Origin of the sequence: Streptomyces scabichelini (assembly GCF_011045015.1) — a bacterium.
Classification (GTDB): domain Bacteria; phylum Actinomycetota; class Actinomycetes; order Streptomycetales; family Streptomycetaceae; genus Streptomyces; species Streptomyces scabichelini.
This window is the reverse complement of record NZ_JAAKZY010000086.1, coordinates 1-41,172: the sequence shown is the minus strand read 5'-3', so window position 1 is coordinate 41,172 and position 41,172 is coordinate 1. Positions and strand designations below refer to the sequence as shown.

Here is a 41,172-nt window from a genome sequence, read left to right as displayed (position 1 = left end):
GCCTATGGGGGTGGTGGGTTCTGTTCGTGGGCGGGTGAAGGGCCGGTTGTGGCTTGTCGCGCAGTTCCCCGCGCCCCTGAAGGGCCCCTGCGGGGCCCCGACGGCCGCTGCGGGCCCCTGCCGGAACCGTGTGACCCGGGACACGTACGAAACGGTTTCGTTTCGCGGGGCTTTCACGGTATCTTCATAGGAGTACGAAACCGTTTCGCTCGGTGGCGTGGGGCTGTGGACGTTGGTCTGTAGCCTGGCGTCGGCGAGCGTGGAGCAGGAGAGGGTGAGTGGGATGGCTGAAACCGCGACGGTGCGTCGCAGTCGGCTCACGCCCGAGCGTGAGGCCGAGCTGTACGCGGCCGTGCTCGACCTGCTCCGGGAAGTCGGCTACGACGCCCTGACCATGGACGCCGTGGCCGCCCGCACCCGGTCCAGCAAGGCGACGCTCTACCGCCAGTGGGGCGGCAAGGCCGAGTTGGTGGTCAAGGCGCTCCGGCATCACAAGCGGATCGACCTGGCCGGGATCGACACCGGGTCCCTGCGGGGCGACTTCCATGCCCTGGCGGTGCGTGAGGACGACTGCGCCATGGAGCAGGACACCGCGCTGATGCGGGGCCTGGGCATGGCGGTCCACAGCAACCCGGATCTCCTCCAGGCGTTCCGGGAGTGGCTCATCGAGCCCGAGCTGGCGGACATGCGCAAGGTCTTGCAGCGTGCCATCGAGCGGGGTGAGGTCCGTGCGGACAACCCCGCGATCGACTACGTACTGCATATGATCATCGGCGCTTTCGCCGCCCGGACCCTGATCGACGAGCTGCCGCCGACACAGGAGTTCCTCACCTCGTACATCGACGCCGTGGTCCTCCCCGCTCTCGGCGCCTGACTTTTCTCCCTCGTAAGTCCCTCTCGATTCCCCAGCCGTACCTGACGCACGACCGCTCACGTCGTCGGGCGGATGACCCCTGCCCTGTACCACCCCACGACCTGACCGGGAGTACCCCTTCGTGGCTACGTTCCTCTATAAGATCGGCCGGCTCGCCTTCCGGCGACGGCACTTCGTCGCACTGCTCTGGGTGGCCTTACTGACGCTCGCGGGCGTCGGCGCCGCCAGCGCCCCGGTGGCCGGATCGAGTTCCTTCTCGATCCCCGGCACCGAGGCGCAGAAGACCTTCGACCTGCTGGAGCAGCGCTTCCCCGGCATGAGCGCCGACGGAGCGACCGCGCGGGTCGTCTTCGAGGCGCCCGACGGCCAGAAGATGACCGACGCCGACAACAAGGCGGCCGTCAAGAACACCGTCAAAGAGCTGGGCACCGGCTCCGAGGTCGTCTCCGTCACCGACCCGTACGTGAACAAGTCCCTCAGCAAGGACGGGACGATCGCGTACGCGCAGGTGTCGTACAAGGTCTCCGGCATGGAGCTGGAGGACTCCTCGAAGGACGCCCTGGAGGAGGCCGCGCAGGACGCGCGGGACAGCGGTCTGACCGTCGAGATCGGCGGTGACGCGCTCCAGGCGGTCCCGCACACCGGGGCCACCGAGATCATCGGCATCGCGATCGCCGCGGTCGTCCTCGTCATCACCTTCGGCTCGCTGATCGCGGCCGGGCTGCCGCTGCTGACCGCGCTGATCGGCGTGGGTATCGGCGTCTCCTCGATCGCCGCTCTCGCGAGCGTGCTCGACCTGGGCTCCACCACCTCCACGCTGGCGATGATGATCGGCCTCGCGGTCGGTATCGACTACGCGCTCTTCATCGTCTCCCGGTACCGGGCCGAGCTGTCCCAGGGCCGTGAGCGCGAGGAGGCGGCCGGACGGGCCGTCGGCACGGCGGGCTCCGCGGTGGTCTTCGCCGGACTCACCGTCGTGATCGCCCTGGTCGGCCTGGCCGTCGTCAACATCCCGATGCTGACGAAGATGGGCATCGCAGCCGCGGGCACCGTCGCCATCGCCGTACTGATCGCTCTGACGATGATCCCGGCGCTGCTCGGGTACGCGGGCAAGAAGGTCAGGCCCGCAGGGGAGAAGAGCAGGCTGATGGGCGGCGGCCGTACCGCCAGGAAGGCCGCCGCCAGGGCCGCCGAGGGCGCCGAGCCCAAGGCGAACCTGGGAACCCGCTGGGCCCGCTTCGTCATCCGCAGGCCGATCGCCGTTCTGCTCTTCGCCGTCGTGGGCCTGGGCGCGGCCGCCGTGCCCGTCTCCTCGCTGGAGCTGGGCCTGCCGGACGACGGCTCGCAGCCGACGTCGACGACTCAGCGCAAGGCGTACGACCTGCTCTCCGAGGGCTTCGGCCCCGGCTTCAACGGTCCGCTGATGGTCGTGTACGACGGGAAGTCGAGCGACGACCCGAAGGCCGGCGCAACCGAGGTGGCCGACAAGATCAAGGGCCTCGACGGCGTCGCGTCGGTGCCTCCGGTGACCGACGCGTCGTTCAACAAGGCCGGTGACACCGCGACGATCACCGTGGTCCCGGACTCGAAGCCGTCTTCGGTCCAGACCGAGGACGTGGTGCACGCCATCCGTGACACGGACGGTGCCGTCAAGGCCGACGCCGATGGAGAGGTGCTGGTCACCGGTACGACGGCGATGAACATCGACGTCTCGCAGAAGCTCAACGACGCGCTGATCCCGTACCTGGCGCTGGTGGTGGGCCTGGCGTTCCTGCTGCTGATCGTCGTCTTCCGCTCGATCCTGGTCCCGCTGAAGGCGGCCCTCGGCTTCCTGCTCTCGGTGCTCGCCGCGCTCGGCGCCGTCGTCGCGGTCTTCCAGTGGGGCTGGCTGGCAGGTCTGATCGGCGTCGAGGAGACCGGTCCGATCATGTCGATGATGCCGATCTTCATGGTCGGCGTGGTCTTCGGCCTGGCGATGGACTACGAGGTCTTCCTCGTGACCCGCATGCGCGAGGCGCACGTCCACGGGGAGAGCCCCGGCCAGACGATCGTGACCGGCTTCGAGCACGGCGCCCGCGTCGTCACCGCGGCCGCGGTCATCATGATGGCCGTCTTCGCCGGCTTCATCGGATCCAGCGAGGCCATGGTCAAGATGATCGGCTTCGGGCTCGCGATCGCGGTCTTCTTCGACGCGTTCGTCGTCCGCATGGCGATCGTCCCGGCCGTCCTGGCCCTCCTGGGCAAGAAGGCCTGGTGGCTGCCGAAGTGGCTGGACCGGGCCCTGCCCAACGTGGACGTCGAGGGCGAAGGGCTCCGCACGAAGGACGAGATCGAGAGCCGGGACGTGGACCCGGACGAGGACCGGGAGTTGGCACGGGTCTGAGGCCACGGTTCTGAAGCCTGACGTCAACGGACAGGGTGCCCCACGCGTTGGTGGGGCACCCTGTCGCTTGCGTCGTGAGCCGCGGTCTGTCCGCCGACCGCCCGCTTGAACCCGTACTGCCGCGTTACTGGCTTGAGTAGCGCGGCAGGTTCTCCGTGGAGATCGTCCACTCGGCGATGGTGACGTCTTCGCCGTACACGAAGTCCTTGCGGGTGGCGTAGCGCGGGCCGCTCGGGGTCGAGTGGATGTTGGAAAAGACAGCGCCCTCTCCGATGCGGGGGTCGAAGATCACGTAGACAGGGATGCCGAGCAGGGGATAGTCGCGAACCTTGCTGACCCAGTCGTTGTCCGGGTTGGATCGCGAGACGACTTCGATGGCGGCGATGAGCGTGCGCGGATCGAAGGAACCCGGGACGTCCATGTCCTCCATGGAGATCACCATGACGTCGGGGTGGCGCATGATCCCCTCGGATTCGGCTTCCACGTCAGGCGTTCCCGTATGAGCGACCAACTCCTCCGGCATGACCTTCTCGAGGCGCTTCCGGATGTGCAGAGTGGTCATCTCATGAGGCCCGATGGGCGCCATCATGTCGTGGACGATCCCTTCCTTGGTGATCTCGAACTTGCCGGGAAGCGTGTCGTCCATCGACTCCAGGAACTCACGCATCGCCTGGTAACGGTGGTGAGCGTCGGGCCGCGCGTCGTCAGAGGCGATGGTCATGGCGCTCGCTCCTCGTGGTCTGTGCCCAGGGGCAAGGATCGTCACGTCCATGCTAGGCGGCCCCCTTCTGACCGGAGCGGCAGTCGCGATAGCGGGCGGGTTCCGGGGCCGGGGCGCGGGAGACGCGGTCGCAGCCGTCGCAGATCGGGAAGAGGACGGGCCGACGCGGTTACGGCCCGCAGCGGGAGGCGCGGTCGCGCCTGGGCGCACGAGGGCGCGCTAGAGTTCCACGTATCCATCGGGAAGGCTCCTGCTTCCTGGTGGTCAGGCCCTCGATCGGGATTGCAGTCCTGGACGGGGGCCGTCGCATGTGTGCGGTTGTTTGCGGCGAGCATATGCCCGCCAACCAGTCGAAAATCCAGCCGAGTTGGCGATTGTCATTCTTGTGGGCGAAACGCCCTCACGCTGCTGACGTGGCAGGCGCGGGGCGCGTATGCCCCTGAGCTCTGATCCCGCCACCTGGAATTCGTTCGTGACGTTTGTATCCGGCAGCTAGCCTGCCGTTCATGACGCCTTCGGACTCAGGAGCCCATCCCCGTTTCGCCGATGCCCTGCGGGAACTGGGACTCGATGACCTGCACCCGCAGATCCGCCGCTTCCCGGACGCGACTCGCACCGCCGCCGAGGCAGCCGCGGCGATCGGCTGCGAGCTGAGCCAGATCTGCAAGTCGCTGATCTTCGCGGCGGACGGGGTTCCGGTACTCGTTCTCATGGACGGGGCGTCCCGCGTGGACGTGGAGCTGGTCCGGACGGAACTCGGTGCCGAGAAGGTCACGCGGGCCAAGGCGGAGCTCGTGCGGGAGACGACGGGGTACGCGATCGGGGGCGTCCCGCCCTTCGGGCACCGGACGAAGACCCGTGTCCTGGCGGACCGTTCGCTGCTCGACCACGAGATCGTGTGGGCCGCGGCGGGCACCCCGTACACCGTCTTCCCGATGGAACCCAAGGCCCTCATCGCGCACTCCGGCGGCACCCTGGTGGACGTCCGCGAGCACATCTCGTGACCCCGCTGGTGACCGCGGCCGTCCTGCTCGCCGCCGTCACCCACGCCAGCTGGAACGCGATCGCGCACCAGATCACCGACAAGCTCGTCGGATTCACTCTGATCGCGGGCGGCGGGATGCTGATCGGGCTGGCCATGGTGCCGTTCGTGCCGTTCCCGGCGGCCGGGGCGTGGCCCTATCTGATCGCCTCGGCCCTGATCCACGTTGTGTACTACGTCCTGCTGATGAGGTCCTTCGAGCTGGGGGACTTCGGGCAGGCGTACCCGATCGCGCGCGGAACCGCGCCACTGGTCGTGACCGTGCTGGCGGCAGTCTTCGCTCATGAGGTTCCCGACGGCTGGGCGGCGGCCGGCATCGCGGTGTCGTGCGCGGGTCTGACGGGGGTCGCCCTGTGGGGGCTGCGCGGACACCGGCCCAACTGGGCGGCGATCGGCGCGGCGCTCGCGACCGGGCTGACCATCGCGGCGTACACGGTCGTCGACGGACTGGGCGTACGGGCCTCTGGCTCCTCCCTCGGATACATTGCCTGGCTGATGGCGGTGGAGGGCGTGGCGGTCCCGGCGTACGCGCTGCACCGATGGCGCGGTCAACTGCTCGGCGTACTACGGCCGTTCGCGGGCGTGGGACTGCTGGGAGCGGCCCTGTCCGTCTCGGCGTACGGCCTCGTCCTGTGGGCGCAGACACGGGCAGAGCTGGCGCCGATCGCTGCGCTGCGCGAGTCCTCGATCATTGTCGGCGCCGCCATCGGGGCGGTGTTCTTCAAGGAGCGGTTCGGGGCGCCGCGGGTCGCTGCGGCGGGCTTGCTGGTGGTGGGGATCGCCTTGATGCTGCGGGCGGGGTGAGGGGCTTCCTTTCCCAAGGGTTGAGAGTTCGTCCAAGGCGCAGACTCAAGGCCCCGTCTTCGCTACGTTGAAGACATGAGCCCGCCCTCAACCGGTGCACCAGACGATACTTTGCAGGAGCGACTGAGGGACGAGATTCGATCTCTATCCCGCTTTAATCGCATGCATTTCTGGTTGATTACGTGCGGCTCTTGGTGGCTTTTGGGAATCCTTGCCCTGTATCTAACAGGCGGATTCCTGATGGGCTGGACAGATGCCTACAAAATCTTAGTGGGCCTTACTCCTCCCAGTGACGTCCCGTACTCCGGTTATGGCTACTTATTGTCTGTGACGGGCTGGCTTATTATACCGGCATTCGTCGGCGCCACGGCCGGCTACATGGTGACGTGGCAGGTAAATAAGCGCAGGAGCCGGGATATCGAAGATATTCTGGCAGAGATGGAGAGTGCGGCCGGCGGGCCGGGTTCTCCGCCACCTGTAGGGGGGAGTGCGTGAGAACACTCGTAGACCTCTACGGGGAAGGCGGTGAGTCCCGGAACTTCGTAACAGAATTTGTGAACAAGCCGCATGGCGGAGACTGGGATATCGCGAAGGACCACTGGACGCGCACAGTTAAGCAAATCGCCGACGCGGACAGGGCTTTAGAGGCGAAGAGTTCACGCGAAGCCGAATTACATGCGGAAAACTTAGCTCTCCACTTGGCCCTGCGCCTCGCGCTCAGGTACAAGTGCTGGGCGTGTGGTGTGCGATGAACAGTCATTCCTCGAACGATGGTGGAGACATGACGGAGAACGCACGGGAAGAGCAGGTCATCGGAGAGATGCTCGCCTCCACGTTTCCCGGAGCGGCTCCAGGAGTTGTGCGCGACGCAGCGGCTGAGATCGCCAGAGCAGGCATGGGGCTACCTCCGACCCTTGAGGAAGCGGTTCGGTTCGACATGCGATTCGGTGAGCGCCTGGAGTCGGGTGGTTCGGTCCCCAGGGGTCGATCTGGTCGCACCAGAGAAATGCCGCGTCATGTACGGAGCGCTTATGAACGCATTGTGCGCCGAGCCCAGGAGGGATGGGCAGTCGCCAGCGGGTTGTCGAGTGACGACGCCCAGCGTCGAACGCTGAAGATGGAGTCACACCGCCTCCAGCAAGACCTCCTGCTCAAGGCCATGGAGGATCCGGAACTGGCTCACGTGCTCGACGTATATGAAAACGGATACCGTGATACCAGTCCTGGCCGGCAGAAGCAATACCTTTTCGCCGAAGCTGTTTATCGAAATTATTTTATCGCCTGGAGTGTGGGAAATATAACATACGCGGAACTATTCGGGCATGTGAGAGTGCTCATTCAGAACGACGTGTTTCGCGAATATTGGCATGCCGCCAGGCATCAGCGTGCAAGCCTGCCTGATGATTCGGAGGAGTCGGAGGCTGGGCGAATGGTTGACGCACTGTTGGCGGACTTGGAAGACGCGGACGTAGAAGAATGGTGGGTCGTGGGTGAGCCGCCAGTTGAATGAATCTGTACCCACCACTCGCTGAATCCGCCGTCCAGCCTTGAAGCGTGTTGAGATCTGCCGTTTCGCTGCGGTCAGTTGACGACTTATCAGTCCAGCGTGAGCCATCGGATGCTCAGGCGGCTGACGTCCAATTCTTCCTCCCTGGTGATCGGCTCACGCCCCGTTGCCTTGCGCGGGAAAAGTTGCCAGCCCTCGCGGACAGGGGGACATTGGTGTGGGTGACGCCTGGTCTATAGCCGATGCGTTCGAATGTCGGAAGTTGAGAAATCAACACCCTCCCGGACACGCCGCCGCACGCGCCTGAACGGGGCGTCGGCAGGGACCAGTCCGCAGCCTCGCATTGTCGCCCGGCTTATCGCCCGGCGTTGACCGGCCTTCCAGTTCGTTTGAACGCTCCTCTCATTGCCCGCTTACCATCCGCACCGATGGGAGCACACCCCATGACTTCTGAGATCCGCAGCCATGCACACAGGGCCCGCGCTGCTACGCCCTGCGCCATCGTGCCTCCGCATCTGCTCGACAGGCTGACACGGGCGGCGGACCCGTCCGTGTACGCGCCCGCCCGGCGCACTCTCGTGCTCGACGCGGCGCCTCGCGCCAAGCGACAGATGACGGCACGGATTGGCCAGATGACGGCACGGATTGATCGACCCTGGTGGTCGGCCTCCCCCGCCATCCCTCACCGCACCATCTGCGACGCCCAGAACCTGGTGTACCTCCCAGGCGCTCGCGCAAGGGGCGAAGGAGGCCCTCCCGTACCGGACTCTTCGGTAAACAACGCCTACGACGGTCTCGGGGCCACCTTCGACTTCTACCTGAAGGCACTGAACCGCTCCTCCCTCGACGGGAACGGCCTCCCGCTGCTCGCCAGCGTCCACTTCGACCAGAACTACGACAACGCCTTCTGGGACGGCGAGCAGATGGTTTTCGGCGATGGAGACGGGATTACCTTCGGCGACTTCACCCAGTCCCTCGACGTCATCGGCCACGAGCTCACTCACGGCGTCACCCAGTACACCGCCAACCTGGAGTATGTAGGCCAGTCCGGAGCTCTGAACGAGCACCTGTCCGACGTCTTCGGTTCCCTGGTTGAGCAGTACACCAAGGGCCAGACCACTGCGCAGGCCAACTGGCTGATTGGCGAGGAACTGCTGCTCCCCGGTGTGGCCGGAGTCGCCCTGCGCTCCATGAAGGCGCCAGGTACCGCGTACAACGACCCTGTACTTGGCCAAGATCCACAGCCTGCCCATATGCGCGACTATGTGTACACGTTCTTCGACCACGGTGGCGTGCACATCAACTCAGGCATTCCCAACCACGCCTTCTACCTCGCCGCGACCCAACTCGGGGGCTACGCCTGGGATCACGTCGGCCGCATCTGGTATGACGTGCTCACCGGTGGGGGACTCCCTCCCAACGCCGGCTTCGTGTCCTTCGCCGAGCTGACGACGAACGCCGCTGGTGCTTACGGGCCTCACGCACAAGAAGCGGTGCTCAGGGCGTGGGCCGAGGTGGGAGTAGGACAGTACAGTCAGGCCCTGTCCCGCGTTCTGGTCGGGAGTTCCAACCGCGTGTGACATCGCCCTCGGGGACGGGCTCGTACCGGTGGCGCGGCGGAGCCGCAAATTGCCACAGCCCCGCGCCCCTTACGGGGTACGGCCGCACCTCACACCGCGTCCCCGGCAGCAGCCACCCGCACTGCCCGAACCAACGCCTGCGCCCGCGGATCCGCCGTAACCGTCTTGCGGAAGCCGTTCGTCACGTAGCCGAAGGCGATGCCCGACTCGGGATCGGCGAAGCCGAGGGAGCCGCCGCGGCCCGGGTGGCCGAAGGAGCCGGCGTCCAGGAGGGGCGAGGCCGAACCGTGGAGCATGTAGCCGAGACCGAAACGGGTGTTGATCACCAGGACTCGGTCGTGACCCGCGGATTCCTCCGCGCGGGCCGCCGCCAGTGTCTCCGGCGTGAACAGGCCCGGTATCGCTGGTATATCCGGTACACCCTGTGCGCCCGGTACGCCGTCCACCTCGCCTATCAGCGACGCGTAGAAGCGGGCCAGGCCTTCCGCCGTCGCGATGCCGTTCGTCGCCGGGATGGCGACAGCGCGGTAGGCGGGGTCGTTCTGATCGGGGAACGGGTCGATCGCGGCGAAGGCCCGCCGGGTGAGCGAGCCCGGATCCTCGTACGCCTCGGAGACCGACCGCTTCGGACGGGCCCGCAGACCCGGACTCCCGGCGTTCTCAGGTGTCTCGAGCCGGCCGACCCGGCCCACGCGGCCTTTCTCCCCGTCCGGCAGTCCGATCCAGAGGTCGAGGCCCAGCGGCCCGGCGATCTCGTCGGCGATCCACTCCCCGACACCCCGACCGCCCGCCACCCGCCGTACCAGACCGTCGAGCAGCCAGCCGTACGTCAGCGCGTGATACCCGTGGTCAGTGCCCGGCTCCCACACCGGGGCCTGGCGCCCGACGGCCTCGGCGCCGCGCAGCGGATCCAGCGCCTCGGCAGGAGTCAGCGGCCTGTCCAGCACCGGCACCCCGGCCCGGTGCGACAGCACATGCCGCACCAGCACCCGCTCCTTGCCCGCCGCCTTGAACTCGGGCCAGTACTCGCCCACCGGAGCGTCCAGGTCCAGCAGCCCGCGCTGATTCAGCAACAGCGGTACCGCCGCGGCGATCCCCTTCGTCGCCGACCGCACGATCTGCGCGGTCCCCCGCTCCCAGAGAACGGGCGCCCCGGAGGCCCCGGAGGCTCCAGAGGCTCCAGAAGCCGAAGCCCCGTCCACGTCCCGCGTCCCGCCCCACAGGTCCACGACCTTGCGCCCGTCCCGGTACACGACCACCGCCGCGCCCCGCTCCCCGAGCACGGAGAAGTTACGTACGAACGCGTCCCTGACCGGCTCGAAGCCCTCCGCCACCGCACCGTTCACGTCCACGTCCGCATTCCCCGCCTCACAACAGCACCTCACGCCAGCGCCTCACGCCGGCCGACAGTGCAGGCAACACCCGCCCAGGGCCCGCGATTCCTGACCCGCCTAACCCAGCAGGACCGTGACCTCGATGTTGCCCCGGGTCGCGTTCGAGTACGGGCAGACCTCGTGGGCCGCGTCCACGAGCTTCGACGCGACGTCCTGGTCGAGGACGGGGAGCGAGACGCTGAGGGCGACCGCAAGACCGTACCCTCGCGACCGGTTCGGCCCGATGCCGACCTTCGCGGCGACCGTGGAACCGGTGAGGTCGAAGCCGGCCCGGCGGCCGACGAGGACCAGCGCGTTGTGGAAGCAGGCGCTGAAGCCGGCCGCGAAGAGCTGCTCCGGGTTCGTACCGTCGCCGTTGCCGCCGAGCGCGGGCGGCATCGCGACCTTCAGCTCGATCTGGCCGTCCTGGCTGGTGACGTAGCCCTCGCGGCCACCGTGCGCGGTGGCCTCGGCGACGTACATGATCTTTGTCGGGCGGGTGTCGACAGCGGCGCCGTCGATCATGGCGGGACCTCCCCCAAGGCGGGCAACACGAGAGTGCGCCAGTACAAACTGCGCAAGTAGCAAGTGCGCAAGTACATCGTGCACAAGGTACCGGCCGGTAGGTGGCCCCTTGATTACCGGGGGGTAGCAACCGCGGGTAACGACCAGGTCAGCCCTGCACGCGTGCCGCCAGCCGCCACAGCTCCCCGCGCAGCCGCGTGACCTCCGCCTCGCTGAGCCCGCTCGCCGTGAGCAGCGTGCCCGGCACGCACGCCGCGCGCTCCCGCAGTTCCTCTCCCCGCCCGGTGACCGCCACGAGCACCGACCGCTCGTCCCGCGCCGAACGCTCACGGCGTACGAGCCCCGCCGACTCCAGCCGCTTGAGCAGCGGCGACACCGTGCCGTAGTCGAGGCGCAGGGCCGCCCCGAGGTCCTTGACGGTGATCTCGCCGCGTTCCCAGAGGACCAGCAGGACGAGGTACTGCGGGTAGGTGAGGCCGAGTTCGTCGAGCAGCGGGCGGTACGCGGCCGTCACGGCGCGCTGGGCCGCGTACAGCGCGAAGCACAGTTGATCGGCGAGCAGCAGCGAGCCCTCGCCCTCGAAGTCCTCGCCCTCGGAATCCCCGCCCTTGAAGTCCTCGCTCCCGGCGGCCTCAGCGGCCTCAACGGCCTCAGGGTCCTCTTGATTCGTCACGCGCCCATTGTCACGGAGCGCGGATCGAAGCCGAACGGCAGCTCCAGGCGGTGCGTGCGCATCAGCTCGTCGTCCGAGAGCAGTTCGGCCGTCTTGCCGTCTGCCGCGATGACTCCTTCACTGAGGATCAGCGAGCGCGGGCACAGCTCAAGGGCATACGGCAGGTCGTGCGTGACCATGAGAACGGTGACGTCCAACGACCGCAGAATGTCGGCGAGTTCGCGCCGCGAGGCGGGGTCGAGGTTGGAGGACGGCTCGTCGAGTACGAGGATCTCGGGCTCCATCGCGAGGACGGTCGCCACGGCCACCCGGCGGCGCTGCCCGAACGACAGGTGGTGCGGGGGGCGGTCGGCGAAGTCCGCCATCCCGACCCGCTCCAGGGCCGTGCGGACCCGCGCCTCCAGCTCCGGGCCCTTCAGGCCGGCCGCCGCGGGGCCGAAGGCCACGTCCTCGCGCACGGTCGGCATGAACAGCTGGTCGTCCGGGTCCTGGAAGACGATGCCGACCTTCCGCCGGATCTCCGCCATGTGCTTCTTGCCGACGGGCAGACCGGCGACCGTCACGGTGCCGGCGCCACCGGTCAGGATGCCGTTGAGGTGCAGGACGAGCGTCGTCTTGCCGGCGCCGTTCGGCCCGAGCAGCGCCACGCGCTCGCCGCGCCCGACGGTGAAGTCGACGCCGAACAGGGCCTGATGCCCGTCGGGGTACGCGAAGGCCAGCCCGGCCACTTCCAGAGAGGGGGTCGTCACAGGGTCCATCCCAACAGGCAGACAAGCAGGGCGGCGAAAGGCAGGGCGAGAGCGTACGACCACTGCGCACGGGACGCGGTCACCTCGTCGATGACCGGCATCGAACCGGCGTAACCCCGGCTCACCATGGCGAGATGCACCCGCTCCCCACGCTCGTACGAGCGAATGAACAGGGCGCCCGCCGACTTGGCGAGGACGCCCCAGGAACGGACTCCGCGCGCCTCGAAGCCGCGCGACTCCCGCGCGATCTTCATCCGCCGCATCTCGTCCGTGATGACGTCGCCGTACCGGATCATGAAGGACGCGATCTGCACGAGGAGCGGCGGCAGCTTCAACCGCTGGAGTCCCAGGAGGAGTTCGCGCAGTTCGGTGGTCGAGGCGAGCAGCACGGAGGCGGCGACGCCGAGCGTGCCCTTGGCCAGTACGTTCCAGGCGCCCCACAGCCCGTTCACGCTGAGCGACATGCCCAGGACGTCCACCCGCTCGCCCTGCGCCACGAACGGCATCAGCACGGCGAAGGCCACGAACGGCACCTCGATCAGCAGCCGCTTCAGCAGGAAACCGGCGGGGACGCGGGCCGCGTACGCGACGGCTGAGAGCAGGACCGCGTACAACGCGAACGCCCACATCGCCTCGCGTGGCGTCGAGACGACGACCACGACGAAGGCGAACACGGCCGCGAGCTTGGTGTGCGGCGGCAGGGCGTGCACGGGGGAGTGCCCGTGCCGGTAGAGCTTGTGGGCGTGGCCGGCGCCCATGTCAGACGTTCTCGTTCGCGGGTACGTCGGACACGGAGGCCGGGGACGAGTCGCTCGTACGACGCCTGCGTACGGCCCAGAAGACGCCCGTCCCGGCGACGACCGTGACGCCCACGCCGATCACGCCCGCGAGGCCGCCGGAGAGGCGGGAGTTGGTGAGGCCCTCGATGCCGTAGTCGGCGAGCGGGGAGTCGGCGGTCGCGTGGTCCTCGGTCTTTTTGTCGATGCCCTTGTCGGCGGCGACCTTCTCCAGGCCGTCGGGGCTGGCGGAGGCGTAGAAGCTGACGAAGCCGGCGAGGACGAGGGAGGTGGCGAGGCCCGCGAGCCAGACCTTGCGGTGGGACCGGGCGGCGACGGGTACCGGCTCGGCGGCCGGGGCGTCGACCAGTTCGCCGTTCACGCGGAGCTTCAGCGGGACGGTCAGGCCGCGGGCCCCGTACACGAGGTCGGGCCGGACGGCGATGACGGCGCCGACGGTGAGCGCGGTGATCGCGGCCTCGCCGATGCCGATGAGGATGTGGACGCCGACCATGGCGGTGAGGACCTGCCCGATGGGTACGTCCGTGGTGCCGCCGATCGCGTAGACGAGCGTGAAGGCGGCGGCGGCCGCGGGCACGGAGAGCACTGCGGCGATGAAGGCGGAGACGGTAATGGACCGGCGCTTCTTGGGCAGGAGTTTCACGAGGCCGCGGAAGACGGCGTAGGCCACGACCGTCGTGACCACGGCCATGACCGTGATGTTCACGCCGAGCGCGGTGAGGCCGCCGTCCGCGAAGAGGATGCCCTGCATCAGCAGGACGACGGAGACGCAGAGGACCCCGGTATAGGGACCGACGAGTATCGCGGCGAGAGCGCCGCCGAGGAGGTGGCCGCTGGTGCCGGCGGCGACCGGGAAGTTCAGCATCTGCACGGCGAAGATGAAGGCGGCGACCAGACCCGCGAGCGGGGCGGTCCTCTCGTCCAGTTCGCGCCGGGCGCCGCGCAGGCTCACGGCTACGGCTCCGGCGGCGACGACTCCGGTGGCCAGGGAGACGGGGGCGTTGATGAATCCGTCGGGCACGTGCATGGGTGGGCTCCGCTTCCGGGGTCCGGCCGACTGGCTAACCGTTCGATGATAGTGCCTTGTTGCGAACGGCTTGCAAGAGCGAGATGTCCACGAATAGCTCGGAGCACATTCTGGAAAATATGCGACATTGGAGATGTATTACCTCAAAGGGTTCTCAAAGGATTCCCCAAGAGTCCTCACAGAATGCCCCCGGGTCTCGGGTCTTCCAGGCCCTCAGCCCTTCAGGCCCCAGGCCCCCGGTGAAGGAGCGACTGATGTCCGCCGTCGAGCAGTACGCGCGTGCCCATATCGTTACAGACTCGGCGCAGGACCCGCCCGCCGTCCCGGTAGCCCTGCGTTACGACCCCGAGGCCGAGCCGCCCGAGGTCCACATCACGCTCCCCGGGCACCACGAGTGGACCGTCGCCCGCGAACTCCTCGAACGGGGCCTGCGCACTCCGGCCGCCTCCGGTGACATACGCATCTGGCCCTGCGGCCGCGTCCAGACCGTGATGGAGTTCCACTCGCCGCAGGGCGTGGCGGTGGTGCAGTTCGACGTGAAAGCACTGGTCCGCTTCCTGCGGCGTACGTACATGGCGGGAACGCCGGTGACTCGCTGACCCTCAGCTGCCCGCCTTCAGCAGCGCCGCCACGATCGGGCCCGCCGTCTCACCGCCGTGCCCTCCCTGCTGGACGACACCCGCTGCGGCCAGGTCGCCCTTCCACGCCGTGAACCAGCCGTTGGGCTTCTTCTGGCCGTCGACCTCCGCGGAGCCGGTCTTGGCGCCGGAGTCGGGGCCGAGGCCGGCCATCGCCTCGGCCGCCGTGCCCGCCGCCGCCGTGTACTGCAGCAGTTCGCGCAGCTGGGACTGGGTGGAGGAGGAGAGCGAACGGGACGCCTTCGCCAGCGTGCGGTCGTCGACGTCCGGAGACACCAGGTAGGGCTGGCGGAACGTGCCCGTCTTCGCCGTCGCGACGACCGACGCCATGTTCAGCGGGTTCATCCGGACCCCGCCCTGGCCGATCAGCGAGGCCGCCATCTGGGCCTGCGACTGCACCGGCACCGCGCCGTCGAAGCTCGACACCCCGATGGACCAGTCGTTCTTGCCGAGCCCGAAGACCTCCTGGGCCTGCTTCGTCAGATCGCCGTCGCTCAGCTCCGGGGCCTGGCTGATGAAGGCCGTGTTGCAGGAGCGCGCGAAGCTCGCCTTGAACGTGCCGCCCTTGATCTCGAACTTGTCGTCGTTCTGGAACTTCCAGCCGCCGTACTTGAAGTACTTGGGGCACGGGTGTTCCTTGTCCACGGAGGCGAGCCCCTTGTCGAGGAGCAGCGACGCCGTGATGATCTTCATGGTCGAGCCGGGGGCCAGGGAACCCTGGAAGGCGGTGTTGAAACCGTGGCCGGAGTTCGCGGCGGCCAGGATCTCGCCCGTGGACGGCTTCAGCATGACCGCCGACGCCTGGGACTTCTTGGCCACCTTCTCCTCGGCGGCCGCCTGGAGGCTCGGGCTCAGGGTCGTACGGACCGTGCCCGGCGTCCCCTTGCTCAGCTCCAGCAGCGTCTTGTCGGGGTTCTCCTGGTCGCTCTCGCCCGCCTCGGCGGAGTCGGCGGAATCGTCTGAGGAGTCCTTGCGGATCACCCGCAGTTCGATCCCCGCCTTGCCGCCGGCCTTCTTGCCGTACTTCTCGCGCAGGCTGTCCAGCATGGAGCCCAGCGAAGGGTACTTGGCCGTCGTCAGCTCGCCGCCGTCCCGGTCGAGCGCCTTGACCGGTGGCGTCCCGGCCTCCCCGGTGACCAGCCGGTCGCCGTCCTCCAGGTCCGGGTGCACAACGGCGGAGTGCCAGTCGACCAGCGGCTTTCCGTCCTTCGCCCGGCGGACGACGGTGAGCTGGGAGTCGTACGAGAGGGCCTTGGTCAGGCCCTTGTAGGAGACCGTTCCCTTGACGGAGAAGGGCACCTTGGCGCCGGATCTGGTGCCCGCGGTGAGCGTCACGTCCTTGATGTGCGCCTCTTTGCCGTACCCGGTCAGCAGGGTGCGGGCCGCCGTCGTGTCGTTCGTGGCGGCCGCGGCCCCTGTGGCGTCACCGCTCTGCCAGGACGTGAGGAACGTCGTGGCCGCCGAACGGACCTCGGCCGCCGACAGCGGGCCGGTTTTCACGGCCGCGGCCTTGCGTTCGGCGGCCGTCGACGCGGTGTCGTCGGCCGCCGCCCCGCCGCCGTACACGGCGTAGACACCGAACCCGGCCCCGCCGACGACCACGGCGATCATCCCCCCGATGACGGCGGGCTTCGTCTTACCGCCCTCGGCGGCCCGTCCCCTCTTGCCCACGGCTTCCGTTCCTCTGCTGTTGCCTCAGTACTCTCACGTTCCACTATGAGAACGAGAGGCACCAGCCTAGAGTCCCGGGTGTGACGGGAGTGACGTCAGCCGCCCGCTCGTAGCACGGCTGCGACAATCGGCCCCGCCGCGTCGCCGCCGTGGCCGCCCTCCTGGGTCATGGCCGCGGCCGCGATGTCATTGCGGTAACCGGTGAACCAACTGTTGGACGTCTCCTGCCCGTCGACCTCCGCCGAGCCGGTCTTCGCGCCGATGCTCCCGCCGCCGGCCTGGGCCATCGCCTCCGCCGCGGTGCCGCTGACCGCGGTGCGGTTCATCATCTGGCGCAGCTGCGCGACCGTACCCGCTTCCAGGCCGTCCGCGGTGGCCAGTTGACGGTCGTCGAGCCGCTGCGGCACGATCGTCGGCTGCCGGAAGCGGCCCGTCATGGCGGTCGCTGTGACCGACGCCATGTTCAGCGGGCTCATCTGGACCTGGCCCTGGCCGAGCATGTTGGCCGCCGTGTCGGGGCCGCCGGAGGCCGGGACGGAGCCGTCGAAGGACGGGATGCCGGTCTTCCAGTTGTCCCGCCCGAGACCGAAGCGCTCCTCGGCCTCCTTCGTGAGCGAGTCGACCCCCACCTCGTCCGCGTACTTCACGAACGCTGTGTTGCAGGAGCGCGCGAAGCTCTCCGAGAGGGTCGCGTTCTCGTTCGGCTCCATGCCCTTGATGTTCTTGAAGGTCTGGCTCTGCCAGGTCGCGTCGGGCGGGCAGGGCGCGGGACCGTTCGCCGTGGTGATGCCGTTGTCGATCAGCGTCGCCGCGGAGATGATCTTCATCGTGGAGCCCGGCGCGAGCTTGCCCAGGAACGCCGCGTTGAACTCGTCGGCGCGGTTGTTGGCGACCGCCAGCACCTCCGCGGTGCTCGCGTACTGGGCGACCACGGACGACTCGGAGTACTGCTTGACCGCCTTCTCCGCTGCCGCCTGCACGCCCGCGCTGAGCGTCGTCTGGAGCTTGCCCGGCTTGCCCTTGGCGAGTGTGAGGAGCGTCTTGTCGCCCGCGTTCTCGTCCGCACTCCGGATCGCCAGTTCGACGCCCGGGGTGCCGCCCGCCGTGTCGCCGTACGTCTCCCGCAGCTGGTCCAGGATCGGCCCGAGGGACGGGTACTTCGCCTTGGTCAGCACGGTTCCGTCCCGGTCCACCGCCTCGATCGGCGGGCTCGCCGCCTCACCCGTGACCAGCGAGTCGCCCTCCGCCAGGTCCGGGTGCAGGACGGTCGGCTTCCAGTCGACCAGTGCCTTTCCCGTGGTCTTGCCGCGCACGACGGTCAGCTCGCTCTTGTACGCCAAGGGCTTGCTCTGCCCCTCGTACGACACGGTGGCCGAGACCGAGAACGGGACGGTCCTGCCCGACGGCGTACCCGGCGTGATCTTCACCTTGGTCAGGTACGCCTCGTCGCGGTAGCCGACCAGCAGAGGCCGGGCCACCCCCGCGTTGTTCGTGAGCGCGGCGGCCGTGGCCGCCTCGCCCTTCTCCCAGGCCGCGAAGAACTTCTCGGTGGTCTCCTTGACCTCTTCGCCCGACGGCGGACCGGTCTTCACCGTCTCGGCCCCCGCCGAGCCGCTGTCCCCGCTGATCGCCGAAACTATGTTGTACGCGCCATACCCGGCGCCCCCCACCATCACGGCGAACACCCCGCCCACGACGGTGGCCTTTGCCCCCTTGCGCATTGCGCGATCCCCCTCCCCATGACCTTTCTGAACGTGTTCAGAAAGGTGCTTATGGAATGCACTTTATGCGGGAGGAGTGCCCCGTGTGGCCGGTGTTCCCTGATTGTTAAGCCGAGGTGTCCGGTTCTCAGACCCAGGTGTCCAGCCACATGCGTGAACGCCAGGTGTCTATCGGGATGGCCTGACCTGTGTAGATCGGCCAGAAATAGATGAAGTTCCAGGCGATCAGGAGGACCAGGACTCCCGCCGTGGCCGCGCCCGCGACGCGGCGGTGTTCCGTCGAACCGGGCGGTCCGAGCATCGCGCCGATCATCATCGCCACGGCCAGGCAGAGGAAGGGCAGGAAGACGATCGCGTAGAAGAAGAAGATCGTGCGCTCCTGGTACATGAACCAGGGCAGGTAGCCGGCCGCGATGCCGCAGGCGATCGCGCCCGCGCGCCAGTCGCGGCGGAAGACCCAGCGCCACAGCACGTAGAGGACCGCGAGGCCGGCGACCCACCAGAGCAGCGGTGTGCCGAGGGCCAGGACCTCGCGGGCGCACTTCTCGCCCGCGTCGACTGGGCAGCCGTCCTTGCCGGGCTGCGGGGACTCGTAGAAGTACGAGACCGGGCGGCCGGCGACGATCCAGCTCCACGGGTTCGACTGGTAGGTGTGCGGCGAGGAGAGGCCGACGTGGAACTCGTACACCTGGTGCTCGTAGTGCCACAGGCTGCGCAGCCAGTCGGGCAGGAAGGTCCAGCTGCCGCCCTTGCCGTCGGTGGCCGCCCAGTTGCGGAAGTAGCCGCCGGAGCCGTCGGAGGGGGACAGGATCCAGCCGGTCCAGGAGGCGAGGTACGTGACGAGCGCGACGGGCACCGTGGACAGGAACGCCCAGCCCGTGTCGCGCTTCAGAACGGCCTGGTACGGGTGCCGGGCGCCCGCGACCTTGCGCGAGCCGACGTCCCACAGGACCGTCATCAGGCAGAACGCCACCAGCACGTACAGGCCGTTCCACTTGGTGCCGATGGCGAGGCCGAGCATCAGGCCGGCCGCCCAGCGCCAGGGGCGGGCGCCGAGGCGGGTCGTCTCGGCGACGTGCGCGTCCGGGCGTACGACGCCGTCCGCGTCCGGTGGGAGTGCGGCCGCCAGCCGTTCGCGCGTCTTGTCCCGGTCGATGACCAGGCAGCCGAAGGCCGCGAGTACGAAGAACATCAGCACCTGGTCGAGCAGCGCGGTGCGGCTCATCACGAAGTGCAGCCCGTCGACGGCCATCAGCGCGCCCGCGAGGCAGCCGAGGAACGTCGAGCGGAACAGGCGGCGGCCGATGCGGCACAGCATCAGCACGGACAGCGTGCCGAGCACGGCCGTCATGAACCGCCAGCCGAAGGGCGTGAACCCGAACAGCCACTCGCCGAGCCCGATGACGTACTTGCCGACCGGCGGATGGACCACGTACGCGGCTTCCGACGGGATCGGGACGTCGCCGTTGTTCTGCAGGATCAGGTCGTTGGCGTTCTTGGCCCAGTTGACCTCGTATCCGCGGTGGAACAGCGCCCAGGCGTCCTTGGCGTAGTACGTCTCGTCGAATATCACCGCCTTCGGGCTGCCCAGGTTCCAGAACCGCATCACGCCCGCCAGCAGCGTGATCAGCAGCGGGCCGCCCCAAGCCGACCAGCGCACCACGCGGGCAGCGGCCGGCTTCGACAGCCCGAACACCGCCCACAGACGAGGGCTGGGCGCCGGGTACGCGGGCACCAGACGGTCACGGACGTCGCCTCTTGGCCGGCCGGTGTAGCCAAACCGGCGCAGCCGCTGCTGCCACGACGGCTGCTGCTCTTCGACGCCCTGTGCCTGTCGGGTGTCCGTGGAGGACGCGGTACTGGTCACCGCGCCATCGTAGGGAACCCTTCTGTGCGAGGCCTCTTTATCGGCCCTGCGAGGATGGAACCGTGACAGGAACCCTTGTACTCGCAGGCACTCCCATCGGGGACGTCGCGGACGCGCCGCCGCGGCTGGCCCAGGAGCTGGCGGGCGCCGATGTGATCGCCGCCGAGGACACCCGGCGGCTGCGGCGGCTCACCCAGGCGCTGGGCGTGCAGCCCGCCGGGCGCGTCGTGTCGTACTTCGAGGGCAACGAGTCGGCGCGTACGCCCGAGCTGGTCGAGGTCCTGGCCGGCGGGGCGCGCGTACTGCTGGTGACCGACGCGGGGATGCCGTCCGTGTCCGACCCCGGCTACCGGCTCGTCGCGGCGGCCGTGGAGAAGGACATCCGCGTGACCGCCGTGCCCGGCCCGTCCGCCGTGCTCACCGCGCTCGCCCTGTCCGGGCTGCCCGTCGACCGGTTCTGCTTCGAGGGGTTCCTGCCGAGGAAGGCCGGTGAGCGGAGGTCGCGGCTGCGGGAGGTCGCCGAGGAGCGCCGCACGCTCGTGTACTTCGAGGCGCCGCACCGGCTCGACGACACGCTCGCCGCGATGGCTGAGGTGTTCGGGGCGGAGAGGCGAGCCGCCGTCTGCCGTGAACTGACCAAGACGTACGAAGAGGTCAAGCGCGGTCCGCTCGGCGAGCTGGCCGCCTGGGCCGCGGAGGGCGTACGCGGCGAGATCACCGTCGTCGTGGAGGGCGCTCCCGAGAAGGGCGCGGAGCGGCTGGCCGCCGAGGAGTTGGTGCGGAGGGTGCGGGTGCGTGAGGAGGCGGGGGAGCGGCGTAAGGACGCGATCGCGGCGGTGGCCGCTGACGCGGGGTTGCCCAAGAGGGAGGTCTTTGACGCCGTGGTTGCTGCTAAGCACTCCGTGTCGTAAGCCCGGCCGTTCCGGTCAGCGCCGTTGTTGGTTGCTGATTGATGCGGGCTGCCGGTTGTGTGTGGCTGGGCGCGCAGTTCCCCGCGCCCCTAAGAGGCCTGCGGCCTCCTTAGGGGCGCGGGTGCGCCCCATGGGTGGGTAAATGCGACCCGGCAAAAGCAAAGCTCAGGCCTGCTGCCAGGAGCGTTGGGGCAAGGAACGGCCAAGACGGCTCCAATAGTCGACAGGTCCCATGCGCTCACGCCCGGAGAAGAGTCCACTGGTTGACGGGGACGCACCCGTCCCTCGCCTCCGCTCCCCCGGAGGCGTTTGACCAGCGGACCGAGGAGCTGGCATGAGCGAGACGGCAGGGCAGTCCGGCCACCGCACCGTCGCGGCCACCGACATCGTGCACGAGTCGTATTCCTTCGCCTGCATGCGCTGCGGGCACGGCTGGGAGCAGTCGTACGAGATAGAGCACCACATCGACGTCGAGGGCCATGAGTTCGTGACGTACGTGGCGGACGGCCGGGTCGTGCCGTCGCCGCTCAGCCGGCCCACCTGCCTGAACTGCGACAACCACGTGGTGCGCATCATGCGTGCCGGTCAGGTGTCCTCGGCGCTGAGGTCCCTGCACCAGCGCCGCCCGCTCGACGACTCCCTGCCCGAGCCGGAGCGCGGGCCGGAGGCCGGGTCGGAGCCCAAGGGGCCCAAGGAGCACCACCACTGGCACCTCTCCGATCTGCTCCGCCCGTTCCAGCACCGCCAGGCGGGGTGACCCGCCCCACAGGGAGGGGCTCGGCACCTTCGTAGGATCGGGGTATGCCTGCCAACGCCGAAGCCCCGCCCCTCCCTGACCCCCTCCGCGTGCCCGTCGCCGACTCGCACACCCACCTCGACATGCAGTCCGGCACGGTCGAGGAGGCTCTCGCGAAGGCTGCGTCCGTCGGAGTGACGACGGTCGTGCAGGTCGGCTGCGATCTGAAGGGCTCGCGGTGGGCGGCCGAGACGGCGCTGCGGCACGAGGCCGTGCACGCCACCGTCGCGCTGCACCCCAACGAGGCGCCCCGGATCGTCCACGGAGACCCCGACGACGGATGGTCCCGGCAGGGCGCCCGCGAGCCAGGCGGCGAGAGCGCGCTGGAGGAGGCGCTCGCCGAGATCGACCGGCTCGCGGCCCTTCCCCAGGTCAAGGGCGTCGGCGAGACCGGCCTCGACTACTTCCGCACAGGACCGGAGGGCAAGGCCGCCCAGGAGCGGTCCTTCCGGGCCCACATCGAGATCGCCAAACGGCACGGCAAGACCCTGGTCATCCACGACCGGGACGCCCACACCGACGTACTGCGCGTGCTCAAGGAGGAGGGCGCGCCCGAACGCACCGTCTTCCACTGCTACTCCGGGGACGCGGCCATGGCGGAGACCTGCGCCCGCGCCGGCTACTACATGTCGTTCGCCGGGAACATGACCTTCAAGAACGCCCAGCCGCTGCGCGACGCCCTCGCCGTGGCCCCCCTCGAACTCGTCCTCGTCGAGACGGACGCGCCCTTCCTGACCCCCGTGCCGTACCGCGGACGGCCCAATGCCCCGTATCTCATTCCGGTCACGGTCCGCGCCATGGCCGCCGTACGGGACATGGACGAGGACGCGCTGGCGACGGCGATCTCGGCGAACACGCAGCGTGCTTTCGGCTACTGACGCATAACGCTCACGGTGGGACATTTCGACGCAACGCGACGACACAACGTAGTCGCGGTGCCTTGGAGAGTGACGACAGCTCCGCTAGGTTCTCGGCGCCGTATCCGATCCGGCCCCGGCCCCCTGGAGCGTGTCGTCGTGAGCACTTCGCAGTACGAGACGTATGGCCCGACGTATGAGAGCCGCCGGCCGTACGCCGCCGGGGATCCGAACGAATACGGCGAAGGCCGCGAATACGAATACACGGACACGTACCGGCCCGCGTACGAGGCGTATGCGGCGTGCGAGGCGTATTCCGAAGCCACCACCGAACCCCTGCTGCCGCGCCAGCTGCCGCCCACGGTCGAGTTGCCCCACCCCGCCGGCGGCCGGGCCGAGGGCCGGCGGGCCGCGCGGCACCGGAAGGTCGCCGAGCGGCCCGAGGCGGTGCGCCGGCTGGTGCCGCGGGCGCTGGTCGTGGCCTTCCTGGCGGGCGGCACCACCGCGTTCGTCGCCGACGACAAGGCGATCGAGCTGACCGTCGACGGCAAGCCCCGCACGCTGCACACCTTCGCCGACGACGTGACCGAGCTGCTCGCGGACCAGGGCGTCGAGGTGGGCGCGTACGACGTCGTGGCACCCGCGCCCGGCACCCCGCTGACCACCGGTGACGAGGTCGCCGTACGGTACGGGCGGCCCGTGCACCTCACCCTCGACGGGCAGCGGCGCAGGGTGTGGACGACGGCGCGCACGGTGGACGCGGTGCTCGGACAGCTCGGGGTGCGCACGGAGGGCGCGTACGTGTCGGCCCCGCGCTCCCGGCAGATCGGGCGCGACGGACTCGACCTGGACGTCCGCACCGAGCGATCCGTGACGATCATGGCGGACGGGCGGGCGCGGAAGGTCCGTACGAACGCCGCGACCGTCCGCGAGGCCGTGGAGGACTCGGGTGTCACCCTGCGTGGGCAGGACACCACGTCCGTGCCGCCCGAGAGCTTCCCGCGCGACGGGCAGACGGTGACGGTCCTGCGGATCACGCGCACGAAGGAGGTCCGCGAGGAGCCGATCCCCTTCCAGGTGCGGCGGACGGACGAGCCCTCGCTTTTCCGCGGGACCGAGGTCGTCGAGCGGGCGGGGCAGCCGGGCACGCAGCGCGTCACGTACAGCCTGCGCACGGTCAACGGCGTCCGGCAGAAGCCGCGCCGCCTGAAGTCCGAGCTGGTCCACGAGCCCCGGACACAGCTCGTGAAGGTCGGCACGAAGCCACTCCCGACGTCCGACTCCGAGGTCGACGGGCTCAACTGGTCCGCGCTCGCGAACTGTGAGTCCGGGGGCCGCCCGAACGCGGTCGACTCCTCCGGAACCTACGGCGGCCTCTACCAGTTCGACACCCGCACCTGGCAGAACCTCGGCGGCACCGGCCGCCCCCAGGACGCACCGGCCGCCGAGCAGACGCACCGCGCGAAGAAGCTGTACATGCGGCGGGGGGCGAGCCCCTGGCCGCACTGTGGGGCGCGGTTGCAGGGCTAGGGCTGCGGGGCGCGGTTGCAGGGGCAGGCCGAAGAGGGAAGGCGCAGGGGCAAGGCGAAGCGGCAGGACGTCTCGGCGAGGAAACCCCAGCCCGGCGACCCGTACCCTTGGCCCGTGAGCAGCAGCCCCACCTCCGACGCCCTCCTGGGTCCCGCCGACGTCCGCGAACTCGCGGCAGCGCTCGGCGTCCGCCCCACCAAGCAGCGCGGCCAGAACTTCGTCATCGACGCCAACACGGTCCGCCGCATCGTCCGTACCGCGGACGTACGCCCCGAGGACGTGGTCGTCGAGGTCGGCCCTGGCCTCGGCTCGCTGACCCTGGCCCTGCTGGAGGTGGCGGAACGGGTCGTCGCCGTCGAGATCGACGACGTACTCGCGGGCGCGCTGCCCGCGACGATCACGGCGCGCATGCCGGAGCGGGCCGACCGGTTCGCGCTGGTGCACTCCGACGCCATGCGGGTGACCGAGCTGCCCGGCCCTCCGCCGACCGCCCTCGTCGCGAACCTGCCCTACAACGTCGCCGTGCCCGTGCTGCTGCACATGCTCGACACCTTCCCCGGCATCGAGCGGACGCTCGTGATGGTGCAGGCGGAGGTCGCCGACCGGCTGGCCGCGGCGCCCGGGTCGAAGGTGTACGGCGTGCCGTCGGTGAAGGCCAACTGGTACGCCGACGTCAAGCGGGCCGGCGCCATCGGCCGGAGCGTCTTCTGGCCCGCCCCGAACGTGGACAGCGGGCTCGTCTCCCTCGTCAGGCGCGCCGAGCCGGTCAGGACGAGCGCGTCGAGGCGCGAGGTCTTCGCCGTCGTCGACGCCGCCTTCGCGCAGCGGCGCAAGACCCTGCGGGCCGCGCTCTCCGGCTGGGCGGGGTCGGCGGCGGCCGCCGAGTCCGCGCTGGTCGCGGCGGGTGTCTCGCCGCAGGCACGGGGCGAGGCGCTGACGGTGGAGGAGTTCGCGCGTATCGCGGAGAACCGGCCGACCGACAACAAGCCGACCGACAACAAGGAGCACGGACAGCAGTGAGCGTGACGGTACGCGTCCCCGCGAAGGTCAACGTCCAGCTGGCCGTGGGCGCCGCCCGCCCCGACGGCTTCCACGACCTGGCCAACGTCTTCCTGGCGGTCGGCCTGTACGACGAGATCACGGCGACGCCTGCGGACGAGCTGCGCATCACCTGCGAAGGCCCGGACGCGGCTCAAGTCCCCCTGGATCACACGAACCTGGCGGCCCGCGCGGCTCAGAAGCTGGCCGAGCGCCACGGCCGCCCGGCCGACGTACACCTCCACATCACCAAGGACATCCCCGTCGCCGGCGGCATGGCGGGCGGCTCCGCCGACGGCGCGGGCGCGCTCCTCGCCTGCGACGCACTCTGGGGCACGGGAGCCTCGCGGGCCGAACTCCTCGACATCTGCGCCGAGTTGGGCAGCGACGTACCGTTCAGCCTGGTCGGTGGGGCCGCGCTCGGCACGGGTCGCGGCGAGAAACTGCGGCCGCTGGAGGTGGGCGGCAGCTTCCACTGGGTCTTCGCGGTGGCCGACGGCGGCCTGTCGACCCCGGCGGTGTACGCCGAGTTCGACCGCCTGAACGAAGGCGTCGAGGTCCCCGAACCGGTCGAGTCCCAGCAGCTCCTGGACGCCCTGGCCAAGGGCGACCCGACCGCCCTGGCCCCCACCCTCTCCAACGACCTCCAGCCCGCCGCCCTGTCCCTGCGGCCGTCCCTCGCCACCACCCTGGCCACAGGCCGCACAGCAGGCGCCCTGGCCGCCCTGGTCTCCGGCTCGGGACCCACGACGGCGTTCCTGACCCGCGACGCGGACTCGGCGACAGACGTCGCGCAGGCCCTGCTCACCTCGGGCACCTGCCGCACGGCCCGGGTGGCGGCCGGCCCGGCGCCGGGCGCGACCGTGCTCGGCCGGCCGCTGCCGACGCCGACTACGCTGGAAGGCTGATTGATCCCCGCGTCAGGAGAGAAATGGCCGTCAACCTGGTCAATGTCGAGAACGTCAGCAAGGTGTACGGCACCCGTGCCCTGCTCGACGGCGTCTCGCTCGGTGTGTCCGAGGGGGACAGGATCGGCGTCGTCGGGCGCAACGGTGACGGCAAGACGACCCTGATCCGGATGCTCGCCAAGCTGGAGGAGGCCGATACCGGTCGTATCACGCACTCCGGCGGTCTGCACGTCGGTGTGCTCACCCAGCACGACTCGCTCGACCCCGAGGCCACCGTCCGGCACGAGGTCATCCGGGACATGGCCGACCACGAGTGGGCGGGCAACGCCAAGATCAGGGACGTACTGACGGGCCTGTTCGGCGGGCTCGACCTGCCGGGCTTCCCGCAGGGGCTCGACACCGTCATCGGGCCGCTGTCCGGTGGCGAGCGGCGGCGAATCGCGCTGGCCAAGCTGCTCATCGCGGAGCAGGACCTGATCATTCTCGACGAGCCCACCAACCACCTCGACGTCGAGGGCATCGCCTGGCTCGCGAAGCATCTGCGGGAGCGCCGGTCGGCGCTCGTCGTCGTCACCCACGACCGCTGGTTCCTGGACCAGGTCTGCACCCGCATGTGGGACGTGCAGAAGGGTGACGTGTACGAGTACGAGGGCGGCTACTCCGACTACGTCTTCGCGCGCGCCGAGCGCGAGCGCATCGCGGCCACCGAGGAGGTCAAGCGGCAGAACCTGGTCCGCAAGGAGCTGGCCTGGCTGCGTCGCGGCGCACCGGCCCGTACGTCCAAGCCGCGCTTCCGCGTCGAGGCCGCCAACGAGCTGATCGCGGACGTGCCGCCGCCGCGCGACACCAGCGAGCTGATGAAGTTCGCCTCCACCCGGCTCGGCAAGACCGTCTTCGACCTCGAGGACGTGACCGTGCAGGCCGGGCCGAAGGTCCTGCTGAAGCATGTGACGTGGCAGCTCGGGCCCGGCGACCGTATCGGCCTCGTCGGCGTGAACGGCGCGGGCAAGACCTCGCTGCTGCGGGCGATGGCCGACGCGGCGTTCAGCGAGGGCGAGCGGCAGCCCGCGGGCGGACGGGTCGTGGTCGGCAGGACCGTGAAGCTCGCCTACCTCTCGCAGGAGGTGTCCGAGCTCGACCCCGGCCTCAGGGTGCTGCAGGCCGTACAGCAGGTCCGCGACCGGGTCGACCTCGGCAAGGGCCGCGAGATGACGGCGGGTCAGCTCTGCGAGACGTTCGGCTTCAACAAGGAGAAGCAGTGGACGCCGGTCGGTGACCTGTCCGGTGGTGAGCGCCGCCGGCTGCAGCTGCTGCGGCTGCTCATGGACGAGCCGAACGTCCTCTTCCTCGACGAGCCCACGAACGACCTCGACATCGAGACGCTCACCCAGCTCGAGGACGTCCTCGACGGCTGGCCCGGTTCGATGGTCGTGATCTCCCACGACCGGTTCTTCATCGAGCGCACCACCGACAAGGTGTACGCCCTCCTCGGCGACGCCACGCTGCGGATGCTGCCGCGCGGCATCGACGAGTACCTGGAGCGGCGCCACCGGATGGAAGAGGCCGTGGCCGCCCGGACCCCCGTGGCGCCCCCCGCCGAGAAGCCCGGCATCTCCGCCGCCGACGCCCGCGCCGCGAAGAAGGAACTCCAGAGGATCGAGCGGCAGTTGGACAAGATCGCCGAGAACGAGACAAAGCTGCACGCCCAAATCGCCGAGAACGCCACGGACTTCGAGAAGGTGGCCGAACTGGACGCCGACCTGCGGAAACTGGCCAACGAGCGTGAGGAGTTGGAGATGCGTTGGCTGGAGCTGGCAGACGACGCGTGAAGGGTGCGTGAAGGAGCGTAACGGGGGCATCACGGGCCGGTCCTCCCTTGGGAACAGGGGGAGGACCGGCCCTGAGTTCGAGCACCGCATGGTGATAGAAAGGGCCGTCTGAGAACTGTCTGAGTACGACGCTGAGTACAACTCCGTGTTCACTACGTACTTCTAGGCGTGGCTAAAAATCAGTGATGAAGGGGGAACGCGCTGATGTCTCAGCCGCCCAGCCAGCCGCCACAGGGCGGGTTCGGAGCTCCACAGGATCCGGGGCAGCAGAACCCGGGTCAGGGAACGCCTCCGCCGCCCGCGCAGCCGCCGCAGGCTCCACCGCCTCCGCAGGGCGCGCCACAGACACCGCCGCAGGGCGGCGCCCCGGGGACCCCGCCCGCGCAGGGGCCCGGTTACGGCTACCCCCAGCAGCCCGGCCCGTACGGCCAGCAGCCGGGTCCGTACACCCAGCAGCCCGGCCCCTACGCCCAGCAGCCAGGGCCGTACGCCCAGCCCGGCCCCTACGGACAGCCTCAGCAGCCCGGCCCCTACGGTCAGCCCGGCTACGGGTATCCGCAGCAGCCCCAGTTCCCCGGCCCGCCCGGCACCCCGCCGGGCGGCGGCTCCCGCAACCCCTTCAAGGGCAAGCCCGCGATCATCGTCGGGGCCGCGCTGGCCGCCGCGCTCGTCATCGCCGGCACCGTGTGGGCGGTCTCCGGCGGGGACGACGGCAAGAAGCCCGTCGCCAAGAAGAGCAAGGACACCAATCCCACTCCTGGCGGCGACCCGATCAATCCCGGCGACGGTGACGGCGGCGACGGCAAGGGCACCGAGGACCTCAACGCGGGCCGCCAGGCGGGCGAGTCGAAGGTGCTCTGGTACAAGGAGGGCCCTGACGCGCCCGGTTCGGGTGCCGACGCCCCCGGTATGTGGGTCACCGACAAGGCCGCGGTGAAAGCCGCGTACAAGCAGGTCTTCGCGTACAACGTCAGTGACGGCAAGCCGACTTGGCCCGCGATCACGTTCCCGCAGGAGATCTGCGCGGTCACTCCGCAGAAGACGGACAACGACAAGGTCGTCGTCGCGTACAAGGAGGGCACCAAAGGCACGGCCGGCTGCAATCAGCTGGTGGAGATCGACCTCAACACCGGCGAGAAGGGCTGGACGGCGGAGGTCGCGGACGGCGACCTCTTCGACGACACGCTTCAGCTCGGACTGACCATCAGCGGCAAGACGTTGCTGGCCGGGCGCGGGCAGTCGGGGGTCGGGTACGACGTGACGACCGGCGACCAGATGTGGGAGAAGAAGAAGTACGGCTCGGCCTGCTTCCCGACCGCGTTCGCGGGCGGCACCAAGCTGCTCGCCGTCTCGTCCTGCGCGACCGGCAGCGACAACGAGCACGACGAGGTGCAGGAGCTCGACCCGGCGACCGGCAAGGCCAAGTGGACCAAGAAGATCCCCAAGGGCTGGAAGGTCGCGCGTGCGTACTCCGTCGATCCCGTCGTCCTCTATCTCACCAACGAGGACAAGAAGCAGTGGAACATCTCCACGCTGCAGGACGGCAGTGCCACGGTCCGCTCGCAGGTCGACGTCGACGAGTCCTTCGCGCCGGAGTGCGGCTGGGCCATCTTGCAGCGTGACTTGCAGGGCTGTCAGGGCGTCGTGGTCGACGCGGACACCCTCTACCTGCCGACCGAGGCGAAGACCGGCGCCAACGAGATCGTCGCGATCAACCTGGGGACCGGCAAGGAGAAGTGGCGCACCAAGTCCCCCGCGGACGAGACCATGCTGCCGCTGAAGATGGACGGCACGAATCTCGTCGCGTACGTCCAGCCGTCGTACGACGCGGGCGGCCGGATCGTGTCCATCCCGACGACGGGCGGCTCCTACACGCCGAAGAAGCTCCTCCAGAACCCGCAGGGCACCGCGGACATCGAGAGCGGCTTCTACTCGAAGGCCGTGGACTACGTGGACGGGCGCTTCTACATCTCCACGACCCGGCTGACGGGCAATGACGAGTCGCAGGAAAAGCTGATGCTGGCCTTCGGAAAGTGACCCGGCCACGTCACCACCCTGGACTCGTCGTCCCGCTCCGCCCGACCCTTCTTCTCCGAGCTTTCCGAGGTAACCCGTCATGAGCCAGCCGCCGCCCCCGCCGCCCAACCAGCCGCCGCAGGAAGGCGGTCAGGGCGCACCCCAGGACCCGCCTCCGGGTGGATTCGGGGCTCCGCAGAGTCCGCCTCCCGGTGGCTTCGGGGCTCCGCAGAGCCCGCCGCCGGGTGGTTTCGGAGCGCCGACCCCGCCGCAGGGCACCCCGCCGAACCCGGCGTACGGCTACCCGCAGGCGCCGGGGACCCCGCCGCCGACGGCCCCGCCGCAGCCGTACGGCTACCCCCAGGCACCCCAGCCGCCGCAGACGCAGCCCCCGGGCCAGCCCGGCTACGGCTACCCGGGCCAGCAGCCGCAGTACGGCTACCCGCAGCCGTCGACGATGCCGCTCCAGCCGCAGGCGCCGGGCGGCGGGCGGAAGTTCAACGCCCAGCTGCTCATCATCGTCGCGGCCGTCCTGGCGATCGGCCTCATCGTCGGAGGCGGCGTCTGGTACTCGTCCTCGACCGGCAGCGACGAGAAGAAGAACGACGCCTCCGGCTCGTCCGGCGGCACCGGCGGCCAGGACGACAAGGGTGAGGACGCCCCCGGCGGAGGCGGCTCGGAGAAGGTGCCGTCCAACACCACCGCCAAGGTGCTCTTCCAGGTACCCGCGGCCGAGGTGCCCAAGGACGACGTCTGGAGCGTCGCGGGCTCTTGGCTGACGGACAAGGTGTACGCCAAGGCGGGCGTCAACGAGGTCATCGGCTACAACCCGGACACCGGCGCGAAGTCCTGGACCATGCCGCTCACGGGCCAGACCTGCGCGGGCTCACCCGAGGTCACCAAGGACGGCGTGGCCGTGGTGGTCGCCGAGGAGGCCAAGCGCACCAAGACCAACAAGTACCCGAAGTGCACCAAGGTCACGGCCTTCAACCTGAACACCGGCGAAAAGCTCTGGACCGAGTCCGTCACCAGCGGCGGCTCCGAGAACGCCGCCTTCAAGGAAGCCAGCATCACCGGCACCACGGTCGCGCTGGGCGCCGGCCTCGACGGCGGCGCGGGCCTCGACCTCACGACCGGCAAGATCCTGTGGCAGCCGAAGGTCGAAGCGTGCGAGGACATCGGCTACCGCGGCGGCGAGCAACTGGTCGCCGTGCGCAAGTGCGGGGAGTACGGCGCAGAGAAGTACGAGGTCCAGCTGCTCAACCCCAAGGACGGCAGCGTCAAGTGGACGTACAAGCTCCCCACGGGCATCGACAACGCCAAGGTGATCTCCTCCAAGCCGGTCGTCTTCGGCGTGGACTCCGACAGCGACGACCCCACCCTGACCGGCACCTCGGACATCTTCTCCCTTGACGAGGGCGGCAAGCTCCGTATCAAGATCGCGATGCCGGACGACACGTACGGGCACGACTGCGGCGTCGGCAACGTCCACGACTGCAAGGGGATCACCGTCGGCAACGACAAGCTGTACGTGCCGACCAAGCAGCACGACGGCACCGAGGAGTTCAAGCAGACCAACGAGATCATTTCCTTCTCGCTGGCCACCGGCAAGACGACGGGCGACCGCGCCGACGCCGGTGACGGCTACGAGCTGTTCCCGATCCGGATGGACGGCGGCAACATCATCGCGTACAAGCAGGGCCCCTACGACAAGGGTTCCCAGGTCGTCTCGATCGACGGCGGCAGCTTCAAGCAGACCAAGCTCCTGGAGACCCCGGCCTCCGAGGATGTCCGCAACGCGATCAGCAGCATGGTGCCGAAGTCGTCCGAGATGCTCTACACGAGCGGCCGTCTCTTCATGGCCGAGGACCTGATCAGCAAGCCGTCTTCGTCCTTGGACCGGGAGAACTACTCGGCGATCGGATTCGGCGCGCAGTAGGGCGTACGCCTCTCAAGAGGCGGCCGTTTCCAGTCGTACGCCGAGTTTTGCGTCCGTACGCGGATCAAGGCCCCGTCCCTGCTCAGGGGCGGGGCTTTGCTCTTATCCTCCCTCGCTCCCGAATGAGAGGAATTTCGGCAATCCGGGGCACTTCTCACCGGTAGGGGAAGCGCAACGTCGAACAAGCGTGTAGCTTCCGGGGATGGAGAGCCGGGGGGCTCCTATCCATGGGGAACCAGTTGGGGACCTTGGGGGGAACTGGGGGGTTGGGCTCGATGGGAGTGCGGCTCATGGTGGTCGACGACCACCGTCTGCTCGCCGAGGCATTGGCCTCGGCCCTGAAGTTGCGCGGGCACCGCGTTCTCGCCGCGGCGGCGCCCGCCGCGGGGGCTGCGGAGCTGGTGATCACAAGGGCACCGGAGGTGTGCCTGATCGGCACGGCGACACCCGCCGAACCGGGCATCTTCGACCCGGTGGTGAAGATCAAGCGGGACCGTCCGCAGGTGGCGGTACTCGTCCTCGGCCCGGTGCCGAACCCGCGCGGAATCGCGGCCGCCTTCGCGGCGGGCGCCTCGGGCTACGTACGGCACGACGAGCGCATCGAGGGCGTGGAGCGCGCCATCATGAAGGCCCGCGCGGGAGAGGCGGCCGTGGCCCCGCAGCTTCTGCAGGGCGCCTTCAGCGAACTCCTCAACCCGGCCGCCCAGCCGGACGACGAGGGGCAGCGTCTCCTGCAGATGCTGACGCCGAGGGAGGTCGAGGTCCTGGTCCGGGTCGCGGACGGCGAGGACACCCGCCTGATCGCGGCCGGAATGGGAATCGCCCCGAGCACGGCCCGTACGCACGTACAGCGGGTCCTGATGAAGCTGGGCGTGGGATCGAGGCTCGAGGCGGCGGCGCTGGCCGCGCGGACGGGACTCCTGGACCGGGCGGGTCCCTTGTCGCCCCCTTCTGCGGAGACGTCACCTGGGCCGGAGTGAACTCCGGCCCAGGAGACGCTTGTCACTCCGTTTCGCGTCGCTGCTCCGTCTCGTCAGGCGTGGGTATGTCCGGCGGGGGCGGAGTGGGGTTCAGCCTCAGCCAGATCAGGAAGAACAGGCCGAGGGCGAGCATGCCCAGGCCCGTCCAGAGGTTGATGTTGACGCCCTCCGCCTTGTCCAGGTCGGCGTCGGAGACCGTGAAGCCGGCGATCGTGACGATGATCCCGTAGATCACGAACAGGCCGCCGATGATGCGGCGGATGTCGAAGAGGCGGGCGGCGGTCGCGGACTTCCGCTCCAGTTCCTCGACCTCGTGCTGGTACTCGTAGTCGCTCATGTCGGTGCCTCAGCTCCGCTGGTTCAGCGCTGGTTCAGAAGGAGAAGGGGACGTAGCAGACCGCGGCCAGGACGATCGCTCCCCAGCCCAGCAGGGCCGGCTTGCGGTACCAGGCCTCGTCGCCCGCGGCCGGGGGCTCGTCCATGCCGGGGGAGCGGGTGCCGTACACCAGGCCCTGGAGCTCGGCTTCCGGCTTCGGGGCCGTGAAGAGCGAGACGGCGACCATCACCACCGCGCCGGCGATGAAACCGGCGATCGCCGAGACGAAGTTGGCGCCCTGGTCGGAGGGGATGTCGATGACGCCCTGCTTGTAGATCACGAAGTAGTTGATCATCGCGGCGGTGGTGCCCACGAGCAGACCCCAGAACCCGGACTTCATGGACGCCCGCTTCCAGAACAGACCGATGATGAAGACCACGAACATCGGCACGTTGAAGAAGGAGAAGAGCGTCTGCAGGTAGCTCATGATGTTGGAGAACGACGACGCCAGGAACGCGGTGCCGATCGAGGCCAGCACACCGATCGCGGTGATCAGCCGCCCGAAGTTCAGGTAGTACGCGTCCTCGCGGCCCTTGACCACGTACTTCCCCCAGATGTCCGAGGTGAAGACCGTGTTGAAGGAGGAGATGTTGGCCGCCATGCCCGCCATGAACGCCGCCAGCAGACCGGTCACCGCGATCCCGAGCACGCCGTTCGGCAGCAACTGCTCCATCAGGTAGGGGATCGCGTCGTTGTAGGTGAGGTCCGAGTCGGGTGTGCCGATGTTCGGGACGAGCGCGGCGGCGATCAGGCCCGGGGTCATCACGACGAAGACGATGAAGATCTTCGGGAACGCTGCGATCAGCGGCGTCCGCTTGCCCGCGCTGAGGTTCTTCGCCGACAGGGCACGCTGCACCTCGGCGAAGTTGGTCGTCCAGTAGCCGAAGGAGAGGACGAAGCCGAGGCCGAGGACGATGGTCAGCCAGTTCGCGCCCAGCGGATTGTCGTTGCCGATGCCCGTACCGCCCCACGCCGTGACGAAGTCGGCGCCGTGGCTCTCGGTCAGCGAGTCGGTGAGGCCGTCCCAGCCGCCGACCTTCTTCAGGCCGAGGAGGGTGAGGGGTATGAGCGCGGCGAGGATGACGAAGAACTGCAGCACCTCGTTGTAGATCGCCGAGGACAGGCCGCCGACGGTGATGTACGCGAGGACGAAGAAGCCGGCGACGACGATGGCCACCCACTCCGGCCAGCCGAGCAGCGCCTCCACGACGATCGCGAGGGCGTAGAGGTTGACCCCCGCGATGAGGATCGCGGCGAAGGCGAAGAGGACCGAACTCAGCAGATGCGCACCCTTGTCGAAGCGCATGAGCAGGAACTCCGGCACGGAGCGCACCTTCGACCCGTAGTAGAAGGGCATCATCACCAGGCCGAGGAAGACCATGGCGGGGATGGCGCCGACCCAGTACCAGTGCACGGTGTACGCGCCGTACTGCGCGCCGTTCGCTGCCATGCCCAGGATCTCGGTGGCGCCCAGGTTGGCCGCGACGAACGCGAGACCGGTGACCCAGGCGGGCAGGGAGCGCCCGGAGAGGAAGAAGTCGAGGCTGGTCTTCACCGAGCGGCGGGCGGCGAAACCGATGCCCAGGACGACGACGAAGTAGATGGCGAGGATCGTGTAGTCGAGCCAGTTGGTGGGGAGTCGGAGTTCTTGTGCCAGATATGTGGGGGGCAGATCTGTGGGGGTCTGCATAGGAACTCGCTTCGTTGCGTGAACTGATCAAAGCGGAAGTTACGCCTCCAGCTTTAAGAACTGAACAGTCATGTTGGGGATCTTTGTTTGATTGTGATGTTGACTGGCGTGGGTACTTGTGGTTTGTTGTGTTCAGTTCTGTTTGATGGGTGTGCCTGAGGGAGCGCGACAGTGAAGAAGACCTCGACCCGGCTGGCCGACGGTCGTGAGCTCATCTACTACGACGCGCGTGACGACGCGGTCCGCGACGCGGTGGACCGGCGACCGCTCGACCCGACCGTCACCACGTCGGAGGTGCGCCGCGACCCGCTGCTCGGCGACTCGGTCGCGATCGCCTCGCACCGCCAGGGCCGCACCTACCACCCGCCGGCGAACGAATGCCCCTTGTGTCCTTCGGAGGGTGACCGGCTGAGCGAGATACCGGAATCCTCGTACGACGTCGCCGTCTTCGAGAACCGCTTCCCCTCGCTCGCCGGGGACTCGGGCCGCTGCGAGGTGGTCTGCTTCACCTCCGACCACGACGCGTCCTTCGCCGACCTCACCGAGGAGCAGGCGGGTCTGGTCCTGGAGGCCTGGACCGACCGCACCGCCGAGCTGTCCCATCTGCCCTCCGTCGAGCAGGTCTTCTGCTTCGAGAACCGCGGCGCCGAGATCGGCGTGACGCTCGGGCATCCGCACGGCCAGATCTACGCTTACCCGTTCACCACCCCTCGTACGGCCCTGATGCTGCGGTCGGTTGCCGCGCACAAGGAGGCGACGGGCGGGGGGAACCTCTTCGACGACGTGGTCGCCGGTGAACTGGCCGACGGCGACCGGATCGTGCTGGACGCCGAACACTGGGTGGCCTTCGTGCCGTACGCGGCGCACTGGCCGTACGAGGTGCACCTCTACCCGAAGCGGCGGGTGCCCGACCTGCTGGGCCTGGATGAGGACGCGCGCACAGAATTCCCCAAGGTCTATCTGGAACTCTTGAGGCGCTTCGACCGGATTTTCGGCGAGGGTGAGCCTCCGACGCCGTACATCTCCGCCTGGCATCAGGCGCCGTTCGGCTCGCTGGAGGAATTCGATTCGGACGCGGCCGTCAGCCGTGACGACTTCGCGCTCCACCTGGAGCTTTTCACCATTCGCCGCACTTCCGGCAAGCTGAAGTTTCTCGCGGGTTCCGAATCCGGCATGAACGTGTTCATCAACGACGTGCCGCCGGAGACCGCGGCCCAGCGATTGCGAGAGGTAGCGAGTTCATGAGTGGGAAGTACCTGGTCACCGGCGGTGCGGGCTATGTCGGCAGCGTGGTCGCACAGCATCTGCTGGAGGCGGGCCACGAGGTCGTCGTCCTCGACAACCTCTCCACGGGCTTCCGCGAGGGCGTGCCCGCCGGGGCTTCCTTCATCGAGGGCGACATCCGCGACGCCGCCAAATGGCTGGACTCCTCCTTCGACGCCGTGCTGCACTTCGCCGCGTTCTCGCAGGTCGGCGAGTCGGTGGTGAAGCCGGAGAAGTACTGGGAGAACAACGTCGGCGGCACGATGGCCCTGCTGGAGGCCATGCGGTCCACGGGCGTCCGCAAGCTTGTCTTCTCCTCCACCGCCGCCACGTACGGCGAGCCGGAGGAGACCCCGATCGTCGAGTCCGCGCCGACGTCACCGACGAATCCGTACGGCGCCTCGAAGCTGGCCGTCGACCACATGATCACCGGTGAGGCGGCCGCGCACGGTCTGGGCGCGGTGTCGCTGCGCTACTTCAACGTGGCGGGTGCGTACGGCAGTTGCGGCGAGCGGCACGACCCCGAGTCGCACCTCATCCCTCTCGTCCTCCAGGTCGCCCAGGGCAGGCGCGAGGCCATCTCCGTCTACGGCGACGACTATCCGACGCCGGACGGCACCTGCGTCCGCGACTACATCCACGTCGCGGATCTGGCGGAGGCCCACCTGCTGGCCCTCACGGCCGCCAAGGCCGGCGAGCACCTGATCTGCAACCTCGGCAACGGCAACGGCTTCTCGGTCCGCGAGGTCATCGAGACGGTGCGTCAGGTGACCGGGCACCCGGTCCCGGAGGTGGCCGCTCCGCGCCGCAGCGGTGACCCGGCGGTGCTGGTCGCCTCGGCGAAGACCGCCCACGAGCGGCTCGGCTGGAACCCGTCCCGCGCGGACCTCGCGGGGATCGTGGCGGACGCGTGGACGTTCGCGCAGAACGTCGCGCAGTCCGCCGCGCAGAACAACAGGGAGAGTGGTTCGTGAGTGTCGCCGAGCGGTTCGAGGAGCTGTACGGGCGCGCCCCCGAGGGTGTCTGGGCGGCACCGGGGCGGGTCAACCTGATCGGTGAGCACACCGACTACAACGACGGCTTCGTGATGCCCTTCGCGCTGCCGCACACCACGGTCGCGGCGGTGTCGCGCCGCACGGACGGCCTGCTGCGGCTGCACTCGGCGGACGTCGAGGGCGGCGCCGAGGACAGCGTCGTCGAACTGCGCGTCGACGCGCTCACCCCGCGCTCCGACCAGAACTGGACGGCGTACCCGGCCGGCGTGGTGTGGGCGCTGCGCGAGGCGGGCCACGCGGTGACAGGCGCGGACATTCACGTGGCCTCGACGGTTCCGACGGGCGCGGGCCTGTCCTCATCGGCGGCCCTGGAGGTCGTCACGGCCCTGGCCCTCGACGAGCTGTACGGACTCGGCATCGAGCGCCCGCAGTTGGCCCTCCTGTGCCAGCGCGCCGAGAACGTGTACGTCGGCGCGCCCACCGGGATCATGGACCAGACCGCTTCGGCCTGCTGCGAGGACGGCCACGCCCTGTTCCTCGACACCCGCGACCTCTCCCAGCGGCAGATCCCCTTCGACCTGGCGGCCGAGGGCATGCGACTGCTGGTCGTCGACACGCGCGTCAAGCACGCGCACAGCGACGGCGAGTACGGCAAGCGGCGGGCGGGCTGCGAGCGGGGAGCGGAACTGCTGGGCGTCAGCGCCCTGCGGGACGTCGCGTACGAGGACCTGGACGCGGCGCTGGAGCGGTTGGGCGACGAGGAGGAGGTACGCCGCCTGGTTCGCCACATCGTGACGGAGAACCACCGGGTGGAGCGGGTCGTGTCGCTGCTGAGGGCGGGCGACCCGCGGGCGATCGGCCCCGTGCTGAACGAGGGGCACATGTCCCTCAGGGACGACTTCCGCATCTCCTGTCCGGAGCTGGACCTGGTCGTCGACACGGCGCTCGGGGCGGGCGCGGTGGGGGCCAGGATGACGGGCGGCGGCTTCGGCGGCTCGGCGATCGTGCTGGCGGAGGCCGCGGACGTGGACACGATCACCAAGGCGGTGGAGGAGGCGTTCGCGGCGGCGGGGTTCACGGCTCCGCGGGCCTTCGCGGCGATCCCGGCGGCAGGCGCACGGCGCCTCAGCTGAGGTTCTTCGTCAGCGTGTACTCCGTGATCCCCGGCGGATAGTCGGGGATCACGCACACCACCTCATAGCCCCGCTTCTTGTAGAACTCGGGAGCCTGGAAGTCCCACGTCTCCAGGCGGGAGCGGCGGCAGTCGCGTTCCGTGTGGGCCAGATGTTCGGCTCGGGACAGGAGGTGGGAGCCGAGGCCCGTGCCACGGTGGGGTTCGTCGACCCACAGGTACGTGACATGGAGCCAGGTCGCCCACGTGTGCCCGACGAGGCCGCCCGCCAGAGCATCCCGCTCGTCCAGCGCCCAGAGATGGAGCGGAACTTCCCGTTCTCCAGGCGTTCCGCGCAGGGAACGGAGCACGGGAGAGGCCGCCGTGTCGGCGTCCCGGAGCCGAGCCCGCAGCAACTGGTTGAACTCCTTGTCGACTCCTGTCTCGATCCGAAACATAGGCCTCACCATAGACGCGCTGGACAATCAGTTCTGCAAAGTACCTTCCGCTCCTGCCGCCCGGCCTTACCCTGATGAGCAGCACCGGTGGGGGCCGGTGCTGCTCAGGGGGCGAGACAGTCGGGTACGACGCCCGGAGTGGGGGTAGCAGTTCCAGCACGGCGGCGGCCGTGTGGCTGCGGCACCCCGTCCCGGGGTCCTCGGGGCCCCGGAACACTCCGGGCGCCGTGCCTGCGTCGGTCGTCCCCCGACCAGTGGGGGTTTCAGTGGTTCGCATCCGTGTCCTGGTCGTCGACGACCACCGCATTTTCGCCGAGTCGCTCGCCGCAGCTCTTGCCGCCGAGCCCGACGTCGACGTCTCCGCAGCCGGCAGCGGTCCCGCCGCGCTGCGCTGCCTGGAGCGGGCGGCGGCGGAAGGCCGCAGATTCGACGTGCTGCTCGTCGACGCCGATCTGGGCGGCAATGTGCCGGGCGTCCGCCCGGCCGTACCCGTGCACGACAACAACGAAGAAGGCCTGGTCGACGGCATCTCTCTGGTCGTCGGTGTCCGTTCGGGCCATCCAAGTGTCCGTACCGTCGTCCTCGCCGAGAAGGACGACCCGCGCCGCGCTGCGCTCGCCCTGCAGGCGGGGGCGTCGGGGTGGGTCGCCAAGGACTGTTCGCTGTCCCGGCTGCTGACGGTCATCCGAGGCGTACTGCGGGACGAGACGCATCTCCCGCCCGCCCTGCTCACGGGCGTGCTGCGTGAGCTGACCGCCGCCCGCAAGCACCGCACGGAGAGCGAGCGGCTCGTCGAGTCCCTCACGCCGCGTGAGCGCGAGGTGCTGCGGTGCATGGTCGCGGGCCTGGGGCGCAAGGCCGTCGCCGAGCGCCTGTTCCTGTCCCCGCACACCGTCCGTACGCATATGCAGAACGTGCTGGGGAAGCTGGGCGTCCACTCGACCCTCGCCGCCGTGGCGCTCGCCCGCCGGGCCGGGGTCGGACCCGTCGACCTAGCCGGGGATGTTGTCGAACGGGGCGGTCAACTGGCGTAGCAGCCCGGCCAGTTCACCGCGCTGGGCGCTGCTGAGCTCCGCCAGGATCGCCCGCTCCTGGTCGAGGAGTCCGGCGAGCGCCTGGTCCGCGCGGTCACGCCCCTCGTCCGTCAGCCGCACCAGCACGCCGCGGCGGTCGCTGGGGTCGGGGAGGCGCTCCACCAGGCCCTTCTTGGCCAGCCGGTCGATACGGTTCGTCATGGTGCCCGACGTCACCAGGGTCTGCGTGAGCAGCTGGCCGGGGGAGAGCTGATACGGGGCGCCCGCACGTCTCAGCGCCGTCAGGACGTCGAACTCCCAGGGCTCCAGACTGTGTTCCGAGAACGCCAGGCGGCGTGCGCGGTCCAGGTGCCGGGCCAGTCTGCTCACCCGGCTGAGCACTTCCAGTGGCTCCACGTCGAGGTCAGGGCGCTCCCGGCGCCACGCTGCGACCAGCCGATCGACCTCGTCCTCCATGGCGATCAGTGTAGTGGTTGTGTCGATGTGAAGTCTCTTGACGTCAAGATATTTGGGGTGTGAGGGTGTGAGGGTGTGAGGCTATAGATCCAGCTCGGCGCTTTCGGTCGCTTTCGATCTTTCGATCGCTTTCGGTTGATTCAAGGAGGCTCATCCGTTGTCCACCGCCTCTCCCACCTGGGACCCGGGTCAGTATCTGCGCCACGCCGAACACCGCGCCCGCCCCTTCGCCGATCTCCTCGCCCGCGTCCCGGCCCTGCCCGCGGACCCGGGCCGCATCGCCGACCTGGGTTGCGGGCCCGGCAACGTCACGACCCAGTTGGCCGAGCGCTGGCCGGCCGCGCGCATCACCGGGTACGACAACTCCCCGGAGATGCTCGCCAGGGCCGAGGCGTACGCGGGCGCCACGGCCGGCGGTGGCCGCCTCGACTTCACCCACGCGGACCTTACGAGCTGGGCGCCCCCGGAGACGTACGACCTGATCGTCTCGAATGCGGCGCTCCAGTGGGTGCCGGGGCACTTGGACTCGTTCCCGGGCTGGCTCGATGCGGTGGCGCCCGGCGGTGCCTTCGCCTTTCAGGTCCCGCACAACATCGACGCGCCTCTGCACTCCCTGCTGCGCGAACTCGCCACCTCGGCCCGCTGGAAGGGCCGACTCGGCGGTGTCCTCCGCCGCGAGGACTCGGTGCACGCGCCCGCCGTCTACCTCGACCGCCTCACCCGTCTCGGCTGCGAGGCGGACGTCTGGGAGACGACGTACATGCAGCTCCTCCAGGGCCCGGACCCCGTCCTCGACTGGGCCAAGGGCACGGCGCTCCGCCCCGTCCTCACGGCTCTGTCGACCGACCCGGACGCTCGGGAGGCCTTCATCACCGAGTACCGCGACCTGCTCCGCGCGGCGTACCCGTCGGCGCCGTACGGCACGATCCTCCCGTTCCGCCGCCTTTTCGCCGTGGCGCGGAAGGCACCGGCCTGATCTCGCCCCCGCCGCCCCTACCCATTCCCATCCCTCGGGCTCCGCCCCGGACCCCAC

The 41,172-nt window shown here is 69.2% G+C and carries 38 protein-coding genes; 24 read left to right on the top strand and 14 right to left on the bottom strand.

Annotated elements, in window-relative coordinates; genetic code table 11:
* Positions 1–283: 283 nt before the first annotated feature.
* Both G5C60_RS25680 and G5C60_RS25675 read left to right on the top strand, forming a co-directional pair.
* Positions 284–874 carry a TetR/AcrR family transcriptional regulator gene (locus G5C60_RS25680; RefSeq protein ID WP_165263275.1) on the top strand — a complete coding sequence of 197 codons (591 nt, stop codon included), beginning with the start codon at positions 284–286 and terminating at the stop codon, positions 872–874.
* Between the two features lie 121 nt (positions 875–995).
* On the top strand, positions 996–3,257 hold the full coding sequence (locus G5C60_RS25675; protein WP_165263274.1) for an MMPL family transporter: 2,262 nt from the start codon (positions 996–998) through the stop codon (positions 3,255–3,257).
* A gap of 124 nt (positions 3,258–3,381) precedes the next feature.
* Here the strand turns inward: G5C60_RS25675 and G5C60_RS25670 are convergent, their stop codons facing one another.
* A complete protein-coding gene (locus G5C60_RS25670) occupies positions 3,382–3,978 on the bottom strand; it encodes a Uma2 family endonuclease (RefSeq protein ID WP_165263273.1) in 597 nt (198 codons plus the stop codon).
* Between the two features lie 506 nt (positions 3,979–4,484).
* On the opposite strand from G5C60_RS25670, the gene G5C60_RS25665 reads away from it, so the two are divergent.
* From G5C60_RS25665 to G5C60_RS25650, 6 genes are all read left to right on the top strand, one after another.
* Positions 4,485–4,982, top strand: a complete 498-nt coding sequence (locus G5C60_RS25665; RefSeq protein WP_165263272.1) for a YbaK/EbsC family protein — start codon at positions 4,485–4,487, stop codon at positions 4,980–4,982.
* Positions 4,979–5,824 carry an EamA family transporter gene (locus tag G5C60_RS25660; RefSeq protein ID WP_165263271.1) on the top strand — a complete coding sequence of 282 codons (846 nt, stop codon included), beginning with the start codon at positions 4,979–4,981 and terminating at the stop codon, positions 5,822–5,824. Before G5C60_RS25665 ends, G5C60_RS25660 begins: the two co-directional genes overlap by 4 nt.
* Before the next feature lie 75 nt (positions 5,825–5,899).
* Positions 5,900–6,319: a DUF6313 family protein gene (locus G5C60_RS54255; protein WP_420907409.1), complete on the top strand. Its 420-nt coding sequence runs from the start codon at positions 5,900–5,902 to the stop codon at positions 6,317–6,319.
* Entirely contained in the window at positions 6,316–6,576 is a 261-nt protein-coding gene (locus G5C60_RS54250) for a DUF6313 family protein (protein WP_420907408.1), read from the top strand. Before G5C60_RS54255 ends, G5C60_RS54250 begins: the two co-directional genes overlap by 4 nt.
* Positions 6,577–6,605: 29 nt before the next feature.
* Entirely contained in the window at positions 6,606–7,334 is a 729-nt protein-coding gene (locus G5C60_RS25655; RefSeq protein ID WP_241267057.1) for a DUF6082 family protein, read from the top strand.
* Positions 7,335–7,774: 440 nt separating this feature from the next.
* Positions 7,775–8,911, top strand: coding sequence for a M4 family metallopeptidase (locus G5C60_RS25650; protein WP_165263270.1), 1,137 nt, complete (start codon positions 7,775–7,777; stop codon positions 8,909–8,911).
* Between the two features lie 89 nt (positions 8,912–9,000).
* On the opposite strand, the gene G5C60_RS25645 is transcribed toward G5C60_RS25650, so the two are convergent.
* The 6 genes from G5C60_RS25645 to G5C60_RS25620 form a co-directional block, all read right to left on the bottom strand.
* On the bottom strand, positions 9,001–10,263 hold the full coding sequence (locus tag G5C60_RS25645; RefSeq protein WP_165263269.1) for a serine hydrolase: 1,263 nt from the start codon (positions 10,261–10,263) through the stop codon (positions 9,001–9,003).
* Positions 10,264–10,362: 99 nt separating this feature from the next.
* The gene (locus G5C60_RS25640; protein WP_165263268.1) at positions 10,363–10,809 is read right to left on the bottom strand and encodes an organic hydroperoxide resistance protein; all 447 of its coding nucleotides are present in this window, start codon (positions 10,807–10,809) and stop codon (positions 10,363–10,365) included.
* Positions 10,810–10,957: 148 nt separating this feature from the next.
* Positions 10,958–11,374, bottom strand: coding sequence for a MarR family winged helix-turn-helix transcriptional regulator (locus tag G5C60_RS25635; protein ID WP_165263276.1), 417 nt, complete (start codon positions 11,372–11,374; stop codon positions 10,958–10,960).
* 104 nt (positions 11,375–11,478) lie between these two features.
* Positions 11,479–12,240, bottom strand: coding sequence for an energy-coupling factor ABC transporter ATP-binding protein (locus tag G5C60_RS25630; protein ID WP_165263267.1), 762 nt, complete (start codon positions 12,238–12,240; stop codon positions 11,479–11,481).
* The gene (gene cbiQ, locus G5C60_RS25625; RefSeq protein ID WP_165263266.1) at positions 12,228–12,989 is read right to left on the bottom strand and encodes a cobalt ECF transporter T component CbiQ; all 762 of its coding nucleotides are present in this window, start codon (positions 12,987–12,989) and stop codon (positions 12,228–12,230) included. Before cbiQ ends, G5C60_RS25630 begins: the two co-directional genes overlap by 13 nt.
* A gap of 1 nt (position 12,990) precedes the next feature.
* Positions 12,991–14,055, bottom strand: a complete 1,065-nt coding sequence (locus G5C60_RS25620) for an energy-coupling factor ABC transporter permease (RefSeq protein WP_165263265.1) — start codon at positions 14,053–14,055, stop codon at positions 12,991–12,993.
* 254 nt (positions 14,056–14,309) lie between these two features.
* On the opposite strand from G5C60_RS25620, the gene G5C60_RS25615 reads away from it, so the two are divergent.
* Positions 14,310–14,654: an SsgA family sporulation/cell division regulator gene (locus G5C60_RS25615; protein ID WP_165263264.1), complete on the top strand. Its 345-nt coding sequence runs from the start codon at positions 14,310–14,312 to the stop codon at positions 14,652–14,654.
* 3 nt (positions 14,655–14,657) lie between these two features.
* Here G5C60_RS25615 and G5C60_RS25610 read toward each other — a convergent pair whose 3' ends face one another.
* From G5C60_RS25610 to G5C60_RS25600, 3 genes are all read right to left on the bottom strand, one after another.
* Positions 14,658–16,364, bottom strand: coding sequence for a penicillin-binding transpeptidase domain-containing protein (locus G5C60_RS25610; RefSeq protein WP_165263263.1), 1,707 nt, complete (start codon positions 16,362–16,364; stop codon positions 14,658–14,660).
* Between the two features lie 95 nt (positions 16,365–16,459).
* Positions 16,460–18,085: a penicillin-binding transpeptidase domain-containing protein gene (locus G5C60_RS25605; protein WP_165263262.1), complete on the bottom strand. Its 1,626-nt coding sequence runs from the start codon at positions 18,083–18,085 to the stop codon at positions 16,460–16,462.
* A gap of 127 nt (positions 18,086–18,212) precedes the next feature.
* Positions 18,213–19,952 (bottom strand): phospholipid carrier-dependent glycosyltransferase, encoded by a 1,740-nt coding sequence (locus tag G5C60_RS25600; RefSeq protein WP_165263261.1) that lies wholly within the window; start codon positions 19,950–19,952, stop codon positions 18,213–18,215.
* 62 nt (positions 19,953–20,014) lie between these two features.
* On the opposite strand from G5C60_RS25600, the gene rsmI reads away from it, so the two are divergent.
* From rsmI to G5C60_RS25550, 10 genes are all read left to right on the top strand, one after another.
* Positions 20,015–20,863 (top strand): 16S rRNA (cytidine(1402)-2'-O)-methyltransferase, encoded by an 849-nt coding sequence (rsmI, locus tag G5C60_RS25595; RefSeq protein WP_165263260.1) that lies wholly within the window; start codon positions 20,015–20,017, stop codon positions 20,861–20,863.
* Between the two features lie 334 nt (positions 20,864–21,197).
* A complete protein-coding gene (locus tag G5C60_RS25590) occupies positions 21,198–21,620 on the top strand; it encodes a hypothetical protein (RefSeq protein ID WP_165263259.1) in 423 nt (140 codons plus the stop codon).
* A 44-nt stretch (positions 21,621–21,664) separates the two neighbouring features.
* Positions 21,665–22,537, top strand: a complete 873-nt coding sequence (locus G5C60_RS25585) for a TatD family hydrolase (RefSeq protein WP_165263258.1) — start codon at positions 21,665–21,667, stop codon at positions 22,535–22,537.
* Positions 22,538–22,675: 138 nt separating this feature from the next.
* Positions 22,676–24,046, top strand: a complete 1,371-nt coding sequence (locus G5C60_RS25580) for a ubiquitin-like domain-containing protein (protein ID WP_165263257.1) — start codon at positions 22,676–22,678, stop codon at positions 24,044–24,046.
* Between the two features lie 114 nt (positions 24,047–24,160).
* Positions 24,161–25,066 carry a 16S rRNA (adenine(1518)-N(6)/adenine(1519)-N(6))-dimethyltransferase RsmA gene (gene rsmA, locus G5C60_RS25575; protein WP_165263256.1) on the top strand — a complete coding sequence of 302 codons (906 nt, stop codon included), beginning with the start codon at positions 24,161–24,163 and terminating at the stop codon, positions 25,064–25,066.
* Positions 25,063–25,992, top strand: a complete 930-nt coding sequence (locus tag G5C60_RS25570) for a 4-(cytidine 5'-diphospho)-2-C-methyl-D-erythritol kinase (RefSeq protein WP_165263255.1) — start codon at positions 25,063–25,065, stop codon at positions 25,990–25,992. The genes rsmA and G5C60_RS25570 overlap by 4 nt, the downstream gene beginning before the upstream one ends.
* 23 nt (positions 25,993–26,015) lie before the next feature.
* Positions 26,016–27,821 carry an ABC-F family ATP-binding cassette domain-containing protein gene (locus tag G5C60_RS25565; RefSeq protein ID WP_165263254.1) on the top strand — a complete coding sequence of 602 codons (1,806 nt, stop codon included), beginning with the start codon at positions 26,016–26,018 and terminating at the stop codon, positions 27,819–27,821.
* A 204-nt stretch (positions 27,822–28,025) separates the two neighbouring features.
* Positions 28,026–29,858 carry an outer membrane protein assembly factor BamB family protein gene (locus tag G5C60_RS25560; protein WP_165263253.1) on the top strand — a complete coding sequence of 611 codons (1,833 nt, stop codon included), beginning with the start codon at positions 28,026–28,028 and terminating at the stop codon, positions 29,856–29,858.
* Positions 29,859–29,937: 79 nt separating this feature from the next.
* The gene (locus tag G5C60_RS25555) at positions 29,938–31,776 is read left to right on the top strand and encodes an outer membrane protein assembly factor BamB family protein (RefSeq protein ID WP_165263252.1); all 1,839 of its coding nucleotides are present in this window, start codon (positions 29,938–29,940) and stop codon (positions 31,774–31,776) included.
* Between the two features lie 275 nt (positions 31,777–32,051).
* Entirely contained in the window at positions 32,052–32,756 is a 705-nt protein-coding gene (locus G5C60_RS25550) for a helix-turn-helix transcriptional regulator (protein WP_165263251.1), read from the top strand.
* Between the two features lie 22 nt (positions 32,757–32,778).
* Here G5C60_RS25550 and G5C60_RS25545 read toward each other — a convergent pair whose 3' ends face one another.
* Both G5C60_RS25545 and G5C60_RS25540 read right to left on the bottom strand, forming a co-directional pair.
* Positions 32,779–33,093 (bottom strand): hypothetical protein, encoded by a 315-nt coding sequence (locus tag G5C60_RS25545; RefSeq protein ID WP_165263250.1) that lies wholly within the window; start codon positions 33,091–33,093, stop codon positions 32,779–32,781.
* A 34-nt stretch (positions 33,094–33,127) separates the two neighbouring features.
* On the bottom strand, positions 33,128–34,822 hold the full coding sequence (locus G5C60_RS25540; RefSeq protein ID WP_165263249.1) for a sodium:solute symporter family protein: 1,695 nt from the start codon (positions 34,820–34,822) through the stop codon (positions 33,128–33,130).
* Between the two features lie 171 nt (positions 34,823–34,993).
* Here G5C60_RS25540 and galT point away from each other — a divergent pair, with 171 nt between their 5' ends.
* From galT to galK, 3 genes are read left to right on the top strand one after another with little or no spacing between them, the layout of a single operon-like run.
* Positions 34,994–36,067, top strand: coding sequence for a galactose-1-phosphate uridylyltransferase (galT, locus tag G5C60_RS25535; RefSeq protein WP_165263248.1), 1,074 nt, complete (start codon positions 34,994–34,996; stop codon positions 36,065–36,067).
* Positions 36,064–37,059, top strand: a complete 996-nt coding sequence (galE, locus tag G5C60_RS25530; RefSeq protein WP_165263247.1) for a UDP-glucose 4-epimerase GalE — start codon at positions 36,064–36,066, stop codon at positions 37,057–37,059. Before galT ends, galE begins: the two co-directional genes overlap by 4 nt.
* Positions 37,056–38,213, top strand: coding sequence for a galactokinase (gene galK / locus G5C60_RS25525; RefSeq protein WP_165263246.1), 1,158 nt, complete (start codon positions 37,056–37,058; stop codon positions 38,211–38,213). Before galE ends, galK begins: the two co-directional genes overlap by 4 nt.
* On the opposite strand, the gene G5C60_RS25520 is transcribed toward galK, so the two are convergent.
* Positions 38,206–38,649, bottom strand: coding sequence for a GNAT family N-acetyltransferase (locus tag G5C60_RS25520; protein WP_165263245.1), 444 nt, complete (start codon positions 38,647–38,649; stop codon positions 38,206–38,208). The two genes, galK and G5C60_RS25520, sit on opposite strands and share 8 nt — an antisense overlap.
* Positions 38,650–38,915: 266 nt before the next feature.
* On the opposite strand from G5C60_RS25520, the gene G5C60_RS25515 reads away from it, so the two are divergent.
* A complete protein-coding gene (locus G5C60_RS25515) occupies positions 38,916–39,683 on the top strand; it encodes a LuxR C-terminal-related transcriptional regulator (protein ID WP_165263244.1) in 768 nt (255 codons plus the stop codon).
* On the opposite strand, the gene tamR is transcribed toward G5C60_RS25515, so the two are convergent.
* Positions 39,642–40,139 carry a MarR family transcriptional regulator TamR gene (gene tamR / locus G5C60_RS25510; protein WP_165263243.1) on the bottom strand — a complete coding sequence of 166 codons (498 nt, stop codon included), beginning with the start codon at positions 40,137–40,139 and terminating at the stop codon, positions 39,642–39,644. The two genes, G5C60_RS25515 and tamR, sit on opposite strands and share 42 nt — an antisense overlap.
* 157 nt (positions 40,140–40,296) lie before the next feature.
* On the opposite strand from tamR, the gene G5C60_RS25505 reads away from it, so the two are divergent.
* Positions 40,297–41,115: a trans-aconitate 2-methyltransferase gene (locus G5C60_RS25505; RefSeq protein WP_165263242.1), complete on the top strand. Its 819-nt coding sequence runs from the start codon at positions 40,297–40,299 to the stop codon at positions 41,113–41,115.
* Positions 41,116–41,172 lie beyond the last annotated feature (57 nt).

What these genes read in the sequence shown, in the direction of transcription:
- G5C60_RS25680 (WP_165263275.1), top strand. Translation starts at nt 284, where the DNA reads ATGGCTGAAACCGCGACGGTGCGTCGCAGTCGGCTCACGCCCGAGCGT.
- G5C60_RS25670 (WP_165263273.1), bottom strand. Translation starts at nt 3,978, where the DNA reads ATGACCATCGCCTCTGACGACGCGCGGCCCGACGCTCACCACCGTTAC.
- G5C60_RS25665 (WP_165263272.1), top strand. Translation starts at nt 4,485, where the DNA reads ATGACGCCTTCGGACTCAGGAGCCCATCCCCGTTTCGCCGATGCCCTG.
- G5C60_RS54255 (WP_420907409.1), top strand. Translation starts at nt 5,900, where the DNA reads ATGAGCCCGCCCTCAACCGGTGCACCAGACGATACTTTGCAGGAGCGA.
- G5C60_RS25655 (WP_241267057.1), top strand. Translation starts at nt 6,606, where the DNA reads ATGACGGAGAACGCACGGGAAGAGCAGGTCATCGGAGAGATGCTCGCC.
- G5C60_RS25650 (WP_165263270.1), top strand. Translation starts at nt 7,775, where the DNA reads ATGACTTCTGAGATCCGCAGCCATGCACACAGGGCCCGCGCTGCTACG.
- G5C60_RS25640 (WP_165263268.1), bottom strand. Translation starts at nt 10,809, where the DNA reads ATGATCGACGGCGCCGCTGTCGACACCCGCCCGACAAAGATCATGTAC.
- G5C60_RS25630 (WP_165263267.1), bottom strand. Translation starts at nt 12,240, where the DNA reads ATGGACCCTGTGACGACCCCCTCTCTGGAAGTGGCCGGGCTGGCCTTC.
- cbiQ (WP_165263266.1), bottom strand. Translation starts at nt 12,989, where the DNA reads ATGGGCGCCGGCCACGCCCACAAGCTCTACCGGCACGGGCACTCCCCC.
- G5C60_RS25620 (WP_165263265.1), bottom strand. Translation starts at nt 14,055, where the DNA reads ATGCACGTGCCCGACGGATTCATCAACGCCCCCGTCTCCCTGGCCACC.
- G5C60_RS25615 (WP_165263264.1), top strand. Translation starts at nt 14,310, where the DNA reads ATGTCCGCCGTCGAGCAGTACGCGCGTGCCCATATCGTTACAGACTCG.
- G5C60_RS25605 (WP_165263262.1), bottom strand. Translation starts at nt 18,085, where the DNA reads ATGCGCAAGGGGGCAAAGGCCACCGTCGTGGGCGGGGTGTTCGCCGTG.
- G5C60_RS25590 (WP_165263259.1), top strand. Translation starts at nt 21,198, where the DNA reads ATGAGCGAGACGGCAGGGCAGTCCGGCCACCGCACCGTCGCGGCCACC.
- G5C60_RS25585 (WP_165263258.1), top strand. Translation starts at nt 21,665, where the DNA reads ATGCCTGCCAACGCCGAAGCCCCGCCCCTCCCTGACCCCCTCCGCGTG.
- G5C60_RS25565 (WP_165263254.1), top strand. Translation starts at nt 26,016, where the DNA reads ATGGCCGTCAACCTGGTCAATGTCGAGAACGTCAGCAAGGTGTACGGC.
- G5C60_RS25560 (WP_165263253.1), top strand. Translation starts at nt 28,026, where the DNA reads ATGTCTCAGCCGCCCAGCCAGCCGCCACAGGGCGGGTTCGGAGCTCCA.
- G5C60_RS25555 (WP_165263252.1), top strand. Translation starts at nt 29,938, where the DNA reads ATGAGCCAGCCGCCGCCCCCGCCGCCCAACCAGCCGCCGCAGGAAGGC.
- G5C60_RS25550 (WP_165263251.1), top strand. Translation starts at nt 32,052, where the DNA reads ATGGGAGTGCGGCTCATGGTGGTCGACGACCACCGTCTGCTCGCCGAG.
- G5C60_RS25545 (WP_165263250.1), bottom strand. Translation starts at nt 33,093, where the DNA reads ATGAGCGACTACGAGTACCAGCACGAGGTCGAGGAACTGGAGCGGAAG.
- G5C60_RS25540 (WP_165263249.1), bottom strand. Translation starts at nt 34,822, where the DNA reads ATGCAGACCCCCACAGATCTGCCCCCCACATATCTGGCACAAGAACTC.
- galE (WP_165263247.1), top strand. Translation starts at nt 36,064, where the DNA reads ATGAGTGGGAAGTACCTGGTCACCGGCGGTGCGGGCTATGTCGGCAGC.
- G5C60_RS25520 (WP_165263245.1), bottom strand. Translation starts at nt 38,649, where the DNA reads ATGTTTCGGATCGAGACAGGAGTCGACAAGGAGTTCAACCAGTTGCTG.
- tamR (WP_165263243.1), bottom strand. Translation starts at nt 40,139, where the DNA reads ATGGAGGACGAGGTCGATCGGCTGGTCGCAGCGTGGCGCCGGGAGCGC.